The organism is Pseudomonas sp. SDT291_1_S447 (assembly GCF_054070155.1).
Genome location: NZ_JBSVXS010000001.1, coordinates 114,943 through 171,882, shown reverse-complemented (window position 1 = coordinate 171,882; position 56,940 = coordinate 114,943). Strand labels below are relative to the sequence as shown.

The window sequence follows — 56,940 nt, the reverse complement described above, 5'->3', positions numbered from 1 at the left end:
TTGCAGCTCGACCCGATCGCCTGTCTGCCATCCGGCGTTGACTTCACAGCGGCAGATCAATGGCTCGTCCTGCCCGGTATCGAGGTGCACATAGGTTTCACTGCCGAGGTATTCGACCCCGGTCACGACGACGCCAGCGGTTCCCGCCGCCGCTTTGAGCGACAAGTGTTCCGGGCGAACGCCCAGGCTCAGCGAGGCGTCCGCCGCCAGGTTCGAGCTGTCGAAGGGCAGGGCGGTCATCGCCAAAACCGGAGTATCGACCAGGCTAGTTTCGCCCGGTGCATGCAGGCGTGCCGGCAGGAAATTCATTTTCGGCGAACCGAGAAAACCGGCGACAAAGCGGCTGGCCGGGCGCTCATAGAGTTCGCGCGGTGAGCCGACCTGCTCAATATGACCGCCATTGAGCACGACAATTTTGTCGGCCAGGGTCATCGCTTCCACCTGGTCGTGGGTGACGTAGATCATGGTTGAGCGCAATCGGGCATGCAGTCGGGCGATTTCGTTGCGCATCTGCACCCGCAAGGAGGCATCCAGGTTGGACAGCGGCTCATCGAACAACAGAATGTCCGGCTCCCGCGCCATGGCCCTGCCCATGGCCACACGCTGACGCTGCCCCCCCGACAGTTCTTTCGGTTTGCGTTGCAGCAGTTTGTCCAATTGCAGGATTTGCGCAGTTTTCAGTACCCGCTCGCGCAGGCTGCTCTTTTCAGTTTTGGCCAGTTTGAGACCGAAACTGATGTTGTCGTAGACGCTCATGTGCGGGTACAGCGCATAAGACTGAAACACCATGCCGACGCCACGTTCGCGCGGTTCGAGGTCGTTGACCCGGCGCCCGTCGATCAGCAGGTCGCCGGCACAGATCGAGTCGAGCCCGGCGATCAGTCGCAGCAGTGTCGACTTTCCGCAGCCCGAAGGGCCGACGAACACGACGAATTCACCCGCCGCAATCTCCAGGTTGATGTCGCGAAGAATCCGCGCGCCGCCCAATTGTTTGTTCACGTTGTCCAGTTTCAATTTGATCACGATGCTGTTCCTTGTCTTTGTTGGGCATCAACCCTTTAACGCGCCGGCAGTGAGACCGGAAACGATTCGGCGCTGGAAGATCAGCACCAGAATCACCAGTGGGACGGTGACCAGCACCGAGGCAGCCATCAACAAGCCCCAAGGCAACTCATGGGGGCTGCCGCCGGAAATCAACGCGATGGCGACCGGCACCGTGCGTTGGCTGTCGGTGAGGGTAAAAGTCAGGGCAAACAGAAACTCGTTCCACGCGGCGATGAAGGCCAACAAGCCTGTGGTGACCAGTGCGGGCCAGAGTAGCGGCAACAACACGCGGGTCAGCGTCACCCAGGGCGACGCACCATCCATGATTGCCGCTTCCTCCAGTTCATGGGGGAGTTGCCCCATGAACGTGGTCAGCACCCAGACGGTGAAGGGCAGGGTGAAAATCGTGTAGCTGAGGATCAACGCCCACGACGTGTTGTACAGACCCAAGGCGCGGATCACCTCGAACAGCCCCGACAGCACCGCGACCTGGGGAAACATCGACACGCCAAGCACCATCATCAACACCGTGCCACGCCCACGGAATTTCACCCGGCCCAAGGCATAGGCTGCGGTCAGGCTGAGGAACAGCGCCAGGGTGACCACGCACAGCGCAACCACCAGCGAATTACCGATCGCTCGCAGGAATGAGGCCTGGTGGAGGACCGCCGCGTAATTGGAGAAGTCGGGATGTTCGATCCAGTAACTCACCTCGAACAAGGCGCTGGAGGGCTTCAGCGACGTCACGATGGCGTAGTAGAACGGGAAAACCGCATACAGCAGCAAAACCCCGATCAGGCACCAGAAGCCGAGGCGCAACAGCGCTTTTTTCAGCAGGCGCGGGCTCATGCGCGGACCTCCAGTTGACGGCGTCCGAGGTAGAGATAAAGCATGGCGATCACCGCGACCACGAGAAACAACAGCGTCGACGCCGCGCTGCCGTAACCGACATCCTGGAACTCCACCAAGTGCTGGCGGGCATACACCGACATGCTCATGGTGCTCGACGAGTTCGAGGTCAGCACATAGATGACGTCGAATACCCGCAGGGAATCGAGGATGCGGAAGATCGCCGCCACCAGCAGTGCAGGCATCAACAGTGGCAGCGTGACACGCCAGAACACGTTCAGCGGATGAATGCCATCGACCCGGGCCGCTTCGTAGCAATCGCTCGGCAACATCTGCAAGGCCGCCAGCATCAGCAGGGTGACGAAGGGTACGGTTTTCCAGACGTCAACGATGATCACCGCCCACATCGACAGGTCGGCATCCGCCGTCCAGGCCAGGGGGGCGTCAATCAGGCCGAGGCTGAGCATCAGGTGATTGATGATGCCGAACTGGTCGTTAAGCATCCATGACCAGATCTTCGCCGAGACAATCGTCGGAATCGCCCACGGAATCAGAATCAACGCTCGCACCAGAGAACGGCCGGTGAACTTGATGTTCAGCAGCAACGCCACCAACAGTCCCAGCACGACCTCCAGTCCCACCGAGACCACCGTGAAATACAACGTGTTGCGCACCGCATTCCACCATTGTGGATCGACGAGGATGCCCGACCAGCCGGCATCGCTGAACAACAGATAATTGCTCAGGCCAATGAAGGTTGCGCCACCGGTGTCCGCCAGGCTGGCGTCGGTCAGGCTGAACCAGAATGTGCGCAGCAGCGGCCAGGCTGCCACCAGGGCCAGGCAGACCAGCATTGGCGTCAGAAACAGCCAGGCAGCGCGCACCCGGCGACGTTGTACAGGCGTTTCCCTCGTGAGCAGAAGCTCGTCAAAGGGGGCATGGGTCGTAGAGACAGACATGGTGATTTCCTTCCTTGTGGCTTACCAGTTCCGGCGTTTGATGCGCGTGAGTTCGCTTTCCAGTTCGGCGAGTGCCTGATCGACGGGCAACTCGCCCGCCAGCACGCCATGCACCCGATCGAAGAACGCATTGGAGACCCGTGGATAGCGATCGGCAGTGATAGCGGCGGGGCGCATGACCCCAGCGTTGAGAATGCTGTGCAGCTGAGCGTAATAAGGCATGGCCGCGAGCAACTCGGGATCTTGATACAGCGACTCGATCACCGGGTTATAGCCGCCTTTCAGCGCTCGACGTTTTTGCTCTTGGGCATTGCTCAGGTAGCTCACCAGTTCGGCGGCAAGTTGGGGATGAGCGCTGTAACGCGAGACCGCCAGGCCCCAGCCACCGAGGGTGGAAGCATGCTCGCCGGTCTCGCCGCCGCGGGGCAGGGGAGCGACGCCGACCTGGTCTTTTACGGCGCTGTCCTGGCTTTGCACCAGGGCCCAGACATAAGGCCAGTTACGCATGAACAGCGCATTGCCCGACTGGAATACGCCACGTCCTTCTTCCTCGGTGTAATTGAGCACGCCACGCGGGGAGATGTCGCCGACCCAGCTTTTCGCCAGGGTCAACGCCGCTCTTGAGGCCTGGCTGTTGACTACGATGTCGCCGCGTTGATTGATCAGTCCGCCTTGCGGCTGGCTGCTGATCCACTCCAGCGCATTACACGTCAGCCCCTCGTAGGCACGTCCCTGAAAGATATAACCCCAGAGATTGGCGTTGCCGGCGTCGCGCTCGGCCTGTTGCACAGCCCTGGCGGTAGCGGTCATTTCCTCCCACGTTTGAGGAACCTGCTTGGTGTATTTCTCAAGCAAGTCTTTGCGGTAATACAGCAGCCCCGAGTCGGTGAACCACGGCATCGTCACCAGCCGCCCGTTGACCGTGGCGTTATCGACCTGGGCCTGGAAGTAGCCTTGGGTCGCGTTGGCGGGAAGCACCTCACGCAGATCCATCAAGTGTTTGGCCAGCATCCCCGGCCAGACCATATCGATTTGAATGATGTCGATGTCGGCGGACTGCGCACTGAGGATCTGCTGGTAGAACGACAACCTCTCGGTTGCCGAGTTAGGCGTGGAGACCACTTCGACGTTGTTGCCAGTCTGTTTCGACCATGTCTCGACGGCCTCTTTGCACAGCTGCAATTCCGCACCCACCGCACCGCAGGAGATCGTCAGATCGGTTGCGTTCGACACGGATGGCAGTGCGGCAGACAGGGTGATCAGTGCAACGGGCAGGAGCGATTTCAGGTGTTTCATCGAGCGTTCTTTATTTTTGTTTTTAGAAAAGTTAACGTTAACATCGCCAAATGTAGCAGCGTATTTGCGAGGAGGCATCCTTTTTTTGTCGTTTGTGACAACTCGCGACTCACGCAAAAAAGGCAACTGCGGCAACCAAAAATAAAAACAAAACAGGGAATCAACATGCAGAAAGGATCAAGCTGGCTACTGGTCGGCGTGCTCGGCACATCGGCGGCGGCTTCTCAGGCCGCGACGCTGGAAGAGCGCATGGCCGCGCTTGAAGCCCGTGCCAGCGCAGCGGAAAAGCGTGCGGCCACGGCGGAACAGCAGACCCAGGCGCTTGCCCGGGAATTGCAGCAGATCAAATTCGCGACACCGCCCTCACAGTCAGTCGCGTCTAACGCAACAGCCATTTCGGCGCCTGCTCTGGACACCCGACTGGCAAAACTCGAAGCTCGTCAGCAAAGCCTGGAGAAGGAGGGCAATTCCGGACACCTCACCGATGGGTTCAGCTTCAACGGCTATGCGCGCTCCGGATTGCTGGTAGACGAAGGGATGGGTGGTGGCCGTGGCGGCCCTTACACAACGCCGGCCGGCTCGGTGGGTGGTGCAGTCGGGCGACTCGGCAACGAGGACGACACCTACATGCGTATCGACCTTTCGAAAGAGCTCTATGCGCAAAACGGCACTCGTTCCAAATTCACGGTTTCCATCGCCGACGGCCTGGAAAGCTCCAATGACTGGACGGCCGACGAAAGCAACCTCAACGTGCGCCAGGTATTCGCCACGCTCGACCATGTCGCTGCATTCAAAGGCAATTCAGTCTTCGAAAACGCGACGTTGTGGGCGGGCAAGCGCTTCGATAGAGATAATTTCGATATCCACTGGCTGGACGCCGACGTCGTTTACCTCGCCGGCACCGGCGGTGGAATTTACGATGTGCAGATGAACAAGCATTGGCGCTCCAATTACTCGTTGATTGGGCGTAGCTACGGGGATTTCAGTCAAGGCGGGATTAATGCCGATGTGGAAAGCTACATCCTGACCTCCAACCAGTTCTTTGAGGATGGCCAGTGGCAGTGGATGTACAACGCCATCGGCGCCAAGAAAAACGATTTCGGCACCCGCACCAATAAAGCCGGTTTGACGCCTGCGGATAGCGGTTTGCACAGCATGCTGGCCAATCACCAGAAGACCTTTTTCGGCAGGGAAGGCTTCTTCAAAACGGCGCTGCTCTATGGGCAAGGTCTGGGGGCCGAGGTCAAGAACGTTGGCTCGGACGGTGAGTTGATCGACGACGCCCGCGCGCTGCGTCTGGCGCTCTACGGTGAGACCCCGCTGACCTCTGACTGGCGCATCGGGCCCAGCGTGCTGGCCGAACAGAGCAAGGATCGATACGTCAAAGGTGACGACTACCGCTGGCTGACCCTGAACGTGCGCTTGGCCAACACAATCAACAGCAACTTCGAAATGGCCTACGAAATGAGCTGGCAAACCATGAACCTCGACCCCAAGGGCTATCTACAACGTAATGCGGTCGATGGTAACTTCTGGAAATTCACGGTCGCCCCGACATTCAAACTCGACGTCGGCGATCTACTCTCGCGTCCGGAGTTGCGAGTGTTCGCCAGCTACATGAACTGGTCTTCGGATCTGGACAGGTTCAGTACTAACGACTCCTTTGGCATGTCCGACTTCCAGGCGGGAGGGGTGTGGCAATACGGCATCCAGATGGAAACCTGGTTTTAATCGTTGAACGCACTTGCCATAGTGCAGTGCTGGAGCGGCGAGGGATGCTCCAGGCTAATGATGTCGTTTCTTCCCAGGATGGATAATTACCAATGCTCAAGTTCAATGCTCATCTCGGTTTCCAGTTCAATGAATTGCCTTTTCTGCAGCGCATCGAAGCCGCCGCAGCCGCCGGTTTCCGGGCAGTGGAGTTCCCGTCGCCGTATGAATTCGACGCCAGTCTGCTTGCCGACCACCTAGCCCAATACAGTTTGCCGTTGATTCAGTTCGCCGCCCCGGCTGGCGTGACCAAAGGCATCGCCGCGTTACAGGGCAGGGGCGAGGAGTTTCGTGACGGGTTGCTCCAGGCCGCCCGCTACGCAAAGGCGCTGGCGTGTGTGGATGTCCACATCATGTCGGGCGTTACCACGCAGAATGACGCTGAGCGAACCTACGCGGGCAACCTGGAATATGCGGTCAAGTACATGGAAGACCAGGGGCTGCGGCCGCTTATCGAAGTGATCAGCGCGGAGGCGATGCCGGGCTATTACATGTCCGACTTCAGCAAGGCGCAACAGGTACTGGAAACCTTTCCGAGTGTCGGTCTGATTCTTGATCTTTACCATGCCCAGCTTTTGACCGGAGACGCAGCCGATGTGCTGGCGCGGTTTTATGACAGAACCGTCCATGTGCAAATTGCCGATTGCCCGGGTCGTCACGAGCCGGGAACGGGGAGTCTCGACTTTGCAGCGTTGTTCGCGGCGCTGGAGCAGCGCGGCTACGCAGGATGGATCGGGTGTGAATACCGTCCTTCTGGATCTACTGTTGCGAGTCTTGAGTGGATCAAACAGCTAAGTGTTTAGGTTCTAGACGAAAATCTTTGAGTCGCTGATGTAGGGATAATTGCCGCCATCAAAGGCAGAAGCCCTTGATGGCCGAGCGAGAAGAACTCGTCGATATCGGACTGACGCTGGCGAGTAGGGGATTTATGCCTGATGCGGTTTTTGTAAGTCGAACTATTTTGTTCGGAGATTGTGATCCGGCAGGGGTGGTTTACACCCCGCGATTCTCATATTTTGCTGTAGAGGCCATTGGTGTAGCACTCGACAGATGGGTAGGGGGGCCGGGGCTTAGAGCGGTGATGAGTTTTAATATATTGCCGCCGGTTCGTGCGATGTCGATCGAGTTGCTGTCTCCGGTGACGTGGGATGACGAATTGACTATTAAAGTCAGCGTGGCCAGGTTGGGCGAGCACTCTTTTACTTTTTTGGTTGGGGGGGTTATAGACGAAGGCGTGCTGGCATTTACCGCGAATGTCACACACGTTTGTGTCTCACCGGAAAGTAAAGAAGTTGTACCCATTCCAGCTCCGTTGCGAGCGCTTCTTTCGTAGATGATCAGACGGACTCAACAAACGTTTGGGGGCTGTCGAGTGTCCGGTTGTGGCCAAAATCTACCGTTCCTCACCGGGAGCTATGGGGCGATTGCAGCGTTGGTGACCGGCAGCAATCGGCCAGAAGCTGCCATTCAGGATGGCTATAAAAGTGAGGTCGATTGAACAGCGTTTAAAACCCCGTTGAATTCAAATCCCGTTCGCTTGTGTTGAAAAATAATGGTGTGATTGCGGTTGGGCCAAAAGTGTTGGCCTAAGCAAACAAGCTAAGGATGGCAATGAGCAAAAGTACGGTCCGTTTTGCACCATGGGTCGGTCCACACTACGAGCGTGGCATTCACGGTCTACGCATTCTCATGGTCTGCGAATCTCACTATGGGGCCAAGGAACATGAACGCCCGACAGTCACACCCGAGGTATTGAAGGCCCTGGCTTTAGGCCAGAAACACCCTCAAGCCACAGCTAAGCTTCGGAAACATGCGCATTTCACCAAAATAATGGCTTCGATCCTGAATGCTAGGAAGCACTTTTCCAAAGTAGATAGGAGTGAGTTTTGGCATTGCATTGCCTACTACAACTTCATCCAAGAGTTTATACCCAGTATCCGCAAAGCACCGTCGAGCGCAGCTTGGGAGAAAGGTAAGCAGCCTTTTACTGAAGTCTTGGAGGTATTGGCACCAGAGCTGATTGTCTGCTTCAGCAAGCGCAACGGTGATCGAGTTACCGCGTTAGCGGGTGGTGTGCCTGTGGCGGTGGCTAATCACCCGTCATCGCAGTTTGCTTATTCCAAAGTCAATCCCATTATCGCTGAACAGATCGAGCGGGCATTAACGCGCAAGGCGCAAGTAGCAGATTTTGATAGTACCAGCGCTCTATATTTACGCTGGTGCGAGGCCACAGCTTCTGCCTTGCCCACACCAGGACAATATCTTTCGGATTCGGATAGGCTTGAGCTTATTGCGAAGCGGATGGAATGGATGTCTGCGCTCGACAGAGCTGCATTGGCGTAGGTCACGCGTTCGCTTCAACAGAAAAGGAAAGAAAAGGGGACCAACCAGAAAAGGGGACTAGTAGCTGAAGTGTGACCTGCGCGCCGCCCGTCTTAGCGACGCACGTGTGCGTTCAATCATGCATGCCTGAATAGCCGATTGCACAGTTGTATTGCTGCTCGGCGGGCAAGATGCCATCATCAACTGAACCCTGGAGCTTCATGCAATGCTCAGGATCTATACCGGCTGCATAAGGAAATATATGAGCGTCGTGACTGTTAGAACAAAGGACGAACTGGCTAAAGCTAGAAAGTCGGGCGTGGAGCAGATTGTTGTTCAGGGAGAGCTCGCCGACAAGGTCAAGCGTGGAAAGAAGATTGCTTTGGCTGGTTCTATCACCGTCGCAGCTTTGGCGGCAGCGCTTGCTGCCACGCCAATGACCGGAGGCCTCTCATTTCTCGCAGCAGCCCCGGTTGCCGCGCTGACCGGGCTTGAAATCGCCGCCATTATTGCAGCTGCGTCGATTGGACTAGCACTCATAATTGCCTTGTTTAAGGACTATGAAGAGATTTCATACGAAAACGGTAAGCTTGTGCTTAAAAAGAAATCATCATGACTGTATTCATACTAGGCTCCATACTTTTTTAGAAAACAAAGGGGACTGATTTATTTTCTGAGAAATAAATCAGTCCCCTTTTCTTTTGTGTCGGAGTCGATTTCGTCTTTGACGCTGCATGAGCTGGGCGCTTGACCTTCGCCTCAAGATTTTTCATACAGACCCTAATAAGAGCTACGGCATGGTGTAGGAGTTCTGTGACTGCCTTTTGACATTATATTTAATCGCGAAGATAAAGTTTCTGTCATCGCTGCCGATAGATGAAATGCCGATGCTATAGATGTTGATAAATATGAAGTGGAGAAATTTCATGACGAATAAGTGGGCGTTCCGTTCACTCGTGTCAGTAGGGTGTATTACTATTTACGGCGCTTCGATAGTTTTTTTTGTGCTGCCTGCACTATTGTTCATGCCAAAACTGAAGGACCAGATCCTGGAACCAGCCAAGGAACTATACCGATATGTGCATGCGAATGATGACGTCGATCTGGCATATGGGCGAGCCTGCACGCAAGATCTTAGCGTTTGTATTGATTCTTTCAACTTTCAAGGGGACGTAAAAGAAGGTAGTTACAAGCCTTTCCTGCGTCAAATAATAACTTTGATGAAACTTCACCCAGAGGTTAATACCCTCTGCCTTAACTCAGGAGGCGGCAATCATGAAACGGCTGCGCAAATTGCTGGCTTTATCAAAACCAACCAGTTGAATACGTGCGTGGCTGATACATTGCTCACTGATGAAAAACCACAGGTAGGAGGTGCGCGTTTCACTGCTTCGTGCCAGTCCGCATGTGTATTTATCGTCTATGCGGGCATAAAGCGCTTGGCCGTTGGTGATCGGTTCGTTGTGGGGCTGCACTCATCGAAAAGAAAATTCGAAAGCAGCGACGATGCTGACCGCAGGGTGCTGAATCAGGCTGCCGGCTCTGCTGAGCGCGTAACCTTCATGAGTGATGAGAGTGAACGAAACGTCTTGCGCGAATATAAGGGAAAGTTATCGATTGCTGATGAGGCATTCAAAAAATTTCTGACAGCTACTGCGCTGACTCCAGCCAGCCGCATGTACTATGCGAGCGAAGCGGAACAAATGGAACATCAAATATTTACCCAGCGTTTACACTGATTAAGTTGGCTTGTAACAACAGGTCAAGTGCTGAGACAATTCTGAGCGGTTGGCCAAACGTGCATGACGTGGCTTGAGCTTGTATGGCCGCTTATCGGTACCATGGCGGAGTTGGCAAGGATGCGTAAACCAAAGCAAGAAGTGATGATTCACTCAGACCAAGGTAGTAGTTCAGCAACTCAGACTGGCAAAGTTTCCTGAAGGCTAACAATGTGTATGAGTCGGCGAGGAAACTGCCATGCCAACGCCGTTGCCGTAACGAGCAATAGAGCCAGCGACAAAGAATTTTAATACTCACATATGAAGAGTGAATAGATAGTTCAATTTGCTTTATAACCAATAGCCTCAAGGGCTTGCCGGACAATCGCGCTGACCGACTTCGATTCGACTCCTTTACGCATGTTTTTATAAGCAATTTTAGAGAATTCGTGTATTAGATCACAAGATAGGCTTATCGAAACACTTTTACATTCGACACTTTTAATGTCAGGGGTGGATAGCCGAGCAGTCAGCGCAGGGGAGGTCGTTGCTATGTCCAGACGTCTCCCCAGCCGATGCGACGGACCACTGAGATTGAGCAACTGCTTCCGCATTAGTGGAAACCAGCCTTACTTAGGCAAGGTGAGTTGGCCGGACGCTTATCCCACAGGTACAGCGCAAGCCTGAATGCTGTTCATATTCCAGTGGGAGTTGGCTTGCCGGCAATGCGGCGGGTACTGACTACAGCACCTTGGATCGGTGTCTGCTATGGGTCGTTTGCAGCCCATCTCGACAGGCAGCAAACGGCCAAAAGCAGCCGCTCGGGAGTGGCGTGTTTTGACCGGACGCTGCCGCACCCGAACGGTTGCATGGGCTGATAGAGAACATCTGCTTTACGCCTCCACTCTCAGCAAACGGCCGACACCCTGATGAACTCATTCACTGAGCATGTCGCCAGTTTGACGTCTTTTTCTCACACAACTGATCGTCAAAAGCACAGCGGCTGCAATGCCTTGTGTACCGCACATAAGCCAGATTAGGCCTATGTGAAAAAGGACCCAGGCACTCAAACCTAAAATCAGTGTTAACAATACCCCAAGTACAAGTAGTGGCAGGTGTTGCACAGAGGGGCTGTCCTCCAGCGAGTCGGAAAAAATGCTCCAGCATGCCCATTGCGAGAACAGCGACAGCAGAAGCCACAACATGATCACCCCCCAACCTGAAAAGGATTGTGAGGTGAACAGGTTGATCGTCGAGGTGATGGTGAACCAAAGAGTGAAGACGAATGTAGTGCTTGAAGGTACGGTATAGGCTGGAAGGGCAATGGCTATCTGAATCAACTTGAGTGTTTGCAAACGAGTCATTCATACGCTCCCTGCGAGTTGAATTTTACCGCGCCCTATGGACTCTTCAGTGACTATAGATCAGGAGTTCTTTGAGGGGAGTATGCTGACGGTCAGCTTTTGGCCGATTACCGTCATCCACGAGCATCGATTTTCGAGCAACCTATGAGTTGCTCTCGATCAAAAGTGGTCGCAGGGCTTTTGCTTACCTGCTATAGCGCGCATTGGCGCTTGGTATCTTCGTTAGCGATACCTCCCAACGACGCACGCGATTGGCGCATGGGTACACAGCTCGCTAAGGTCATGATTCGTTTTTGATCCTGCCCATAAACCGGGGGCGAAGACGTCACCATCACCTTCAGCGGAACCGACATGCGATATCGACGCCTCGACCTTAATCTCTTGGTTGCGCTGGACGCTTTACTGAGCGAATGCAGCGTCAGCAGGGCGGCCGAGCGTCTGTGCCTGGGGCAGTCAGCTGCCAGTTCGGCACTGGGCCGCTTGCGTGAACATTTCAACGACCCGTTACTGGTACAAGTCGGGCGCCGCCTGGAACCCACCGCGTTGGGTCTGGAGTTGCTGCCAAAAGTACGTGCTGCATTGGCACTGACACGGGAAGTCGTCGACGCGCCACTAAGTTTTGACCCGGCGAACTGCGACCGACACATCACTCTGGTGGCCTCCGATTACGTCGCCGATGTGCTGCTCCCAGCGGTAAGCCGTGTATTAGCGCGTATCGCTCCGGGTATTCGCTTGAGCCTTCGCGATATGCCTGTGCCGCGCGACGGCGATGTCGTCAGCGAAGCGCTGGATTATCGGCGCAGTGATTGCGTGATCGTGCCGCAGCGACGGTTGAATCCGGCCTATCCCCATGTGCCGCTCATGACGGACCAGCTCTGTTGTATCGTCTGCGCCCAACAGCTCCAGTTTGCCGAGCAATTGAGCCTGGCCGACTATCGCGCCGCGGCGCATGTGGTGCGCGAGTTTGCCGACGGACACAATCTGGCGATGGACGCCATGCACCTGCATGAACTCGGAATAGAGCGGCAAGTGGCCGTGACCGTTGAAAGCTTTGTGCTTATGCCGCAATTCATTGTCGGTACCGCACGCATTGCCACGGTGTTTCAACGACAGGCGCAACGCTTCGCCCAGCGTTATCCGTTGCGCGTCCACCCGGCGCCGGTGGCTTTTCCCGAGGCCGTTCAAGTTTTGCAATGGCATCCCTATCAAGAACATGACCCGGTCATGCAGTGGTTTCGCGGCCTGCTTCTGGAACAGGCCGCGTTGCTCGATCAACCCTCTGTCTGATCGCCGCTGTCGGCGACCAATCCGGCCTTGGCGATGGCCAGCAATGCGCAGCGTTCGTCGTTGTCCGAGGTATCGCCACTGATGCCGATAGCCCCGATCACCACGCCCTCGGCATTACGGATCAGCACACCACCCGCCACGGGAATCACCTCGCCGCCGGTCAAACTGTTGATCGCATCGAAAAACGCTGGCATTGCCTGCGCGCGCCGCGCCAGTTCACGCCCACCAAAACCCATGCCCAGGCAACCGCGTGCCTTGCCGATGGCGATTTGCGGGCGCAGGAAGGTGGCGTGTTCGTCGCGCAAAACCGCCAAGGGATGGCCGGCGGCATCCAGTACGGCAACGCCCAGCGGTTTGATCCCGGTTTCCCGAGCGATGCGGATGGCATCGCTGGCTATGGTCGTCGCAGTCAGTAAATCAAGTCGTTGCATGGCCTCTGTCCTCATACGGCCCACTTGCCCAGTTGGGCCACGCGGTCGCGGGTGTAAAGATCCGTCCATTTCAGTGAGTTGAAGTCGGACACCTGCTTGGGGTTGTAGGGGCTGCGATCCATGCGTACCGGTTGGCCGGCCTTGTAAACGGCCTTCAGGCGCGAACGATCCTGAAGGAGGCGGATGTCGTCCAGTGGTGAACCGTCGAGTACGAGGAAGTCTGCCTGCTTGCCCACTTGCAGGGTGCCGAGGGTTTCACCGCGCGGCATGCAGCGCGCGCCGACAGCGGTCGCGGCATATAAGGCTTCGGCCGGGGTGAATCCAAGCCGAGTGACAAATAACTCCAGTTCACGAGCGTGCCACTCGCCGTAAGGCGTCACCGCGAACCCGCTATCACTGCCGCAGGCGAACGGTACGCCGGCCGCTTTGGCGCGTTTGAGTACCGCCGAACCGACCTCCAATGTGCGAGCACAATAACCGGCATAACCGGTGCTGATAGCCGGATCATGGGGCTGGCAGAAGTCCACGGTGTTCTGCGGGAACGTCATGGTCGGGGCTAGGATGCTGCCGGCCTCGAGCAAAGCTTCGATGCACGCGTCGTCCATGTAAAAGGCATGGAAAACCAGATCAACGCCTGCACGCGCCGCGTACATCACGGCTTCGCGACCGTAGGCATGCGTGGCGACTTTGCAGCCCAGACGATGCGCTTCCTCGACCATTTCGAAGGTTTCGTCGGCAGTGAAGGCCGCAATGATTTCGCCGTTGGGGCGGCGGTGCGTGCCGTCCATGGCAATCTTGATCAGATCAACGCCATCCTTGGCCTGCTTGCGGATCTCCGCGAGGGCGTCGCTACGGCTGGTGACCAACTGCGCGGTGAAGTATTCCGGGGCGCCCACCCGACTCGGGAACCAGTCATTCAGACTCTGGCGATTGGTGATGACGCGGCTGCTGGCCGCGATCCTCGGACCTTCAAATAAACCAGCGGTCACCGCATTGCGCACGGCGATACTGAGCTGGCCGCTGTCGCCGGGGCAGACCATGCTGGTGACGCCGGCGGCCAGTACGTGTTGCGCGAAGAACATCCCGCGCAACGCGCGAAATTCGTCGCTGGTCCACAGATCAATGTCCTCTTCGCTCTGCGCGTTGCCGAAGGCCAGATGCGTGTGCACGTCCACCAGCCCCGGCATGACGAAATTATCCCCCGCATCCACCAGTGTATCGCCTGGCTGGGGAGCGGGTGCCAACGCAGTAGCGCCGACGTAACTGAGCAGGCCGCTTTCGACGATCAATGTCTGTTGTTGGCGGGTTTGCAGTCCGGTGCCGTCGAACAGGGTCTGGCATTTCAGGTGCAGGGCAGTCATGGCGTCTTCGCTATGTGATTGTTATGCAAAGAGAGGCTAGAGAGCAGGCGAGGGGACGACCAGCAGATTGCATCGATGGCTGCGCATTGATCGCGTCAATAGCTGCGCCGGGCAGAAGCCACCAACGAAAACGCCGGACAATCGTGGGATTGTCCGGCGTTTTTTTGTGCGTATCTTTCAGTAGATCAAGCGGTGCGACCGCCGAGGGTTTCAGCAACCCAGTCGGCAATGTATTGCCCGGCATTGATGCTGTTGTCGAAGCTCGAATGCTGCACGCCGCCTTCACGTTCGGTGAAGATTTTCAGTTCGCATTTTGGACTGTTGACCAGTTGTTCGTAGGTGCGATGCGCCCATTTCAACGGAATCTGCGAATCCTGCTCACCATGGGTCACCAGGAACGGCACCTTGATCCGATCGAGCACGCCATCGAGGTGGACGTTTTCGGCGATGGTCATGAACTCTTCGACGTCCTTGGCGCCCCACACCCAGCAGACATGCGCCCAGTAGTGCGGCACCGGGAAGCTGCCTTCTTTTTCCAGTCGACGCTTTTGCACATCACGCCAGTCATGGTTGGCGCCCCAGACTACGCCGCAGGCGAAGCGTGGTTCGAACGCAACCGCGCGCGGGCAGTAATAACCGCCCAACGAGACGCCTTCGAGTCCAATGCGTGCAGCGTCAACATCGCTTCGGGTTTCCAGCCAGTCCACCACGCGACTGGCCCAGTGTTCACTGTCGAATCGTGCGGTCAGGCCATGCAGGCGCAGCGCTTCGCCGGTGCCGGGCTGGTCGATGATCAGCGAAGAGATGCCGCGTTTCGCCAGCCACGCAGGCAGACCCACGCGGTATTTCATTTCTTTGGTCGAGTCCAGACCGTTGACCTGCACCAGTATCGGCGCCGGACCCTCGACGCCTTCGGCGCGCACGAGCAAGCCGGAAAGATGTTTGCCCTCGTAAGGGATTTCCACCCGTTCACAGTTTTCACGCGACAGTTCGATGCCTGATCGTCGATATCATCGGCGGTGGCCATGACGCAGGTATACGCTACGGCGGCACTGTGCCGGAGGACATGATCGCGCAACGTTTGTCTCCGGACATACGCTGGGTCGTCGCCGGCGCTCCGCAATACCTGAAGCGCTTTGGTGTTCCAGAGCATCCGCAGGATTTGCTCAAGCATCGTTGTTTACGCATTCGCTTGGGCAACGGCTGTATGTACAACTGGGAGTTCGAGAAGGGCGAGGAAGCCGTTTCGATTGCGGTTCCCGGGTTGATCACCATCGACGAAACCCGTGTCGGTCTGTCTTTGGCCAGGCAGGGGGCCGGCTTGATGTATGCCCCAGAGCCGGCCATGGCGCCGCTTGTCGCGAGCGGGTATGTCACGACAGTTCTTGATGATTGGGCCAGCATTGCACCTGGTTTCCACATGTACTACTCAAGTCACCGGCAGTTACCGATGGGCCTGCGTCTGTTGATCGACCTCATCCGCGAACTGCAGCCCCTTGATGAGCCATGAGAGGCCTCATCGCGATGCCTCATATTGCGCTTCGCTGACCTGCTCCATCCATACGACATTCTTGCCATCCACGGCCTCTTGGATCGCGATATGGGTCATACCCGTGGTCGCGGTCGCCCCGTGCCAGTGTTTAACGCCGGGTGGGGTCCAGATCACATCGCCTGGCTTTATCACGGTTTTTTCACCGCCCACTTGCTGAATCCAACCCACGCCGGCGGTGACGACAAGCGCCTGGCCTTTGGGATGTGTGTGCCAAGCAGACCGAGCCCCCGGCTGGAAGGTCACCGCACCTGCAGAAACAGTAGAGGGTTCACGCGCAGCGAAAAGAGGGTCGATCCTTGCGTTGCCGACGAAATTACCTGGAGCCCCCATCAGTGAGGCTTGGTCGCCATTCCTGACAATGCTCATGGCTTGATCCTTAGGAAGATCCGCTGCGTGCGCAGAGGCGTCGGACAGGATCGTGGCAGTCAGCATCGAGGCGGTGACGAGTGTTCTCATGAGGCAAGCTCCTGCAGGATATGCAATAGAGCTGACAAACTATTCCAAGACCCACCTGAGGACTACACGGCAAAACCGACATGAAGCGATGAATATCTCTCATTAGTCCGGCTGTGTGCCTGCTCCTACTGACTCGAGTCCTCTAGCGCAGTCGCTACCTGGATTGCTGAGTATCACTCATCAGAACATCCCGGATTTGCCCCATATTCATCTTCTTCCTCCTTGATTAGCGTGGGTGGCCCCTGCGCACACACCCCGTCAAGCATGGTGTGATTGGGTTGACCAAAAGTGCGGCATTGGAATATGCAGCTGGGAATCAATGCTTGAACCACTGGCAGCGCGGCCTTTGCGATCCATGCCTGACGCCCACCCGTCCATCAAAGGAAGAGCTACATGTCAGAATCGAATCCATCCAAAGCAAGAGCGATGACGGTGATTGCGCTGGGCATCATCATTCTGCTCGCTGGGCTATGCATGTTCGCGGGTGGCAGCTACCTCATTACCTTGGGCGGCTCTTGGTACTTCGCGCTTGCGGGCCTTGGCATGACGCTCGCAGGTGTGCAATTGGTTCGCCGTCGAGCTTGGGGTGCAGTCGTTTTTGTTCTGGTTTTCCTTGCTTCGGTAGTCTGGTCTTTATGGGATGTCGGATTGGCGTTCTGGCCGCTTTTTTCCCGCCTGGTAGCGCTGGCAGTGTTAGCGCTGTTTGTATTGCTGGCAATGCCGTGGCTGCGTAATGGCGGCAAATCCTTTATCAGCAAGATCGCTTACGCAGGCGCCGCAGTGGTGGCTGTGGCCTTGAGTGCTACGTTTTATGCAGCCCTGCAACCGCAACCGATTCAGACAGCAGAAGGATCCTCACCACCTGTTGCTGGTAAGGCGGTGGGCACTGTCGAACCTGCTGCGGATTGGCGTTATTTCGGGCGCACCCCGTCAGGTACGCGTCACGCTGCGCTGGACCAGATCAACCCGCGCAACGTATCCGATTTGAAAGTGGCTTGGACGTACCGCACCGGAGAGATTCCGCAGGGCAGGGAAGGGCATGTTGTCACACCGCTTCACGTTAACGGTGTGCTTTATGGCTGTACGCAGTCGAGCCAGTTATTCGCCCTGGACGCTGATACGGGAAAAGAGATCTGGCACCACAACCCGAATGTACAGGCTAACAACGTGTATCCGCGCTGCCGTGGAGTGGGTTATCACGATGCAACGACCGAGGTTTCAACCGCTGACGTTCAGATACCCGTAACAGCCTGCTCGCGCCGGATCATTTCAACGACCGTCGACGCTCGAATTGTTGCCGTCGACGCGCAAACGGGAAAGTCCTGCGACGATTTCGGTGATCACGGCAGCGTTAGTTTGCGCGGCGGTATGGGCAGCGCTGATCAGGACCTCTATTTTCCGACAGCAGCTCCAACCGTCGTGCGCAACCTGATCGTGGTTGGCGGCCTGGTGTGGGATAACCAGAAAACGGGTGAGCCCTCGGGTGTCGTTCGTGCCTTTGACGTCCATACGGGCAAGCTCATTTGGGCGTGGGATTTGGGTAATCCAGCCATCCTGCGTGAACCACCAGAAGGCCAGAGCTACACAGCGGGAACGCCCAATGTCTGGTCGACTCCGGCTTTCGACGATGAACTGGGTTTGATCTACCTTCCAACCGGTAACGCCACGCCCGACTTTTGGGGCGGCCACAGGACTGCGGCGGATGATCGTTACTCTTCATCAATCGTAGCGCTGGATATCGCCACTGGCCGTGAGCGTTGGCACTTCCAGACAGTGCATCATGACCTTTGGGATTACGATGTGCCGTCGCAGCCAGCGCTGTATGACGTGCCGGACGGTCAGGGGGGAACGCTACCGGCGTTGATTCAAACTACCAAGCGCGGCCAGATCTTCATGCTGGATCGACGTAGCGGCACGCCGATCGCTCAAGTCGAAGAGCGCCAGGTTCCGCAAGGAGGCGTCGCAGATGATCGGCTGTCGCCAACACAACCGTATTCGGTGGGAATGCCGGCCATGGGTACAGAACCCCTCAGCGAAAAACGCATGTGGGGGCTGACACCTCTAGATCAACTGATCTGCAGGATCGACTTCCGCAAGGCACGCTATGAGGGTGAATTCACTCCACCCAGTGAGCGTCTGACCCTCCAGTATCCGAGCTGGTTGGGCGGTATGAATTGGGGTTCTGTTTCCGTTGCCGAGAATCTGGGTTACATGATCGTCAATGACACCAGGGTTGCCACGTGGAGCCGGATGATTCCCCGAAAAGCCTATGATGAAGCCGGCACAACAGGTGACGGCCATGAGGGCAACGCTCCTCAAGCGGGTACACCGTGGGGTATCGAGATGGGGCGTTTTCTGTCGCCCTTGGGCATTCCGTGCCAAGAACCTCCATACGGCACGATCAGTGCAATTGATCTGGCGACGCGCAAGGTCGCCTGGTCTATACCGTTGGGAACGACCGAGCAAACTGGCCCACTCGGAATCGCCACTCACCTGCCTATGCCAATCGGCATGCCCACTCGCGGCGGGCCCATTACCACGTCCAGTGGTTTGGTGTTCATCGCCGCAGCACAGGACTTTTACATCCGCGCTTTTGATGTTCGTAGCGGCAAAGAACTGTGGAAAGGGCGGTTGCCTGTCGGGGCCGAGGCAACACCGATGACGTACGTTTCGCCAAAAAGTGGCCGACAATATTTAGTCGTCAGCGCTGGCGGTAATTCAGCCACGACGCAGAAGGGTGACTACGTGGTGGCGTATGCGCCGCCGCAGTGAAGAGGGGGAAACCTGATGGGTAAACGTTTACTAGGAGTGGTGGCATTGGCTGGATTACTGGCAGGACAAGCCCTGGCCGCCGGGGAAAATGGCTTGGTGGTGCGCATCGCGCAACTCGAAATCGATCCTGCACAGGTTGCGGCCTATCAAGCCGCAGTCAAGGAAGAGATCACAGAGTCGACTCGAACAGAGTCGGGTGTCATATCAATCTATGCCGTCGCCGAAGTCGACCGCCCGAACTGGTTTCATTTCTTCGAAATCTACGCCAGCGATTCGGCATACCGAAGCCATATCGAATCCCCGCACTTCAAAAAGTACGCTGCCACAACCCAGTCGATGATTGTGTCGAAGCGCTTGATTGAAACCACGCCAATCGAGCTTAGCCCTCGGCCTGGCCCGTAACCGGCTAGTTCGAAAGAGATTTGTGCGCTGGGCAAGCTGGTTTTTCAATGGAGCAAAGTGATGAAAAATTTAAAGGTGATGGCAATTGCAATGGCGGGACTGGCGTTTTTTGCGGCGGGCAGTTGTCGCGTGATGGCTTCGGACGACCACGCGGCAGCACCACCGGCCTACTATGTTGCCGAGTTTGAGGTGACCGATCCGGAGGGGATGAAGCCTTACAGTGCTCAGGTTGAATCAACCTTCAAACCCTATGGCGGACATTTCATCGTGCGTGGCGGGAAGACCATTTCGCTTGAGGGTGAAGCGCCGAAGCGACGCCGTGTTGTCATCGAGTTTGCGAGCGTAGAGAAAGCCCAGGCTTGGTACAACTCTGCGCAGTACACCGAACTGAGGAAAGTCCGCCAGCGTTCAGCCAAGACGGATGTCTACTTGATCGAGGGAGTACCGGCGCAATAGTCACTGAGTTGCCTTGGTCCGGCAGTAATTGAAAAAAGGTGTCCACGAAGAAGCCGATCGGGGGGAGGTTTTGCGTTGAGGGTAGGGCGACTCCGTCATGATTGCCTGGCGATACCACCGGCGTAGATAATTTCAAAAGCAGTGGCGCGAGCGTGGCCCTATATTTACTAGAAAGCTTGCGGCTCACGTTTAACTACACTAAATGGTCGTTTAGTCGAGTTAACGTAAAATGGCATCATATTTGACGGAGAAGAGACCGTGATCATGCGTGAAACCAAAGCTGGAGACATTATTAAATCGTTGGATCTACAGCCTCACCTCGAAGGTGGCTATTTCCGTAGAACCTATCAGGCCGATCATCGCGACCCACTCAAAACCTCCAGCGGCCCACGGTATCTGATGACCTCGATTTACTATCTGCTGGATCAGCAATCACCGGTGGGCCAGTTTCATTTCAATCGATCCGACATCCTGCATTATTTCCACCTGGGCGACGCCATTGAGTACAGCCTGATTCATGCTGACGGCTCATTGCAGACATTGGTGATGGGCACTGACATTCTGGCAGGACAACTTTTGCAATTACACGTACCGGGTGGACTATGGAAAGCTTCGCGGTTGCTCGAAGGCGAAAACGGATTTGGGCTGATCAGCGAAGCCGTTTCTCCAGGATTTGATTTTGCCGATATGGAACTGGGTAATAGGCAGAAACTCACGCAGCAATTCCCACAGCATCGAACGCTGATTGAAAAGCTGACGCGTGATGAGGGTTGAGCGCCGTCGAATTCAAGGAAAAGCTGTGGATCGGATTCAGGGCGACTCTGTAGGTTGAAATCTACGGTGCAACCGGGCTGGTCTCGTAATATCTTGTTGCGTGTAATGTATATTATGTTAAATCAATGTCAATTGATTCATACAACGACAGTTGTCACCAGTAAAATGCGCTTACCGCATACGCATCCCCCTCTCAATGCCTTTAAAAATGACCAAGACTCTTGGCCTGAAAAGAAAAAGCCGATCATTGGCTGAGCCAGCCGACAGTTGAAACCGGTGATTGCTCGCGGTTGCAACTGGCTCACAGTGCGCAAACATTCGAACCGGATACTGGCGATACTCGTGAAGATCGGCGACTGCGCGAGGCACTGTTCGATCTGAGAGACGCCCTTTTATCGCATCTACAGAAGCAGACACACGAGGCAAACCATTCCTGATCCAAACAGAACCACTCAAGCGATAATTGGCGTCTAAATGAATCGGTCAGCCGACTCCATGTAGGTCGCCAGGTCGATTATTTGTCGAAGGGAAACTATGGTGCTACCGCTGCGCTTGCGGACGCCATTTCGTATCACGAGCTATGTTCGATCCCAATCGCAGTCTCAAGTATTCTGGCCCGGGCCAATACAAGGTCATCAGAATCAACTGTGGATCTTGCTGGGGACGAGTCACTTGAGCAATGGCAATCGTATTTGAGGTAACTGTTATCGAGCGCTATCGATGATTTGACCTCCGTCCGGGGTAAGGCTGTAACCGGTCAGGAATTGTGCATCCCTGCTGGCGAGGAACAGTACGACCGGCGCAATATCCTCCTCAGGTGATCCATAACGGTTAAGTGCGTTGGTTGGCGCGGGCGTACTGGCATCAACCCCCCAAGTGTCAGCGACCGGCATGACGTTGTTAACAGTAATGTTGTCAGCGCCCCACTCCCTTGCTGCCGAGCGAGTAAGAGCACGGACTGCCTCCTTCGCCATGTTGTACGGTGCATAACCTTGCAAGCCAATCACACCTGCCAGCGATGCAAAGTTAATGACACGCCCTTCCCCACTGGCTTTGAGATGTGGGTAGCAGGCTTGCATCGTCCGTAGATAGGCAATCGGCCCCATCTCCAAATTGCGTTGCAGCTGCTCGGTCGACAAGTCGAGAACGGAGGATGAGACCACTGAAGGGTCAAAGGCATTATTCACAAGAATATCGATGCGCCCATATTCAACCACGACCTTTTCCACGGCGACACTGATCTGACTCGGGTCGGACACATCGCAGACTACCCCGAGGGCGGTACCGCCCGCAGCCTGGATCTCAGCGACAACACCGGCCACATTCTCAGCCGTCCTTGAAACAACGGCGACCTTTGCACCTTCTTTTGCAAAGAGCTCTGCGGTAGCGCGACCAATACCACGACCGGCTCCGATGACAATGGCTACTTTTCCGTTTAGTCGGGACATTACGATCTCCAGTTATTTAGAGGTTAATGAATGAGCCGCAGCTACTTGTACGTAAGGTGACGGCACGTCACGAGCGGCATTTTGGGTGACAAAAGAAGTGATCAGCAGCGCGAGACAGATAGCCGCCGGTAAGGCTCCGCTAGGCTTGCGGACATTTAAATGCGCGAACGCTGAGAGCAGTAGGTGATAAAGCATGCCGGCGTAGGCGAGATCACTAAGCGAGACGTTAATGCGTAGAAGGATGGCAACCACGGCCAGGATCTTCACCGCAATGAGCAGCGGCATCAGGGTGGCGGGATATCCAAGGTCGGCGAGTGCTTGACGAACCCATTCCCTTTTGACCAGGTACATCGTCGCCGAAGCCAAATACAACAACGACAGAAGTGTTGTGCTGATCCAGTAAATGTAGATTTCAATCATGAGACTTTTCCTAAGCAGGCATTGATGCGTCGACTTAGGTCTACGATGTCGCCTAATATGAAAAGCTACAAGTAGGATGAAAAAGTGGTGCTTAGTATGGAAAACCAGACTATTGATGACGATCAGATCAACATGCATGAGGAAATGCGCCGTGCATTCGCGCTCCTCTCAGGCAAGTGGAAGCTGGAAATCATGTGGTTGTTGAACCAGCGAATCTATCGCTTCGGAGAACTGCGTAAAGCGATCAGCGGTATCACTCAGCACATGCTGACAGCACAGCTTCGTGAACTTGAAAACGATGGCCTGGTATCGCGAACAGTCTTCGCAGAAGTCCCCCCACGCGTCGAATATGAGATGACGGCAAAAGCCCGTGCGCTAGGGCCAACGATGGAGGCACTCGCGTTATGGTGGAGTGAGTATGGTAAAAGCGTACCGATGAAACCAAGCTCGCGGGGTCGTAAACCTAAAAGCGGTTGAGCCTGAGTGTCTCGCCCGATTGATCTTCGAATCGCTCTGAAGCAGGTATGCGCAAATCGCGACCAATACTGCGTTACCTGCCCTGGTCAATCTACCTCGTCCCTCTACACGGCAAGCACTTCCAATATTTACGTAAGGGGCCATGTGCGCCTTGCACCGGGTCTAGATCTGGAAACGGCAGTTCGTCAATCTTCACCAGTTGCGACTTGCTTGGTGCCGCGCGACAGATGTCCGCGTGCTGTGCCGCCGGGCAAGCGGAGACCACCAGAAAGTCGTCGCTGGAGCTCAAGTTGCACAGACCTGTGCCTGCGGGTAGCAACAATGCATCACCGGCCCTGGCTTGGATTACAAAGCCATCAGGGCCGCCCAGCATCAATCGAGCGTGGCCATTGGCGATGCCAAGCACCTCGTGCCCTTCAGCATGATAATGATGATAACCGTATACCCCGTTACGCCATTGCAGAGGCCAGCCATTAGTGCTGAAAGCTGCCTCAAACTGTGAAGCCAAATCGATGTGCTGACTTGCGATTGCGTTGAGGTATACGAGTACAGGTAGGTTCGGATTGTTGGGAATCCAGCCATTGTGCTCAAGCATCAGAATTTGCATAGCAACAGCTCCTGCTTGTGAGCCGAACATTGCTAGATCTCCGGAGCATGACAACGCTCGCTAGCAGTTAAAGTCATCTGCCGTACCCATTATCGAGCAGGCAGAAACACTCAGGGCTTCGAGCGCTTATTTGAAAAGAAAAAAGCTCCCGGATCGCTCCGGAAGCAAACTGCTGAATACGCAACTGAGGGTGACCAAACCGCATGAGTGCGAGTGCTCTTCTCGGCACGCAAATCATGCCTGCGGATTCAAGCAGGAGGAAACTTGTCGGCAGAGCAACAGGAGCTGATCAGGAGATTTTCATCACTCCTGAACATCCATGAAGTCCCTGGCCCAATTCAAATATGTTTCCGGCAATGTGTAGGTATAGGCCAGCTCGGTTGCGCTTAAGTTTGATGTGCTGCGAGTGAGCTGGCGTTGTTCACGAAGGCAGTCGTAGGTAGCCTTGATGGACGCGAAATATGCGCTATGACCTGCAACGATGATCCGCACTCCTAGCTTCGCTAGCCGTTCGTTATCGTTGAGTTTTGGGTTTCCGTAGGTGACCAACATTAATGGAATAGAGATGTACTCTGCGACCTGCTCAAGATGGGCAACATCTTGTATGCCAACGATACAAATTCCGTCCGCGCCAGCTTGTTCATAAGCACGCATACGGTGAGCGACCTCCTGCACCGATAAAGCTGATGCGTTAGTTCGAGCAATAATCGAAAGCTCCGGATCGACGCGTGCTTCTAGTGCTGCCCGAATTTTCCCTACCCCCTCATTAGTGCTAATGAGGTCTGTTGATCTACAGCCAAATTGAGCCGGAAGAAGAGTGTCCTCAATCGTGAGCGCGGCCACCCCTGCACGCTCCAACTCCTGAACAGTTCGCATGACGTTGAGTGCATTCCCATAACCGTGATCAGCATCAGCGATGACAGGCAACTGCGCCACACGGCCTATCCTGGCCGCCTGCTCGACAAATTCAGTCAAGGTAATCAGTGCGAAGTCTGGCGCGGCTAAAACCTGCAGTGATGCAACTGACCCACCCAGAATGCCCACTTCAAATCCGAGGTCGGCGGCAATGCGTGCTGACATCGGATCAAAGACAGAAGCCGTCTGAAAACAGTTACCGGACGCCAGCAGCACGCGAAATGAACGGCGTAATGCTTGATGGGAAACTCTGGGCACGATCGCTCCTCACTATGGCCTTCATCGTGGGAACGATCAGTGCCAATTCAAAAGTGCGACGAGACTATCACGCAGAAAATTGAGGGTGATGACGTTTCAGAATGGTTCGATGCGCAGATGTCATTACCATTGCTTGAGGGTACGATTTCACGTGATTCGAACCTTGGAGCTTCGATCAACTGGCTGCTTTTCCATGAAGATCGCGGGAGGCGCCTTCGAGTGTTTTCCATAAGCTGCGCATCGTAGGATTCTCATTAGTTATGGAGCAGTAGGAACGTATCTCCAGTCGTGTACTCCATTCATCACCACCCGCTTTCACCAACTGACCTCGCTGAAGCTCGTCAATTACAGCGCTCTGTGGCAACCATGCAACGCCGTATCCCTCTATCGCCATTCGCATCAAAAGCATCGCCATGTCTGCTTCATAGCAGCGCTCCAACACGCTCACAGATGGCCCATTTTTGATGACGATGTCTGCAACGCGTCCTAAGAAAGTGGTGGCCGTGTAGGCCAGGTGTGGAACAGGTTTGGTTGACGTGCCAGGCAAGCGATACAGCGGATGCCCTTTCTTGTCTGGTGCGCACAATGGAATGAAGGCGTCATGTCCCAACGTCAGGCTGCCGAACTTTGCTGGATCTAGAAGTATGGGCGCCAAAGGGTGGTGATAGACGATCATCAGATCGCACCCCCCTTCCTCCAACGCGATGACCGCGTCATGAATGTTCGCGGCGACGACTCGCGCATTAAACTGTTCATTGTGCTGCTGAAACTGAGTTAGCCACTTCGGTAAAAATGTCATCGACAAGCTGTGCCCGGCGGTCACCTGAATGGAGCGCCCTGGCATCCGCTCTACCTCCCGCAGACTCGAACGCAACCTCATTAGTCCCGCCAATGCTTCGCGGCTTTCCTCACAAAATGTGCGACCAGCTGGAGTCAGTTGGACAGGATAGGTACCACGATCCACCAACTCTGCGCCCACCCACTCTTCAAGCGACTTTATGCGCCTCGACAACGCCGACTGGGTCACACAGCGAACCTCGGCAGCCCGAGAGAAATTCTTCCACTCCGCGACCGCTAAAAGATCATCCAGCCATTTGATTTGCATAACCACACCTCATGTCCCGAGTGAGCAGTTTACGGCCCCGGAGTCAGCGCAAAGCAGCGATTTCGAAAACTATTCCAAAAACGCATGAGCCTATCGGGATTACTCATCATGCCCCTGCAAACCCGACCATAGAATCGAAATCGTAGAAGCGAGGCCGAAGAGCTTCGACCGAATGAGACTTGTCTCCTGCCAAGTAAAAAAAGCAAAAAAACCACTTGAGGATAGCTCCGTGAAGAAAAATAAACTTCCGCGTCGGATCGCAATTGGCATCGCCTTAGGCGTGCTTGTCGGTTGGGCGTGCCATCACTTCGCAGGGAGCGAACAAAACGCCAAAGAGATAGCGTCTTACTTCTCGATGGTCACTGACATCTTTTTACGCATGATCAAGATGATCATCGCTCCTCTGGTATTCGCCACCTTGGTCGGCGGAATTGCCAGCATGGGAAACTCTCGCTCCGTTGGCCGCATTGGCCTAAGAGCCATGGTCTGGTTCGTCACCGCTTCGGTGATCTCGCTGGCAATCGGCATGGGCCTGGTGAACCTGTTTCAGCCTGGCGCAGGACTGAACATGGGGGTCGTCCAGCACGCGGCGAGTCCCGTTGTAAACACCGGGGATTTCAGCCTCAAGGTTTTCATCAGCCACGTGTTTCCACGCAGCATCGCTGAAGCAATGGCCAACAACGAAATCCTGCAAATCGTGGTCTTCTCGTTGTTCTTCGGTTTTGCCTTGGCGGGTGTGAAGCGAGCAGGTTACACAACGATAGTCGATGGCATCGAAGAACTGGCCAAGGTGATGTTCAAGGTCACGGACTTTGTCATGGCCTTCGCGCCCATCGGTGTATTTGCAGCCATCGCATCAGCTATCACCACTCAAGGCCTCGGATTGATTGTTGATTACGGCAAGCTAATTGCCGAGTTCTACCTGGGCATTGTGATTCTGTGGTGTGTGTTGTTCGGTGCTGGCTACCTGTTCTTGGGCCGCTCGGTATTTACATTGGGTAAGCTGATTCGCGAACCTGTTCTGTTAGCGTTTTCTACTGCCAGTAGCGAGTCTGCATATCCCAAAACCATGGAGGCACTAGAGAAATTTGGTGCGCCAAAACGCGTTTCCAGCTTCGTTCTACCGCTGGGCTACTCATTCAACCTTGATGGTTCAATGATGTATCAAGCATTCGCCATCATGTTCATTGCCCAAGCCTACAACGTCGACCTGAGCTTCACACAGCAACTGCTAATCCTTCTGACGCTGATGATCACCAGCAAGGGGATGGCAGGTGTAGCGCGAGCATCGGTGGTTGTGGTGGCGGCGACGTTACCCATGTTCAACCTTCCCGAAGCAGGCATTTTGCTGATCCTCGGCATTGATCAATTCCTCGACATGGCCAGAACTGCCACCAACGTGGTTGGCAATAGCATTGCAACTGCAGTGGTTGCCAAATCAGAGGCACATGAAGAGGCTGAAGACGAGCCCGAAAACGCATCTGCAATCCCTACCCAAACTGTAGCCAGCGCTTGAGAGCATAGAGATGAAAGGTAAATCGAAGCCGTCCAGCAAGTCATCGTTTGCTCGCAAATTAGGTATCGTCGGCGGACTTGGATCACTGGCCGGCGGCGATCTTTTCTACAAGTTGGTGAAGTCCAGAGCGGTTTTGGAAGATCAAGGCCGCTACCACTTCCTGTTTGAGCAACACCCCTTCAAGGACGTCCTTATGCCCCTTGATCAGGGCGCCAACATGAGCTCCAGAAAGTTCTACGTGTTCCAGGTTTGCCAGACATTCGAGGCCAGCGAAGTAAACGCAGTATTACTGCCTTGTTTCGCCAGTCACACGTTTCGTGAGGAGATCCAGGAAGAGATAGGAATACCTGTCTTGGACATGATGACGGCATTGCGCAAGCACATCGATCATGTCGCGGAGCCTGGTACCACGTTGGGCATCGTCGCTTCGGACTATGTCAGGCACTCCGGGTTGTTCGAGCGCTATTTTGGCACCGACTTCAAGCTGGTCTATCCCCGTGACACCGAGCAGTCTGGGTTAATGGACGCCATGTATGGTGTCAACGGCATCAAAGATGGACACCTTGATGGTGTGCCAGTGGAGTGCGTGTATCAGGCATGCCTCTCACTTCAGGATCAGGGTGCCACGATAATTCTGCCCGGCATGACTGAGCTCTCATTGGTCTGCGGTGATCTTCAAAGACGTGGCCTGACTGTCCTGGATATCAACGAGATTTATGCGACTTTTGCCACCTTGGAAAAAGGCCAGTCAACCCGCCCGCCATTTAAACTTGGGATAGTAGGCGGAGTTGGGCCGGCGGCAACGGTCGACTTCATGGGTAAGGTCGTGGCACACACACCCGCAGGCCGCGACCAGGAGCACATCAAAATGGTGGTAGAACAAAACCCCCAGATCCCTGATCGCACGGCCAACCTGCTGAATGACGAAACTGATCCAACGATGGCGATGTACGCAACATGCAAGCGGCTGGAAAGCGCTGGCGCCAATGCCATAGCCATTCCTTGTAATACCGCTCATGCATTTGTTGAGCGCATCCAGGCACATCTTCGTGTGCCTATCGTGAATATGTTGACTGAGACAGTAGAGGCAATCGTGCACAGATATGGCGCAGGCAAAACCGTTGGCCTGCTTGCTACTTCCGGCACGATAAAAAGTCAGGTGTATCACGAAGCAGCGCGACGGGCTGGACTTCAAATCATCATCCCTGGCGCGAACTACCAAACGCTGGTGATGGATTCGATCTACGGAGATCACGGAATCAAGGCGGGGTTTACGGAGGGCATTTGTAGGGATCAGTTACTCACCGCCGCAGAGCATCTATGTGAACTGGGTGCAGATGTACTCATCCTGGGGTGCACAGAGCTTCCATTGGTGCTCCAGCATAGCGAATCCTACATGATCAGAAATCATGAGGTTGCATTGGTCGACCCGACAACCATTTTGGCATTGAAGTGCATCGAGCTAGCCCAAGAAAATACAGCAAAGCCAAGTCAGCCAAATGGCCTTTAGAGCTGGAAAACCTGCTCTCAATTCCAATTCCTCATCTAGCAAAAAGGCCCTTTTCGGGCCTTACCGAAAGGTGACCTTGTACCGCCGAGAGCACCGAAGTGGCAGGCCGTGTCCACTGAACTTCAAGGTCTACGCGATACCCTGAGCGCCAAGACTGGCATCCACTTCGACGTTCAACCCAAGCACCTCATAGTCCCGAGAAACCACCAGCATCGTCGCCTCCTCAACCGTTCCTTCATTACGGCACAACATCCAACCGTGATCCTTGACCGCTTGCTCGAACATTTCCGTACACGCCACATGCTCTGCGTGCTTCTGGATCACAGTGCCGCCCAGTCCTCGTGGTCGGTTGGCAACTCTGGCCCATGAAATATCCGGATCGGTGACGACGCCGACATGCAGATCTGGCACCTGCACGTCTCGCTCCATATTCAATTGAAGAATCTCGGCAAACGGGATGGTTTGGCGAAACGCGGCATCCGAGGGATACCAGCGATCGATCAAGATGATGCTGTCCAGCGGCTGCTTCGTCAGAACGTTCTGGGAGATCCAGCGACGGCTATCCGCAAGGCGCTGACACACAGCTCACTCCAGATCCCGGCAAGGATTTCTCGCCAGAGTGTTGACCAAGGCCATGGTTTCACCCCTGAACGGATCGCTTTTTCTCTCGCAAAGCCGGATGACTTTCTGGTTGCCCGCCCTCAGTACTTGCGTAACGGCTTCCAACAGAGTGGTTTTGCCGGTGCCTTTGGGCCCATCCAGAGAAACGAACAGCGGACGATTCATTGTTCACGCAACAATCAAGACATTGATGCCCACTCTAACCTCATTTCCGGTATTCCATCAGCGCATCCCTGCCCCTTGCTGATACTCCCGCGGCGTACAACCCAACTCCCGGCGAAACACCGTGTGCAGATACTGCGCAGATTTAAACCCGCAACTGCGCGCAACGTCGGCAATCACCGAGTCAGTATTTTTCAATCCGCTGGTGGCCGCTGCCAGTTTGAAACGCAGGATCTCGTCATGCACGCTGCAGCCTCGCTCGGCGCGGAAATGCGCTTCGAGTGATGAACGCGACACACCGACATACGCCGCCACCTGCGCCGTTTTGATGCCCTGGCAAGCGTATTGACGGATGAACAGCAGCGCTTGCATGACGTAGGGATTGCCCAAAGGCTGGTGCAAGCTCGACACCTGCACGTTGACCGCATCGGGAGGAATCAGGATTTGTGTACCGGTGGACGGCATGCCATGGAGCATCTGATGGAGCAATTGCGCGGCGGTACGGCCCATGGTTTCCGTGCCCTGTATCACCGAACTCAGAGGCACTCGAGTCAAACTGCGCGTCAGCGGGTCGTTGTCGATGCCAATCAATGCCACCTGCTCCGGCACGGCAATCCCGGCGGTCAGGCAGGCTTGCAGCAACTGGCGCGCACGGGCGTCGCTGACGGCGATGATGCCGATGGGTTTGGGCAGGCTCTGCAGCCAGGCGATCAGTTGTTCGACGGCGCTGTCCCACAGCGGTGCGCTGGTGCCCATGCCGCGATAGATTTCGCCGTGCAAGCCGTCGCGTTTCATCAGTTTGCGAAAGGCTTTTTCCCGCTCCTGCGCCCAACGATTGGCTTGCGCTTCCGGCAGGCTGAAACAGGCAAAGCGCTGCAGTCCCGCCTCGATCAAGTGCGTGTACGCCAGCGTCATCAGCGCGTTGTTATCGGTGGCGACGTAGGGAATCGCTTTCGGATAGGCGCGTTTATCCTCGTACGAGCCCCCTACCGCCACCACCGGCATCTGGATATCGGCCAGTGCCTCGCCAATCAGCGGATCGTCGAAATCGGCAATGATCCCGTCGCCCTGCCAGCGCTCGATGCCTTTCAAACGACAGAGAAAATCCTCCTCGAGAAACAGGTCCCAGGAGGCGCGGGTGCTGCTCAGGTAGTTGCCGATGCCGCTGATGATGCCACGGTCGTAGATCTTGCTGCCGTTGAACAACAGGGCGATGCGGTGAACAGGCGGTACGGTTTTCATTGTTTTTATGCTTGTTCTGGGCCCCCTTGTCACAGAGGCGATTGGCACAGACTAGGCGCCTGGCCGAAGAAGCTCAATACGCAAAATCGCACCCCGTGTTGATGTTTTTCATAATCAGCGGGTACAGGGCCGTTGCTAGTATCGAGACACCGCCAAGAACAACAAGGACAAGGTCCATGCAGTATTTCCCCGATGTCGATGCGATTCGCTACGAAGGCCCAGACAGCGATTCTCCCCTCTCCTTTCGTCACTACGACGCCGACAAACTCATCCTCGGCAAACCCATGCGCGAACACCTGCGCATGGCCGCCTGTTACTGGCACACGTTCGTCTGGCCGGGTTCCGATGTGTTCGGCGCGGGGACGTTCAAGCGCCCATGGCAACATGCCGGCGACCCGATGGAACTGGCGATCGGCAAAGCAGCCGCCGCCTTCGAGTTTTTCTCCAAACTGGGTATCGACTATTACTGCTTCCATGACACCGATGTCGCTCCGGAAGGCAGCTCTCTGAAGGAGTACCGCAACCACTTCGCGCAGATGGTTGACCACCTCGAGCAACACCAGGAAGCCAGCGGTATCAAGCTGCTGTGGGGCACCGCCAATTGCTTCAGCAACCCGCGTTTCGCTGCCGGCGCCGCGAGCAACCCCGATCCCGAAGTGTTCGCCTGCGCCGCTGCCCAGGTGTTCAGCGCCATGAACGCGACCCATCGCCTGAAAGGCGCCAACTACGTGTTGTGGGGTGGTCGAGAAGGCTATGAAACCCTGCTCAACACGGACTTGAAGCGTGAACGCGAACAACTCGGGCGCTTTATGCGCATGGTGGTCGAGCACAAACATAAGATCGGCTTCACCGGTGATCTGCTGATCGAACCCAAGCCGCAGGAGCCGACCAAGCATCAATACGATTACGACAGCGCCACCGTGTTCGGCTTTCTCCAGCAGTTCGGGCTGGAGCACGAAATCAAGGTCAACATCGAGGCCAACCACGCGACACTGGCCGGTCATAGCTTTCATCACGAGATTGCGACGGCGGTCTCGCTGGGGATTTTCGGCAGCATCGACGCCAACCGTGGCGATCCGCAAAACGGCTGGGACACCGATCAATTCCCTAACAGCGTCGAAGAAATGACCTTGGCCACCTATGAAATCCTCAAGGCTGGCGGCTTCAAGAATGGCGGTTTCAACTTCGACTCCAAGGTTCGCCGGCAAAGCCTTGATCAGATTGATCTGTTCCATGGCCACGTCGGTGCTATGGACGTTCTCGCCCTGTCCCTGGAGCGCGCAGCGGCCATGGTGCAGAACGACGAACTGCAACGGCTCAAGGATCAACGCTACGCCGGTTGGCAGCAGCCGTTCGGGCAGGCGGTGATAGCCGGTGACTTCAACCTTGAGTCGTTGGCCGAGCACGCGTTCACCAACGAGTTGAACCCGCAAGCCGTCAGCGGCCGTCAGGAAAGGCTCGAGAACATCGTCAATCGGTTTATCTATAGCTGATCACACAGAGAGTCTGCGGGCGCATCGACGCGGTGACATTTCTACGACAAATCTGTGCCTGCGGCGCCGGCGGATTCTCTACAGTTTTACCAGCCCGATACTCATCGTCAGGCCGTGTCTTTCCAACAAAAATAAAAGGACGCCCCACTATGAAGAACGTAAAACGCACGCTATTGGCCTCTGCCCTGGCGCTGCTGTCACTGCCGGTGATGGCTGACGCAGCCCACCCGAAAATCGGTTTCTCCATTGATGACCTGCGCCTGGAACGCTGGTCGCGTGACCGTGATTACTTCGTCGCGGCAGCGGAAAAAATGGATGCCAAGGTCTTCGTGCAGTCGGCCGATGCCAACGAACAGAAGCAGATTTCCCAGATCGAAAACCTCATCTCCCGGGGCGTCGATGTCATCGTCATCGTCCCGTTCAACGCCACGGTGCTGACCAACGCGGTGGCCGAAGCGAAGAAAGCCGGGATCAAAGTCGTCTCCTACGATCGGCTGATCCTCAACGCCGATGTCGACGCCTACATTTCCTTCGATAACGAAAAAGTCGGCGAAATGCAGGCCAGCGGTGTGCTGAAAGCGGCGCCCAAGGGTAATTACTTTTTGCTCGGTGGTGCGCCCACCGACAACAACGCCAAAATCCTCCGCGAAGGCCAGATGAAAGTGCTGCAACCGGCCATCGACAAGGGCGATATCAAGATCGTCGGCCAACAGTGGGTGAAGGAATGGAACCCGACCGAAGCGCTGAGCATTGTTGAAAACGCCCTGACCCGTAACGACAACAAAATCGACGGCATCGTCGCCTCCAACGACGCCACGGCAGGCGGAGCGATTCAGGCACTGGCGGCACAGCAACTGGCCGGAAAAGTGCCGATTTCCGGGCAGGACGCTGACCTTGCCGCGGTCAAACGAGTGATCGCCGGCACGCAAACCATGACCGTGTACAAACCGCTGAAACTCATCGCCACCGAAGCGGCCAAGCTCTCGGTGCAACTGGCGCGCAACGAAAAACCCGCCTTCAGTTCGCAGTACGACAACGGCAGAAAAAAGGTCGACACCATCCTGCTCACGCCAACGCCGTTGACCAAGGACAACATCGACCTGCTCGAACAGGACGGCTTCTACACCAAGGCGCAAATTGCCGGGAAGTGACCCCATCACAAATCTCCGGTGATACGAAAACCCTTGTGGGAGCGAGCCTGCTCGCGAAGACGGCAGCACATTCGGTATCGATGCCAGCTGAACCACCGCTTTCGCGAGCAAGTTCGCTCCCACAGGTTTCGTGGTGTGTGAGTCTTTGATATACGAGCCCTGTCCATGTCCGACTATCTGCTGCAAATGAACGGCATCGTCAAAACCTTCGGCGGTGTCAAAGCGCTCAACGGCATCGACATCAAGGTCAGGCCCGGCGAGTGCGTTGGCCTGTGCGGCGAGAATGGCGCCGGCAAATCCACGCTGATGAAGATCCTCTCGGCGGTCTACCCGCACGGCACCTGGGACGGCGAAATCTTCTGGGACGGTCAGCCGCTCAGGGCGCAATCGATCAGTGAAACGGAGGCTGCCGGCATCGTCATCATTCACCAGGAACTGACGCTGGTGCCTGACCTGTCGGTGGCCGAAAACATTTTCATGGGCCATGAATTGACGCTGCCCGGCGGACGGATGAATTACCCGGCGATGATCCACCGCGCCGAAGCCCTGATGCGCGAACTCAAAGTCCCCGATATGAACGTATCGCTGCCGGTTTCGCAGTACGGCGGCGGCTATCAGCAACTGGTGGAAATCGCCAAAGCCCTGAACAAGAAAGCCCGGCTGCTGATCCTCGACGAGCCCTCCTCGGCCTTGAGCCGTTCGGAAATCGAGGTATTGCTGGACATCATCCGGGACCTCAAAGCCAAAGGCGTGGCCTGCGTCTACATCTCGCACAAGCTCGATGAAGTGGCCGCCGTGTGCGACACCATTTCGGTGATCCGCGACGGCAAACACATCGCTACCACCGCCATGGTCGACATGGACATTGCGCAGATCATCACCCAGATGGTCGGGCGGGAAATGAGCAACCTCTACCCCTCCGAGCCGCACGACATTGGCGAGGTGATTTTCGAGGCCCGGCACATCACCTGCTACGACGTCGACAACCCCCAGCGCAAACGGGTCGACGATATTTCCTTCGTGCTCAAACGCGGCGAAATCCTCGGCATCGCCGGGCTGGTCGGTGCCGGCCGCACCGAATTGGTAACCGCGCTGTTCGGCGCCTACCCCGGTCGCCACGTGGGCGAAGTCTGGCTGGACGGGCACGCAATCGACACACGCACGCCGCTCAAGTCCATCCGTGCCGGCCTGTGCCTGGTGCCCGAGGACCGCAAACGCCAAGGCATCATTCCTGACCTGGGCGTCGGCCAGAACATCACCCTCGCCGTGCTGGACAACTATTCGAAACTGACCCGCATCGACGCCGAAGCCGAACTGGGCAGCATCGATAAGGAAATCTCGCGCCTGCACCTCAAAACCGCCAGCCCGTTCCTGCCGATCACCAGCCTTTCGGGCGGCAATCAACAAAAAGCCGTGCTGGCGAAGATGCTGCTGGCCAAACCCCGGGTGCTGATTCTCGATGAGCCGACCCGAGGCGTCGATGTCGGCGCCAAATACGAAATCTACAAGTTGATGGGCGCGCTGGCCGCCGCCGGCGTGTCGATCATCATGGTCTCGTCGGAACTGGCCGAAGTGCTCGGCGTTTCCGACCGCGTGCTGGTGATCGGCGAAGGCCAGTTGCGTGGTGACTTCATCAACCATGATCTGACACAAGAGCAGGTGCTCGCCGCCGCACTCAGCCAGCCTGGCAGCCATAACAATAATGATCGGAAAACCGCGTAAATGAATCAGGTCAAACAACTGTTCACCCGCTACAAAATGCTCGCGCTGGTGTTTGCCGTGGTGCTGATCTGGCTGTTCTTCAGCTGGCAGACCGAAGGCGGATTCCTCACTCCGCGCAACCTTTCCAATCTGCTGCGGCAGATGTCGATTACCGGCATTCTTGCCTGCGGCATGGTGCTGGTGATCATCAGCGGCGAGATCGATTTATCGGTCGGCTCATTGCTCGGCCTGCTCGGTGGCCTCGCGGCGATTCTCGATGTGGTCTACCACATTCCGCTGCTGGCGAACCTGAGTCTGGTCGCCTTGTGCGGCCTGATCATCGGCCTCGCCAACGGCTACATGACGGCTTACCTGCGCATCCCCTCGTTCATCGTCGGCCTGGGCGGCATGCTGGCTTTTCGCGGGATTTTGCTGGGGATTACCGGCGGCACGACCATCGCACCGGTGTCGCCGGAGCTGGTTTACATTGGCCAGGGTTACCTGCCCCACGCGATCGGCACTGGTCTCGGCGTTCTGCTGTTTGCGCTGACCGTGTTCCTCACCTGGAAACAACGGCGCAATCGTGCTCTTCATGGCCTCGCGGCGCATTCGTTGGTGCGTGATGTCATCCGCGTGTTGGTGATCGGCGCCGTGCTCGCCGCTTTCGTGCAGACGCTGAACAGCTACGACGGCATTCCCGTGCCGGTGTTGTTGCTGCTGATTCTGCTGGGCGTGTTCAGCTACGTGACCAGTCAGACCGTGTTCGGCCGGCGCGTGTATGCCGTGGGCAGCAATATGGAAGCGACACGCCTGTCCGGGATCAATGTGCAGGCGGTGAAACTGTGGATTTTCGGGATCATGGGCGTGATGTGCGCCCTCGCCGGCGTGGTCAATACCGCGCGCCTGGCCGCCGGTTCGCCTTCGGCCGGCAGCATGGGCGAACTCGACGCCATCGCCGCCTGCTTTATCGGCGGCACCTCCATGCGCGGTGGCTCCGGCACGGTGTACGGCGCCCTCCTCGGCGCGCTGGTCATCACCAGTCTGGACAACGGCATGTCGATGCTCGATGTCGACAGCTACTGGCAGATGATCGTCAAGGGCAGCATTCTGGTGTTGGCGGTTTGGGTGGATGTGAGTACGCGGACCGGGCGCCGTTGAGCCGTAGGGGTCACGCTGCGGGTGCCGGCGACGGGCTGAGAATTTCCATGAGGAAATCGATAAACACATTGATCCGGCTGGAGCCACGGTGATTGGGTAAATACAACGCGTTGATGCAGGTGCTGGCACTGCCGGGATTGACCTCGTAATGCTCAAGTAAGCGGGTCAACCGGCCGGCTGCCACGTCGTCGCGCACCAGCCAGTCAGCCAGCAGCGTCACCCCGCCGCCACCGATGGCGGCTTCGCGCAGAATGTCGGCGTTGTTGCTTTGCAGGCGCCCGTGGACGTTGAGCTGAATGGGCGCGTCTTCATTCTGAAAGGTCCAGTGCTGGTGGGTGCCGCCGTAATCGAAACGCAGGCACTGATGCTCCAGCAAATCCCGTGGATGACCAAGCGCCGCGCTACGCGCCAGATACGCCGGACTGGCCACCACCCAGCGTTCAAACTGCCCCACGCGTTTGCTGACGATATCGTCACTGACCACCGACGATCCCAGCCGCACGGAAACATCGACCTGCTCGCTGAGCAGGTCGCTGACCTGATCGCTCAGCGACAGACTGATCTCCAGCCCCGGATGCCGTTCAAGCAAACGGCTCAGGTGCGGCGCGATCAGGCGTCGGCCGAACTCCACCGGCACGCTGATGCGCAGACGGCCTTGCGCTTCGGCGCCACGATCGGCGACGACAGCATCGGCTTCGTCGATCGCGTCGAGAATCGCCACGGCTTTTTCGAAATAAGTCTGGCCGGCAACGGTCACGCTGGTGTTGCGCGTGGTGCGATTGAGCAGGCTCGCGCCCAACTCGTGTTCCAGCCCGGCCACTTGCCGTGTCACTGACGACGTGGATATCCCGAGTTTGCGCGCTGCCGAGGAATAGCCTCCGCAGCGCACGGTTTCCACAAACATCTTCAGTGCCAGCAACTTGTCCATAAGCGGGGTCCGGTCGAAAGGGAACGCGGATGATTGTGCATCACTGTTCGCCCTTCGTCTTGTGCCGCCGTGCTCGCCCGCACCTGCTGGATGTTCAGACATCGGCCTTGCGACTCAGGAACAGGCCGAGCGCCAGCGCTGGCAGCAGCGCCACCGCGACGGCGGACAGGTTCCAGCCGAAATGCTCGTACAGCGGACTGGCGACCAGCGACCCCAGCGCGCCGCCGACGAAAATACTGGTCATGTACACGGCGTTCAGGCGCGCACGGCTGTGGGGATCGAGGGCGTACACCTCACGCTGGCCGAGCACCATGTTCAATTGCACGGCGAAATCCAGCAGCACCGCGCACACCACCAGCCAGACATAGCCGCTGCCCGGAAGCGCGGCGATCAACAGCGAAACCGGCGCCAGCAACAAGGCGACCAGTGTGCCGCGACGACCATGCCCGGCATCGGCCAGACGCCCGGCAATAGGCGCCGCAATCGCACCCACCGCACCGACCAGCGCGAAGATCGCCACATGGGCCTGAGTGAAGCCGTGGTGACGCATCAGTTCAATCGGCGCGAGGGTCCAGAACAGACTGAAACTGGCAAACAGCAAACCCTGATACAGCGAGCGCTGACGCAACAGCGGATAGCGTCGGGCCAAGGCAAACACCGAACCAATCAGCGCAGCATAAGAGGCCTTATGCGTAGGCAGTCGACGCGGCAGTGCCACAGCGGTAATCAGAGCGATGACGGCCATCAGGGCTGATGCGCTGTAAAACACCCCACGCCAGCCAAACACTTCAACCAACAGGCTCGACAGGGGCCGCGACAACAGAATGCCCAGCAGCAGACCGCTCATGATATTGCCGACAACGCGGCCACGGCTGGCCTCGGGCGCCAGGTGCGCCGCCAGCGGCACCAGGATCTGCACGGCCACCGAGGTCAGGCCGATGAGCAAAGACAACACCAGGAACATCGACGGCGAATGGGTCAGCCCGGCGCACAACAGCGTGACGCTCGCCGCCAGGGTGAAGCCGACCACCAGCCGGCGGTTTTCCATCAGATCGGCCAGCGGTACCAGCAGCAACAGGCCCAGCGCGTAGCCAAACTGCGTCAGCGAAACGATCAGGCTGGCATTGGCGCTGGACAGACCGATCTGCGGTGCAATCAGCTCGACGATCGGTTGCGCGTAATAAAGATTGGCCACGACCGCGCCACAGCAGAATGCCAGGAACGCGACCATTAGGCCGGAAAGTGAAGTTGGCTGTTCGGCATTCGCCGCAACGGCCGGATTGCCCGTAAGCATGATGACACCTCATTGAGTTCAGGAAAGTGCTGCCAAGGCTACGGCCCTGGGGCGATCCACAGAATCCACGCGGCGGGCAATGCACTGATGCGTCCTGCGCAACGGCGCAGGCGTTGCTTCTCGCGCAACGCGCTGTTGCGTGCGCCGCTGATTCTCCCGCGCAGACGGTTTCTCTACGCTTTGGCCCCTGGCGCCGTCGTCCCCATCGGCGCCCTTCCCCGGCTGTTACAAGGAGCGTTGTCATGACCCGTATCCGATCCGTTCTGCCATTGCCTGCCGCGTTTTTCTCAGTCCCATGAACAGCTCATTTCTGAAGTCCAGAACGCTATGGATCAGCGTGGCCGTCGTCGCCGTGCTCGGCCTGACCGGCGCCATATGGCTGATGTGGCGCCCGGCAATTACACCGATCGAGCGCCCGACAATGTTCGATACTGCGCAGTTGCAACGCGGTGCGCGGGTGGTCGAGGCCGGCGATTGTGCGGTGTGCCATACCCGCCCCGGCGGTGAATATCTGGCCGGCGGACTGCCGCTGGTAACGCCGTTCGGCACGCTGTACAGCACCAACATCACCCCGGATGTAGAGACCGGTATCGGCCAATGGTCACTGCCGGCCTTCGAGCGGGCGATGCGTCAGGGCATTGCTCGCGATGGTCACTTGCTCTATCCGGCGTTCCCCTACGTGCACTACCGGCGCATGAGCGCAGCAGACATCGCCGACGCTTATGCCTACTTGATGAGCGGCCCCGCCGTGCACGCGCCGGCCGAGCAGAACCAGATGAATTTTCCGATGAACATTCGCCCGCTGGTGTCGTTCTGGAACCTGCTGTTCCTGCACGGTGAGCCACTGACGCCGCTGGCGGGACGTACCGAGGCATGGAATCGCGGGCGTTATCTGGTCGACGGCCCGGGGCACTGCGCCGGCTGCCATTCGCCGCTGAACCTGATCGGCGCGGAAAAATCCTCGGAGTATTTGCAGGGCGGCATCGTCGATGGCTGGCAAGCGCCCGCGCTGGTCGGCATGGGCCAGCGCGGCAACCCGTGGCGTCGTGAGCAACTGGTGGGCTATCTGCGCGCCGAGATCGTCGATGGCCACGGCACACCAGCCGGGCCGATGCGTCCGGTCAGCTTGAGTCTGGCCCGCTTGCCCGCCAGTGAAGCCGAGGCGATTGCCGAATACCTGCTCAGTCTGGAAAACCCGCGTTCGCTGACAGGGACGACGCCGAAGACGCCTGCCAGTGAAGCGGCAGACCACTCGACCGGCGCCCTGCTCTTCAGCAGCGCCTGCGCCGGTTGCCATGGCCCGGCGGCACCGATGCGCACCCTCGATGGTCGCCCGGGCCTGCAAAATACCTCGGCACTGCAAGCGGCCAGTTCGCGCAACTTCCTCAAAACCGTACTTGAAGGCTTGCCCGCCACACCCGGATCGCCCGGCCCGCTGATGCCTGCGTTCGCCGCCAGCCTCGACAACGCGAAACTCGGCGCACTGGCCGCGTATCTGCGTCAGCAAGCCAGCCCCGATCAGCCGTGGACCGACCTCTCTTCCACTATTGAAGCGTTACGTCAGGAGACGAAATGAGCCAGATCACCCTCAACGTCAACGTCAACGGAGCCGCGCAACCGCTTGAGCTGGAGCCGGACATGCCGCTGCTGTATGCGCTGCGCAATCACTTGAACCTCAACGGTGCCAAATACGGCTGCGGTCTCGGGCAATGCGGTGCCTGCACGGTGATCGTCGATGATCAACCGGTGTTCGCCTGCCTGACACCCTGCGCCGGCCTCGAAGGCAAAAAAATCCGCACCGTGGAAAGCCTCGGCAGCGCGGAAAAACCTGGCCCTCTGCAAGCGGCGTTCATCGAGAAACAGGCCGCGCAATGCGGCTACTGCATTGCCGGCATGCTGATGCGCGCGCAGGCGTTGCTTGAGCACAATCGACACCCGGATGAGGCAACCATTCGCGAGCACATGGCCGGCAATCTGTGCCGCTGCGGTACGCACTTGCGGATCATCGAGGCGATCAAACAGGTGGCCGGGGACAATGGGAGCCTGACATGAGTGAGTCGAATGAATTGAACCCGAGCCGACGCGCGTTCTTGCGCGGTGGCGCGTTGCTGGTGGCATTCACCCTACTGCCGGTGGCGCGACGTGTGTTGGCGGATACCGAAGTCGATACGCTCGGCACCGTGGTTCTCGCGCCCGACCTCCCCGGAAGCCTGCGCACCAACCCGTTTCTCGACGCCTGGATCCGCATCGGCGCCGATGGCATTACCGTTTACACCGGCAAGGTCGAACTGGGTACCGGGGTGAAAACCGCGTTGCTGCAAATCGCCGCCGAGCGTTTGCAGGTGCCGGCCACCTCCATCAACTTGCTCACCGCCGACACCGCGCTAACACCCAACGAAGGCTACACCGCCGGCAGCCACAGCATTTTCGACAGCGGTACCGCGTTGTATAACGCCGCCGCGCAGGTGCGCGAAATGCTCGTCAATGCCGCCGCGCGTAGTTGGCAGGTTGATGAGGCGCTGCTGAGCACCCGCGACGGTGTGATCGAAGGCCCGGCTGGTCAGCGGATGAGTTACGCCGACGCGGTCAAACATGTCGATGTGCATCAATATGCCAAGGCTCAATCACCGGCGATGGCCGCCGCTGATTTCAAACTGATCGGCCATTCGTTGCCGCGCCTCGACATCCCGGCGAAGGTCAGCGGTGGCGCGGCATTCGTCCAGGACATGCGCCTGCCGGGTATGTTGCATGCGCGGGTGATCCGCCCGCCTCGTCCGGGCTGCACGTTGCAAGCATTCGATGCGGCGTCCATCGAAACGCTAGCTGGCGTGGTCAAGGTGATCCGCGACGGCAACTACCTGGCGGTGGTCGCCGGTGATGAGTGGCAAGCGATCAAAGCCATGCGCCGTGCCAGCGAAGTCGCGCAGTGGAGCAGCGGCGAGGCGATTCCTGATTCGGCGCAGATTCATGACCTGCTCAAACGCCTGCCCTCACGGCGCTATCCGATCAGCAACAGCGGCACGCCGAGCGGCGCGGCTGACACGCGTTTTCAGGCGCGGGTCACCAAGCAGTATTTGATGCATGGCTCGATCGGCCCGTCTTGCGCGGTGGCCTGGTTCAAGGACGGCACGCTCATGGTCTGGACCCACACCCAAGGTGTTTTCCCGCTGCGCGCCGGCATTGCCGAAATGCTCGGTCTACCAACTGAGCGGGTGCGCTGTATTCATACCGAAGGCTCAGGATGTTACGGACACAACGGCGCCGATGATGCCGCCGCCGATGCGGCATTGATCGCGCTGCGCGTGCCCGGTACGCCGGTGCGCGTGCAATGGATGCGCGAACAGGAAAATCTTTGGGAGCCATACAGCTCGGCGATGGTCACGGAAGTTGACGCTGGTCTCAGCCACGGCCGTTTGCAGGATTGGGCCTACGAACTCTGGACCACGCCGCACAACGAACGCATCGTCAACGCCGGGCGTCTGTTGCCGGCACGCTTGCTCGCGCGGCCCTTCGCCTCGGCGCCCTCCGTGCCGATCGCCCAGCCCGAAGGCGATGGTGATCGCAACGCGGTGCCGCTGTACGAGTTGAACTCAACGCGCATCAACATGACCTTCGTCACCGAAATGCCCTTTCGTACCTCGGCCATGCGTTCGCTGGGTGCGCACATCAACATCTTCGCCATCGAGGCGAGTATCGACGAGCTGGCGATCCGGGCCGGCATCGACGCGGTCGCCTTGCGTCTGGACCATCTCAGCGACCCGCGTGCTCGCGCGGTCGTAGAGCGTGTGCGTGATGAGATCGGTTGGCCGCAAAAAAGCAACGAGCCCGGCGCCGGTATCGGTTTCGCCTTTGCCCGCTACAAAAACATCATGGGTTACTGCGCCATCGCGGTGAAACTTCGCGTGCATCCGCAGACCGGCGAGATCCGCATCGATCACGTGGTGACGGCGGTGGATGTCGGCCAGATCGTCAGCCCCGACGGCCTGCGCAATCAGGTCGAGGGCGGCATCGTGCAATCCGCGAGCTGGACCCTGTACGAAAAAGTCGCCTACGACGCCGGGGGCATTCGCAGTTACGACTGGAGCGGTTATCCGATTCTGCGTTTCACACAACTGCCGAAAAAAGTCGATGTGCATTTGCTCGACCAACCGGGAGAACCCTTCCTCGGTGCCGCTGAAATCGTCCAGGGGCCGATGGCCGCAGCGCTTGGCAACGCCGTCGCCAACGCCACCGGCCGGCGCTGGCTGAACCTGCCACTCACACGCTCAAACCAGCCCGCCTGAGCCACGCCCGTGTTCATCGCTGATGAGCACGGGCGCCGTTGCGTTGCGCGCAAAACAGCGTAGCGCCGGTCACCGATTATCAGCCCCGCTGAGCGCGGTTAAGTTAGCGGCACTGGTTCGCGGCCCCGCTGCCGCGCTTGAATTCCTTTTATTGAAATCTGGAGCTACCCATGACCCGTCGTCTGTTCCAACCCCTTGCACTCGGCCCTTACACCCTCGCCCATCGCGTGGCGATGGCGCCGTTGACGCGTTCACGCGCCGGCCAACCGGGCGACGTGCCGACACCGATGAACGCCGAGTACTACCGCCAGCGGGCCAGTGCCGCGCTGATCATCACCGAAGCCACGCAAATCTCCCGGCAGGCTCAGGGTTACGCCTGGACGCCGGGCATCTACAGTCCTGAGCAAGTTGAGGCGTGGCGTGACGTCAGCGCCGCGGTGCATGAAGCCGGCGGCCTGATCTTCATGCAGCTGTGGCACGTCGGTCGGGTGTCCCACCCCAGCTTTCAACCTGATGCCGGCCTGCCCGTTGCGCCCAGCGCGCTGCCGGTGCCGGGCAAGACGTTTATCGTCGACGAAAACGGTAACGGTGTCTGGGGTGATGTGCCGGTGCCGCGCGCGCTGGAAACGGCGGAAATCGCCGGTATCGTCGAGGACTATCGCGTGGCCGCGCGCAACGCGCTGAAAGCGGGCATGGACGGTGTGGAAATCCATGCCGGCAACGGTTACCTGCTCGACCAGTTTCTTAACAGCAACAGCAATCAGCGTGACGATGCCTACGGCGGCAGCGTGGAGAATCGCGCGCGGTTTCTGCTGGAAGTGGTTGCGGCCGTGGCTGAAGAAGTCGGTGCCGAGCGGGTCGGCGTAAGACTGACGCCGATGGGGCGTTTCATGGGCATGGGTGACGACACTCCGGAGGCGACCTTCGGCCACCTCGTCGAAGCGCTCAACCAATGGAATCTGGCCTACCTGCACCTGGTCGAGCCGGCGATGGTCGGCACAGTCAAAGATGAAAATTTCGACCCGCGCTGGGACGCGATCATTGCCCAGTTGCGCAAAACGTGGAACGGCGTGCTGATTCTGGCGGGCGGCTACGATGCGCAATCTGCCGAACAGGCGCTGATTGCCGATCGTGCCGACATCATCGCGTTTGGCCGGCCGTTCCTGGCCAACCCTGACTTGCCGCGTCGGCTGCACGATGGCCTGGCGCTCAACGCGCCGGATCCGAGCAGCTTTTTCGGTGGGGATCAGCGTGGGTACATCGATTATCCATTTCATGCCTGAACAAATGCAGACCTATGGGAGGGGCGGACTCGCCCCTTTTTTATTAGGTCATACGATCTCTGTGCCTAATCAAAGGTGTGGGAAATCCACCGTAACGTCAAAAATATGCGTAGCTGTGCGCTTTCAGGTCTATTGCCCGACGTCGACGAATGCGATAAAACGGTTTAGTTGTACGACAACTAATAAAAACCAAGTCGTTCGAACGGCTAACAATCCTGAGATCTGCCATGCCTCGCCCTACCGCTACGCAAACCGTACCGTCGCCCTACCCCCGTTATCTGGCGGTGATCATTCTGTTGTGCATGGGCTGTGCGTTTGCCGGCAATCATGTGGCGGCGCGAGTCGCCTTTGATGATGGTGCGGGTGTGCTGCTGGCGATTTTGATGCGCTCCGGCGGGACCTTGCTGGTGCTCGCCATCCTGGTGCTGTGGCAAAGACAAAGCCCGCGCTTGCCGGCGGGGGCGTGGCGCTGGCAACTGTTGCTGGGGTTGCTGATCACTGCGCAGAGTCTGTGCCTTTACTCTGCTGTCGCACGGGTGCCGGTGGCGCTGGCCCTGCTGGTGGCGAACGTGTTCCCTATTCTGCTGGCATTGCTCACCTGGGCGCTGGGTGGCCCGCGACCGAGCGCACGCACCGCGATATTGATGGGTTTGATTCTACTGGGTCTGGTGTTTGTGCTGGATGTCCCCGGGCGTCTCTCGACCACGACAGACGTCAGTGCGCAATGGCTGACCGGCGTCGCGCTCGCATTCTGCGCCGCCAGCGTGTTCGCCTGCGCGCTGTGGATCACCGATCACAAGCTATCTCAGGTACGCGGCTCGGTACGCAGTCTGCTGACCATTTTCATCGTGTTCAGCAGCGTCAATCTGGCAGGACTGACGGGCGCCCTCCCAGGCGGACTGAACCTGCCCGCCACCTCGACCGGATGGCTGGCCCTCGCCACTTTGGTGGTGCTGTACGGCACAGGTTTTATCGTCCTGTTCATTTCGGTACCTCGCCTCGACATGCCGCGCAATGCGCCGGTCATGAACATCGAGCCATTGGCAACGCTGCTGATGGGCTGGATTGTGCTGGACCAGATGCTCAGTAAAGGACAGATTCTCGGCGGGGTGATTGTGGTCACGGGCATCGTTTTGCTGACTTATCGTAAATCAGTGGTCAAGGCTGAGGTTAAAGCCAGTGCGTGAGGGGTTCTCGCCATTGGTCAGGTTCACGATTAACCCAAAGCAGTATCGAGGAACATCATCACTCCGAAGCCGAGCATCAGTCCCAAGGTCGCCGGGGTCTCATGACCGTTGCGATGAGTCTCGGGAATGACCTCATGGGATACCACAAAAATCATCGCCCCGGCGGCCAGACCGAGTGCAATGGGATATCCCAATGCAAAGCTGCTGGAAATACCCAGTCCGACAATGGCGCCAATCGGTTCCATCAACCCCGAACCCACCGCAATCAGTGCTGCGCGCAGTGCGGAGATACCGGTTACGCGTAATGCCAGGGCGACTGCCAGACCTTCGGGAATGTCTTGAATGGCGATGGCAGTGGTCAGCGGCAGTCCGACCTTCATGTCGCCGTTGGCGAAGCTCACGCCAATGGCCATGCCTTCCGGCAGGTTATGCAGTGTGATTGCCAGCACGAACAACCAGACACGATTGATGCGCTGCGCGTCCGGCCCCCGGCGGCCGCTTTTCTCGTGTTCGTGAGGCACGAAACGATCAAGACCGACCATCAGCGCTACGCCCAATCCCAAACCTGCGACGACGACGCAGGCTGCGAGCAGTTGGTTATCGCAAAGCGCCTGAGCCGCTTCTATGCCCGGCAGAATCAGCGAAAACGAACTGGCGGCCAGCATCATCCCGGCGGCAAAGCCGAGCATGATGTCTTGGGTTCGGGCTGCGATGTCTCGCAACGCGATCGCTACGACAGCACCGATTGCTGTCGCAGCGAAGCCAGTCATGCCGCCGATAAAAGCGAAGTGCAGATTTTGTTTGTTGGCCCCGACAAAGGCGCCATACCCGCTTATCAGCAGGAAGATTGTCACGACGATCAGAATTGACCAGAAGACCCGCCCGCCCCATCCAGACGCTGAGAAACGAGCGAACCAGGAGCGAGTTGGTGCGCCTGATGAGGACAACGGCTCGGGCATGGAAACCTCCTGTTTTGTTGATTCGATCTTTTCAGCGGACCCGGATAACGACCGTACATGACCTCAATGGTAATCGTCTCCAGCGACTGCGCGCAGGTACGCGTCGTCTGCTTCTCTTCGCAGGTCGCGCCACTCGTCCCAACTGAGCATGCCCAAGCGGTCCATTTCATCCGACTGGCGCAGCAGTTCATCGTGATAGGCGTCTGGGCAGTCCCTTCGCAGTTCAAGGTTTTCCAGTCCACGTTGCCAGGCCGCCAACGCGAGTAATCTGGTTTCTTGTGCGAATGTCAGTTGATTCTTGAACGCGTTCATTTCGCCCACCCCGAACATTTCCCGGTTGAGCCACCGATGTCGAGTTAGGTTCAAAATGTCTGCAGAAAAGCGGATGACTGAAAGCTTTCTGCTGACGTGGCCACTAACCAGTCCAGCTCATGGATGGGGGTTACGGTATGTGGCAATCGCCCCGCCACTCAATTCAGTGGTCGGGGCGATGCGATTTGTTGCGTCAAGGCGCTATCAGGAAGCATCAATCCAGATGGTTTTGATTTCAGTGTATTGATCGTGCGCCCAGATCGACTTGTCGCGCCCGCCGAACCCCGACTCCTTGTAGCCGCCGAATGGCGTAGAGGCATCGCCTTCACCGAAGCAGTTCACCGTGACAATCCCCGCGCGAATCCCGCGTGAGAGTTTCAGGGCATGGCGCAGGTTGCCGGTGTAAGCCGATGCCGCCAGGCCGTAGGCCGTGTCGTTGGCCAGCACAATGGCTTCGTCAACGCTCTGGAACGTGGTGACGCTTAGCACCGGGCCGAAGATTTCTTCCTGGAACAGACGGCTATCGCGGCTCACGCCGTCAACGATAGTGGGTTCGACGAAGATATCCTCGCGGGTTCTGCCGCCCACCAGCACGCGCAAATTTTCGTCGCGGGCCACATCAAGGTAGGAGCGCACCTTGTCGAAATGCGCTTTGCTGATCATCGAACCCAGGCGGTTTTCCGGATCCAGTGGATCGCCCATTTTCCAGTCGCCCAGATGCACCTGCACACGCTGCAGCAGTTCATCTTTGACGTCGGCGTGGACGATCAGGCGCGAAGAGGCCGAGCAGTTTTCACCCATATTCCAGAACGCGCCGTTCACCACATGCTGGGCAACGAGGTCGATGTCTTCGACATCATTCATCACCACGGCCGGGTTCTTGCCGCCACATTCCAGCACGATGCGTTTGAGGTTCGATTCGCTGGAGTATTTGAGAAACAGCCGGCCGGTATCGGTTGAACCAGTGAAGCTGACCATGGCCACATCCGGATGACGACCCAACGGCTCACCGGCCTCCTTCCCTCCCCCGGGCACAACGTTGAAGACACCGGCGGGAATCCCCGCCTGATGCGCCAGTTCGGCGACGCGCAAGGTGCTTAAGGTGGTTTCCTTGGCCGGTTTGACCACGATCGAACAGCCCGCGGCCAGCGACGGGCCGATTTTCCAGGCGAGCATCAGCAGCGGGAAGTTCCAGGGCAACACCAGGCCGACGACGCCAATCGGTTCACGCACAACCATGGTCACCGCACCCGAGCCGACCGGCGCCGTAGCGTCGTAGATCTTGTCGATCAGCTCGGCATGCCAACGTAACGTATGAATCGTCTCTGGCACATCGATGTTCTGGCATTCACGGATCGGCTTGCCACTGTCCAGGCTTTCCAGCACCGCCAGTTCATGGGCGTTGTCTTCCAGCAATTGGGCGAAGCGCAGCAATACCGATTTGCGTGCGGACGGCGCCAGTGAATGCCAGCGTGCGTCGTCGAAGGCTTCCTTCCCAGCGGCGACGGCAGCATCGACGTCGTCGGCATTGCACGCGGCGATCTCGGTCAATACCTGTTCGGTGGCCGGGTTGGTCGTGGTGAATGTCTTGCCCGATCTGGAGGCGCAGAACTGGCCGTTGATGAACGCTTGGTTGCGAAATTCGAGTTTTGCAGCCAGTTCGAAGTATTGCTCTTTACTCAGCAGGTCTGCCATTTCAAGCCTCCTCGACGATACGCGCGACGTTTTTCTGCAGGGTTTTGATCACGCTTTCCAACGCTTGCTTCTCGGCAGGCTCCAGCGGTTGCAGTGGCGCCCGGACCCCGCCAGCGCGCAGGCCGCTGAGTTCGCTGCCGTGTTTGATTGACTGCACGAACTTGCCGCTCTCGAGGAAATCCATCAACGGCAGCATCGCCGACATGATCCGCCGACCTTTATCGAAGTTCTTTTCGAGCACGCAGGCTTCGTAAAGCGCGATGTGTTCACGCGGGATGAAGTTCGAGCCGGCGCAGACCCAGCTGCGCGCCCCCCAGGCGAAGAACTCCAGCGCCTGATCATCCCAGCCACAGGACAGCTGGATCGACGGATGGGAGTGAGCCAGACGGTGCAGGCGACTCATCTCGCCCGAACTTTCCTTGATCGCGGCGATGTTCTTGCAGCCAGCGATGGCTTCGAAAAATTCGTCGCCCATCGCCACGCCCATTCGCGACGGATAGTTGTACAGCATGATCGGCAGCCCGGCCGCCTTGTCCACGGCGAGTACATGGGCGGCAATTTCCTTTTGCGTCGGCAAGGCATACGGTGGCGAACCGACCAGGATGGCATCCGCGTCCAGTGACTTGGCTTTTTCGGCGAAGTACACCGAGTCTTCGGTACGAATGCCGCCGGTGCCGATGACCAGCGGCAAGCGCCCACGAATTACATCCTTGGCACGCTCGGCCACGGCCACCCGCTCCTCGGCGGTGTGTGCGTAATACTCGCCGGTGGAGCCGCCAATAACGATGCCGTGAACCTTGGACTCGATCAGGTATTCGAGCACCTCGGAGAACGCTGAATAGTCGATCTGGCCATCAGCGGACAACGGGGTAATGGCAGGGGTAAAAATTCCGTCAAAGTTCATAGCGTTTTCTCCAGTGGTTCAATGTTCGATCCGTGCGCCCGACGGCATGCCGGGCACATCGTGGCTATTTGCGGCGCAAGCCTTCAGGACGGCAGCAGAGCGACGCGGCTTCAGCGACCGGTCAACGCAGACTCAGCTTTCTCTCCCGGCGCGGTACTGCCCCCACTTGAGGTTCATGTTCACCCCAAGTGAAAGGAACGGTTCGGGCGGGTTGCTGTTGGGCCCTGGCGCCTGCAACAGGAAATCAATCAGTGGGTCACGCTGTCCTGCCAGCCAGTCCGCGAGCAACTTGCCGGTGACGGTTCCGCGCGTGACACCCAGACCGTTGCAGCCCAGCGCGCCGTAAACGTTGGGCGCCAGTTCGCCGAAAAAGCCGTTGTGGTTGCGCGACATGGCCAAGGCGCCGCCCCAGGTGTAGTCGAACGTCACGTCCGGCAACATCGGGAAACGCTGATCGAATGAAGCCTTGTGCCGACGCACGAAACGCTCGTTGTATTTGCTGTTGCTGCGGCCATCCGGGTTGAAGGTGAAACTGTTGCGGATCAGCAGGCGGTTATCCGGGGTGCGGCGCACCGTGGTGCCGAACGGATCGGCTGGAATGGCACCCCAGAACGGTTTGCCACCGAGGCGCGCCTGTTCCTCTTCGGTCAGCGGTCGCGTGATGCTGGCGTAGGTGTAGATCGGCAACATCCGCCCTTGCAGGAAACCGAAACGCATGCCGAACGAGTTGTTCGCCAGAATCAGCTTGTCGGCGGTGATGCTGCCGTGGGCATGTTTGAGGAGTGTCTTGGTACCGTATTCCACTTCCAGAATCGGGGTGCGCTCATACAGCGTGACGTTCGATGGCAGATGCTCGGCGAGGCCTTTCACCAGTCCGGACGGTTGCAATAACACTGCACCCGGCGTGAACAACGCCTTGCGGTAAAACCGCGTGCCCAAATGTTCGGGCAGCTCATCGGCATCAATCATTTGAAAAGGCTGATCGAGCTTTTCCAGGCCCCGGCGATAGGCATCGAGTACGGCGATACCGCGGTTCTCTACCGCTGCCTGATATTTGCCGCAGGCTTTCATCTGGCATTCGATGCGGTATTGATTGACCAGCTCGCGAAGTATCGATTGGCCGGCCAGATTGAGTTTCAAACTGGTGCGTGCCAGTGCGATGTCACCGATGTAATCCTCAGCGCCAATATCATGGGGAAGATCAATGGCAAAACCGGCATTACGCCCCGACGGGCCCAGTCCGACTTCCTGCGCTTCGATAAGCACCACTTCATCGTCGGGAAAATTCAACGCCAGTTGCCGCGCGCACGCCAGTCCCGTGAAGCCGGCACCGATGATCACCCAGCGGGCTGAACGGTGCCCGCGGTGAGCCGGCTCGGGACTGCGTGGCTTGCTCAAATGAAACCAGCCACAACTATCATCATCGGCGGGTAATGAACTGACTTTCATAGTGTTAAACCGTTAATCGTTGAAGTTGCAAAACGCACGCGGCACAAAGCAAACGCACGCAGTGGCGTTGATCCGGAAACTTGCAAAACTGGCACTTGCGCAAACAGTGACGATTGACTGTTTGTTTTAAAAACCGGCCGCCACGGCATAACGGCCGCTACTGGCATAGTCGTTGGCGTAGTAGTAATCCCTGAAGGTCATGGGCGGTAAGCCGAACAGGTCCTTGAAGCGTTTATAGAAGTGCGGATAGCTGACAAACCCGGTTGCCAGTGCCACATCCGTCAACGAGCGATCACTTTGCACAATCAATTGTCGGGCCCGAGTCAAACGCAGTTCCAGGTAGTAACGATTCGGTGCCGCATTCAGATAGCGGGCAAACCTTCTTTCCAGTTGCCGGCGTGACACGCCGACCTGGCTGGCGATTGCGTCAATTTCCAACGGTTCCTCAATGTTTTTTTCCATCAAGTCGAGCGCGATGTTCAAAGGCTTGGGAATCGCTGAACAGCGCAGACTGTCGGCAGTCTTCGGTTGAAGATGTCCAGACTGGTGAACCCTTTTTATTTCATCAACCAATGGCGCATCGTTGTGCGCACCCAGTTCCTGCATGATCGCCAAGGTCATATCCAGCGCTGAATGAGCGTTGGCGCAAGTGGCCCGGCGCTGTGTGCAAATAAACTCGCGAGTCGATACCTTCAACTGCGGGAAATATTCATGGAGCAGACCGCAGCTGTCGCTGTGACAAGCAAAGTCTCCAGTCTCGAGCAAACCGGCATCGGCCAGATAAAACGCGGCATTCCAGCAACCGGCAACGATCCCTTTTCCCGCTGACTTCTTCAGTACTCGGCGCAGCACTGGCTGCGTGGCAAGCCTCACACGCTGGCCTCCGACGACAATCACTGCATCATGGCTGAAGCCTTCCGCCACCAGCCTTTGCGAGGCCAGCGACACGCCGATATCACTTTCAACCAGCCCGCCCTGCAGTGAGTAGGTCGACACCTTGTAAATCGTTTCGCCATTGATCAGGTTTCCAGTGGCCAGGGCATCCATCGCCGTTGAAAGGGTCGTCAACGAAAAATGATCGAGCAGGATAAACGCCACCCGCACCACACGTTCATGGCCCGACATCACGGTGGATGGGCGAAAGCCGATGTTCTGTTGTTTCAACGGACTCTGGAACGTTTCCATCTTGCGTCACCCGCTCACCTTCACTTGAAACGACAACCTTGTGGCTTGGCGACTGGCACCGCCCGCCGCCAAACCGTGGTCGAACCGATTACTTCGCTGCCGCCCGGGCGTCACTCAACCAGCCGTCATAGGCTTGCTGGTTGGCCTTGATCCATTCCGCGGCATGACGCTTGATGTCGGCCAACGACTTCTCACCGTTTTGCATGCGCAGGTTTTGCGCACTTTCAGCGGCCGTCGGGATGCTGACTTCAGAGAGGAATTTGCGCGCCACCGGGTTCTTCTCGGCGAACTCTTTGCTCATGACGGCATTGATCGTGTCCACCGGGAAACCGAGGTTCTTGCCATCATGGAAGGTGTCCTTGCTTTCCTTGCCATCCGGCAGCGAGGTGAAAGGCACCGGCAACCAGACCACGTCACGCCCTTCTACCAGAACACTGGCGATCCACTGCGGAACCCAGGTGAAGAACAGCACGGGTTTGCCTTGCTGGAAACGTGCAATGGTGTCTGCCATCAACGCGAAGTACGAACCGCGGTTGTCGACCACGGTTGGGCCCAAGCCATAGGCTTTCATGTGGTGTTCGACCATGATCTCGCAGCCCCAACCCGGGTTGCAGCCTGTCAGGTCAGCCTTGCCGTCACCGTTGCTGTCAAAGAGTTTGGCTATTTCGGGTTTCTTCAAGTCCGACAGATCCTTGATCTGATAAGCCTCGGCCGTCTTCTTGTCGATCATGTAGCCCTGCAGCACGCCCTTCATGATTTGCCCGACCTTGACCATCACGTCATCGCCGCCGGCCTTCTCATAAAACGCTTGGTGCAGGTGTTCCCATTCATGCACGGTGAAGTCCGCATCGCCGTAAGACAGTGCGAGAAACATCGCCGGGTAGTCGACTTCTTTTGGCTGTTTGACGTCGTAGCCCAGTTCCTTGAGGCCGGCGATCACCACTTCACCACGGAAGCGCTCTTCGGCGATGGTCGGGAAGATCGGCGTAATCGAAACACCGGCACCGGGTTTGTTGGCGTCGGCCGCGTAGACCGCCGAGCACAACATGGTGCCAAACACTGAAGCCACGAGGCTCGCAACCACGCTTTTCTTGAGATTTGTCAGTTTCATGTTTCACCACGCTTGGAATTTTTAATGGAGTGAGCAGGCCAACTCAATTCGTCACTGGACGTGCAACGTTCTTCTTTTTCTTCAGTTTCATGACCAGCCCCACAGGGCCGCTTTCATACCAGCGCTGACCGGAGGCCAGATCGCTGCTGCGCTCACCCATTGCCTGGGTCAGTCGGTCAAGGAATACCGCGAGCAGCACCAGCCCCGCGCCGCCGACGCTGGCCAGGCCCATGTCGAGGCGGCCGATGCCGCTCAGCACCATCAAACCCAGACCGCCCACCGAAATCATCGAGGCGACGACCACCATCGACAGCGACAGCATCAGTGTCTGGTTGAGGCCGGCCATCATCGTTGGCGCCGCCAACGGCAACTGCACCTTCATCAGCATTTGCGTGGCCGTGCAGCCGAACGCTCGGGCGGCTTCGACCTTGTCCGCAGGGACTTGGCGAATACCAAGGTTGGTCAGCCGCACCAGCGGCGCGACGGAAAAGATGATGGTGACGATCACACCGGGTACGTTGCCGATGCCAAAGAGCATCACCACCGGCACCAGATAGACGAACGCCGGCAGTGTCTGCATGGCATCCAGCACCGGACGGATGATCATTTCCGTGCGATCACTGCGTGCACACAGGATGCCCAGCGGTATGCCGATCACTGCGCAGAACAACAGCGATGTCAGTACCAGGGCCAGCGTGACCATCGCATCGCTCCACACACCGATCAGTCCAAGCCCGGTGAGCGTTGCAACACTGAAGATGGCAATGCGTTTGCCGCCAATCTGCCAACTGATCAGTCCGGCGATGATGATGAACACCGTGGGCGGAACCGACAGCAGTCCCCACTGCACACCGTCGAGTACTTGATCGACCGGCCAACGGATCGAGCGAAACACTTCCCTGAAGTTATGCACCAGGTATTTAAGGGCGGTTTCCACCCAGGATCCCAAAGGAATATTGAGACTTTGAAAGGGATCTAAAAAGTTGAAGTCTGACATAATGCTACCTCGCACTCAGAAACGGCATATCAATTCTGATTATTCTCGGTTTAGCTGTTACACAGGCAGCTCAGAAGATGGCCTTGCGAAATCGAACCTTTATAAAGGCCAACTTCATCCACCACCGGCATGGGTGTTGCCGAGGCAGCAACCAAGTGAAAGATGTCGCGAAGAGACGCTTCCGCTTTAATCGGTGTTTGGCCGCCCGGTATATAAGCGATAGTTGAATCCTGTTGCGCGATATCGCCCGCTTTCAGAATGCGACTGGTGTCGAAGCCATTAAAGAAATCGCGAACATATTTATTCACCGGGTTGCACAGAAGTTCACGCGGCGTGCCGATTTGCACCACCCGCCCGCCTTCCATGATCGCAATGCGATGCCCGATGCGAACCGCTTCTTCTATATCGTGGGAGATGAAAATGATGGTGCGATCCTGCTCGGCCTGGAGCTTGATCAACTCGCCCTGCATTTCGCTGCGAATCATCGGATCGAGTGCCGAGAACGCTTCGTCCATCAACAGAATGGCGGGATCGTTGGCCAGCGCGCGGGCCAGGCCGACACGTTGCTGCATGCCGCCGGAGAGTTGGTGAGGAAAGCTGAGTTCCTGCCCTGAAAGCCCGACCTGCTCCAGTGCGCCCATCGCGCGGCAATAGCGCTCTTTCTCGCTGACCCCGCTGATTTCCAGACCGAAGCTGACGTTGTCGATGACGCTCATGTGCGGCATCAATGCAAACGACTGGAAGACCATGCCCATGTCTTTGCGGCGAACCTGCAACAAGTCCTTGTCGCCCAGGCCGGTGATTTCCTTGCCATTGAGAAAGATCTGCCCGGAGGTCGGTTCGATCAGCCGGTTGAACAATCTGACCATGGTCGATTTGCCGGAGCCAGACAAACCCATGATCACGAAAATCTCACCACGGCGAACCGAGAAGTTGGCATCAAAAACACCAATCGCCTGACCGGTCTTTTTGAATACTTCTGCTTTTGATGCGCCTTCTTTAACCATTTTCATGGCAAGTGCTGGCTGCGTACCGAAGACTTTAAAAACATTCTTTACGCAGATGATCTCGTCGGAACTTGTCATACCTTGCCTCCTTCGCATCGTGCATCTTTCGCATTAAGCGACAGGCAAACGAGCAAAAATAATTGTAAGCGGCAGCGGTAATGAATAGATGTCTTCACGACGGGCTTCCTTTTATTATTTTTGAGGTCCCAGGAAAAAGGGATGTTTCAAATCTATTAGCATCACCCCGCTTAATCCAACTACATTTACAGGGGCAATTCGATAACGTCGGGTTATCGGTTGCGACGGCTGCCACTGCCGAGTGCCGCGTCAGCACCATGAGCGACCGGGTATATCCCCACAGCGACGCTCGCGTAGCCCTCCCCGCACGGTTCCGTTACCCTCCTCGCGCTTCGTTGGGGAGCTGTATCGTTAGGAGAGTGTACGAATGAGCAAGCATGTCGACCCTGACACCATCCTGCTGAAAATGCCGTCCTTGAGGGCTGTGAAGGCATTTGTCGCCGCGGCCAAATACGAAAGCTTTACCCGTGCGGCCGAGGCGCTGTGCGTTTCGCAGGCCGCGATCAGCCGGCAGATCCGTGAGCTGGAAAGCTATCTGGGCGCGCAACTGTTTACCCGGGTCGGCCGGGCGGTGGAACTGACGGCCGCCGGCGCGGTGTTCTTCGATGCCGCGCAACTTTCGTTCGTCAACATCGCCCAGGCTGCCGAACGCATCCGCAGCAGTCAGTCGACCAAGAAGGTCCTCACCGTCTGTTGCTCGCCGGCCTTTTCCGCGCTGTGGCTGTCGAATCATCTGCAGGAGTTCTTCGCCCAGTGCCCGGATATCGAACTCAACCTGATCACTACGCAGAACTTTCTGACCATGGAACCCGGTGTTCAGCCGGACATCTTCATCACCAAGATTTCGCGCATCCGTGACGGTTATAGAAGCTACCCGTTGTGCCACGACGTGATTTACCCGGTGTGCACCCCGCAGTATCTGGAGAAACACCCGGAAATTTCGACGATCGAAGGCGTGCGCGATTCGGCCCTGCTCAATCTGAGTCCCTATGGCCGCTCGCAAGTCGCCGAACATGTCGACTGGGGCGTGTGGCTGGCGTTTCAGGCCATCGATATCGATGACCGTCCGCCGAACAGCCCGCAAATCTTCAATGCCAACGACTACAACCTGCTCATCAGCATGGTCCTGACCCATCAGGGCATTGCGTTGGGCTGGAATCACTTGGTGACGGGATTGGTGCAGCAAGGCTTGCTGGTGCGACCGATCGAGCAACAGGTGCAATTGCGCAACAGCTGGCACTACCTGAGCTGTCGCGAAAGCTCCGAAAACGAAGACGAGTTGCGGCGTTTTCGTGAATGGATTCTGGCGAAGTTTCCCCGCCGTTAATCCGCACCGCACCGTCGTCGGATGATTTGGTTATCAATAGCCCGACGAAAATGTTGCTAGAGCGGCACCCTCCCCGTGGCTCATTGTTGAGTTGCGCCGGCCATGATCGGCCCGGCGCAACTCACAGGAAGGGATTGTTGAATGTCACTCTTCGAATTCTGTCGCGATTTTGATTTCCTCGATGCCCCGCTCAAGACTCGTGCAATCGTGCAGGACAGTCTGCTGGATATCGTCGGCGTCATGGCCGGCGCGGCCAGCAATGACACCAGCAGCGCCATGCGGCGTTTTGCCGAACAGCATTACCCGGCGGGCGCCTATAGCAGTCGCCTGATCTTTGGCGGGCA

50 protein-coding genes and 3 pseudogenes (2 of these 53 cut by a window edge) are annotated in these 56,940 nt (G+C 57.4%); 26 read left to right on the top strand and 27 right to left on the bottom strand.

Going from position 1 to position 56,940, the window contains the following annotated elements; all coding sequences use genetic code 11:
* The 4 genes in view from ACW9IR_RS00770 to ACW9IR_RS00755 are tightly spaced (at most 27 nt apart) and all read right to left on the bottom strand, a layout consistent with a single transcriptional unit that may run on beyond the window.
* Positions 1-1,023: the 5' portion of an ABC transporter ATP-binding protein gene (locus ACW9IR_RS00770; RefSeq protein WP_457461170.1), read on the bottom strand. It extends 123 nt beyond the left edge of the window; only the first 1,023 of its 1,146 coding nucleotides appear in the window; its start codon is at positions 1,021-1,023; the stop codon falls past the left edge of the window.
* 27 nt (positions 1,024-1,050) lie between these two features.
* The gene (locus ACW9IR_RS00765) at positions 1,051-1,893 is read right to left on the bottom strand and encodes a carbohydrate ABC transporter permease (protein ID WP_016986707.1); all 843 of its coding nucleotides are present in this window, start codon (positions 1,891-1,893) and stop codon (positions 1,051-1,053) included.
* Complete coding sequence (locus ACW9IR_RS00760) at positions 1,890-2,852, bottom strand: carbohydrate ABC transporter permease (RefSeq protein WP_077572821.1); 963 nt, start codon at positions 2,850-2,852, stop codon at positions 1,890-1,892. The genes ACW9IR_RS00765 and ACW9IR_RS00760 overlap by 4 nt, the downstream gene beginning before the upstream one ends.
* Positions 2,853-2,873: 21 nt before the next feature.
* Positions 2,874-4,148: an ABC transporter substrate-binding protein gene (locus ACW9IR_RS00755; protein ID WP_457461167.1), complete on the bottom strand. Its 1,275-nt coding sequence runs from the start codon at positions 4,146-4,148 to the stop codon at positions 2,874-2,876.
* A 165-nt stretch (positions 4,149-4,313) separates the two neighbouring features.
* Between ACW9IR_RS00755 and ACW9IR_RS00750 the strand changes: the two genes are divergently transcribed.
* The 6 genes from ACW9IR_RS00750 (at position 4,314) to ACW9IR_RS00725 (ending at position 9,979) form a co-directional block, all read left to right on the top strand.
* Positions 4,314-5,879 (top strand): carbohydrate porin, encoded by a 1,566-nt coding sequence (locus tag ACW9IR_RS00750; RefSeq protein WP_457461165.1) that lies wholly within the window; start codon positions 4,314-4,316, stop codon positions 5,877-5,879.
* Between the two features lie 92 nt (positions 5,880-5,971).
* The gene (locus tag ACW9IR_RS00745; protein WP_457461163.1) at positions 5,972-6,721 is read left to right on the top strand and encodes a hydroxypyruvate isomerase family protein; all 750 of its coding nucleotides are present in this window, start codon (positions 5,972-5,974) and stop codon (positions 6,719-6,721) included.
* 125 nt (positions 6,722-6,846) lie between these two features.
* The gene (locus tag ACW9IR_RS00740) at positions 6,847-7,251 is read left to right on the top strand and encodes an acyl-CoA thioesterase (protein WP_457461250.1); all 405 of its coding nucleotides are present in this window, start codon (positions 6,847-6,849) and stop codon (positions 7,249-7,251) included.
* Between the two features lie 278 nt (positions 7,252-7,529).
* Entirely contained in the window at positions 7,530-8,261 is a 732-nt protein-coding gene (locus ACW9IR_RS00735; RefSeq protein ID WP_457461161.1) for a hypothetical protein, read from the top strand.
* A gap of 205 nt (positions 8,262-8,466) precedes the next feature.
* Positions 8,467-8,856 (top strand): hypothetical protein, encoded by a 390-nt coding sequence (locus tag ACW9IR_RS00730; RefSeq protein ID WP_457461159.1) that lies wholly within the window; start codon positions 8,467-8,469, stop codon positions 8,854-8,856.
* A gap of 310 nt (positions 8,857-9,166) precedes the next feature.
* Positions 9,167-9,979 (top strand): hypothetical protein, encoded by an 813-nt coding sequence (locus tag ACW9IR_RS00725; protein ID WP_457461157.1) that lies wholly within the window; start codon positions 9,167-9,169, stop codon positions 9,977-9,979.
* 914 nt (positions 9,980-10,893) lie between these two features.
* Here ACW9IR_RS00725 and ACW9IR_RS00720 read toward each other — a convergent pair.
* Positions 10,894-11,322 carry a hypothetical protein gene (locus ACW9IR_RS00720; protein ID WP_457461156.1) on the bottom strand — a complete coding sequence of 143 codons (429 nt, stop codon included), beginning with the start codon at positions 11,320-11,322 and terminating at the stop codon, positions 10,894-10,896.
* 351 nt (positions 11,323-11,673) lie between these two features.
* Between ACW9IR_RS00720 and ACW9IR_RS00715 the strand changes: the two genes are divergently transcribed.
* The gene (locus ACW9IR_RS00715) at positions 11,674-12,609 is read left to right on the top strand and encodes a LysR family transcriptional regulator (protein WP_457461154.1); all 936 of its coding nucleotides are present in this window, start codon (positions 11,674-11,676) and stop codon (positions 12,607-12,609) included.
* On the opposite strand, the gene ACW9IR_RS00710 is transcribed toward ACW9IR_RS00715, so the two are convergent.
* The 3 genes and pseudogenes from ACW9IR_RS00710 to ACW9IR_RS00700 form a co-directional block, all read right to left on the bottom strand.
* Complete coding sequence (locus tag ACW9IR_RS00710; protein WP_457461152.1) at positions 12,594-13,040, bottom strand: GlcG/HbpS family heme-binding protein; 447 nt, start codon at positions 13,038-13,040, stop codon at positions 12,594-12,596. The two genes, ACW9IR_RS00715 and ACW9IR_RS00710, sit on opposite strands and share 16 nt — an antisense overlap.
* Positions 13,041-13,051: 11 nt before the next feature.
* A complete protein-coding gene (locus tag ACW9IR_RS00705; protein WP_457461150.1) occupies positions 13,052-14,401 on the bottom strand; it encodes an amidohydrolase family protein in 1,350 nt (449 codons plus the stop codon).
* Between the two features lie 185 nt (positions 14,402-14,586).
* Positions 14,587-15,399 (bottom strand): annotated as a pseudogene (locus ACW9IR_RS00700) (alpha/beta hydrolase family protein); the annotation flags it as partial.
* A gap of 5 nt (positions 15,400-15,404) precedes the next feature.
* On the opposite strand from ACW9IR_RS00700, the pseudogene ACW9IR_RS00695 reads away from it, so the two are divergent.
* A pseudogene (locus ACW9IR_RS00695) lies at positions 15,405-15,911 on the top strand (LysR substrate-binding domain-containing protein); the annotation flags it as partial.
* A 6-nt stretch (positions 15,912-15,917) separates the two neighbouring features.
* Here the strand turns inward: ACW9IR_RS00695 and ACW9IR_RS00690 are convergent.
* Positions 15,918-16,409 (bottom strand): (R)-mandelonitrile lyase, encoded by a 492-nt coding sequence (locus ACW9IR_RS00690; RefSeq protein WP_457461148.1) that lies wholly within the window; start codon positions 16,407-16,409, stop codon positions 15,918-15,920.
* Positions 16,410-16,802: 393 nt separating this feature from the next.
* On the opposite strand from ACW9IR_RS00690, the gene ACW9IR_RS00685 reads away from it, so the two are divergent.
* The 4 genes from ACW9IR_RS00685 (at position 16,803) to ACW9IR_RS00670 (ending at position 20,813) form a co-directional block, all read left to right on the top strand.
* The gene (locus ACW9IR_RS00685) at positions 16,803-19,181 is read left to right on the top strand and encodes a membrane-bound PQQ-dependent dehydrogenase, glucose/quinate/shikimate family (protein ID WP_457461146.1); all 2,379 of its coding nucleotides are present in this window, start codon (positions 16,803-16,805) and stop codon (positions 19,179-19,181) included.
* A 15-nt stretch (positions 19,182-19,196) separates the two neighbouring features.
* Complete coding sequence (locus ACW9IR_RS00680) at positions 19,197-19,583, top strand: putative quinol monooxygenase (protein ID WP_457461144.1); 387 nt, start codon at positions 19,197-19,199, stop codon at positions 19,581-19,583.
* Positions 19,584-19,643: 60 nt separating this feature from the next.
* Positions 19,644-20,039 carry a DUF1330 domain-containing protein gene (locus ACW9IR_RS00675; protein WP_150729188.1) on the top strand — a complete coding sequence of 132 codons (396 nt, stop codon included), beginning with the start codon at positions 19,644-19,646 and terminating at the stop codon, positions 20,037-20,039.
* A gap of 264 nt (positions 20,040-20,303) precedes the next feature.
* A complete protein-coding gene (locus tag ACW9IR_RS00670) occupies positions 20,304-20,813 on the top strand; it encodes a cupin domain-containing protein (protein ID WP_457461141.1) in 510 nt (169 codons plus the stop codon).
* A 704-nt stretch (positions 20,814-21,517) separates the two neighbouring features.
* Here ACW9IR_RS00670 and ACW9IR_RS00665 read toward each other — a convergent pair.
* Together ACW9IR_RS00665 and ACW9IR_RS00660 are read right to left on the bottom strand one after the other, a co-directional pair.
* Positions 21,518-22,261: an SDR family NAD(P)-dependent oxidoreductase gene (locus ACW9IR_RS00665; RefSeq protein ID WP_102899789.1), complete on the bottom strand. Its 744-nt coding sequence runs from the start codon at positions 22,259-22,261 to the stop codon at positions 21,518-21,520.
* A 12-nt stretch (positions 22,262-22,273) separates the two neighbouring features.
* On the bottom strand, positions 22,274-22,681 hold the full coding sequence (locus ACW9IR_RS00660) for a DoxX family protein (protein ID WP_102899788.1): 408 nt from the start codon (positions 22,679-22,681) through the stop codon (positions 22,274-22,276).
* A 96-nt stretch (positions 22,682-22,777) separates the two neighbouring features.
* On the opposite strand from ACW9IR_RS00660, the gene ACW9IR_RS00655 reads away from it, so the two are divergent.
* On the top strand, positions 22,778-23,158 hold the full coding sequence (locus ACW9IR_RS00655) for a winged helix-turn-helix transcriptional regulator (protein WP_090455787.1): 381 nt from the start codon (positions 22,778-22,780) through the stop codon (positions 23,156-23,158).
* Between the two features lie 91 nt (positions 23,159-23,249).
* Here the strand turns inward: ACW9IR_RS00655 and ACW9IR_RS00650 are convergent, their stop codons facing one another.
* The 3 genes from ACW9IR_RS00650 to ACW9IR_RS00640 all read right to left on the bottom strand — a co-directional run bounded on the left by ACW9IR_RS00650 (position 23,250) and on the right by ACW9IR_RS00640 (position 26,043).
* Positions 23,250-23,765 carry a cupin domain-containing protein gene (locus ACW9IR_RS00650; protein ID WP_258014136.1) on the bottom strand — a complete coding sequence of 172 codons (516 nt, stop codon included), beginning with the start codon at positions 23,763-23,765 and terminating at the stop codon, positions 23,250-23,252.
* Positions 23,766-24,068: 303 nt separating this feature from the next.
* A complete protein-coding gene (locus tag ACW9IR_RS00645; RefSeq protein ID WP_102899786.1) occupies positions 24,069-24,938 on the bottom strand; it encodes an isocitrate lyase/PEP mutase family protein in 870 nt (289 codons plus the stop codon).
* Between the two features lie 175 nt (positions 24,939-25,113).
* The gene (locus ACW9IR_RS00640) at positions 25,114-26,043 is read right to left on the bottom strand and encodes a LysR substrate-binding domain-containing protein (protein WP_102899785.1); all 930 of its coding nucleotides are present in this window, start codon (positions 26,041-26,043) and stop codon (positions 25,114-25,116) included.
* Between the two features lie 229 nt (positions 26,044-26,272).
* Between ACW9IR_RS00640 and ACW9IR_RS00635 the strand changes: the two genes are divergently transcribed.
* The gene (locus tag ACW9IR_RS00635; protein ID WP_110718693.1) at positions 26,273-27,559 is read left to right on the top strand and encodes a dicarboxylate/amino acid:cation symporter; all 1,287 of its coding nucleotides are present in this window, start codon (positions 26,273-26,275) and stop codon (positions 27,557-27,559) included.
* Between the two features lie 10 nt (positions 27,560-27,569).
* Positions 27,570-29,069, top strand: a complete 1,500-nt coding sequence (gene cuyB / locus ACW9IR_RS00630) for a cysteate racemase (protein WP_102899784.1) — start codon at positions 27,570-27,572, stop codon at positions 29,067-29,069.
* Between the two features lie 129 nt (positions 29,070-29,198).
* On the opposite strand, the pseudogene ACW9IR_RS00625 reads toward cuyB, so the two are convergent.
* Both ACW9IR_RS00625 and ACW9IR_RS00620 read right to left on the bottom strand, forming a co-directional pair.
* Positions 29,199-29,855, bottom strand: a pseudogene (locus tag ACW9IR_RS00625) (dTMP kinase).
* Between the two features lie 57 nt (positions 29,856-29,912).
* Positions 29,913-31,094 carry a XylR family transcriptional regulator gene (locus ACW9IR_RS00620; RefSeq protein WP_110718363.1) on the bottom strand — a complete coding sequence of 394 codons (1,182 nt, stop codon included), beginning with the start codon at positions 31,092-31,094 and terminating at the stop codon, positions 29,913-29,915.
* Between the two features lie 176 nt (positions 31,095-31,270).
* On the opposite strand from ACW9IR_RS00620, the gene xylA reads away from it, so the two are divergent.
* From xylA to ACW9IR_RS00600, 4 genes are all read left to right on the top strand, one after another.
* On the top strand, positions 31,271-32,587 hold the full coding sequence (gene xylA, locus ACW9IR_RS00615) for a xylose isomerase (RefSeq protein ID WP_457461137.1): 1,317 nt from the start codon (positions 31,271-31,273) through the stop codon (positions 32,585-32,587).
* Positions 32,588-32,736: 149 nt separating this feature from the next.
* On the top strand, positions 32,737-33,738 hold the full coding sequence (xylF, locus tag ACW9IR_RS00610) for a D-xylose ABC transporter substrate-binding protein (RefSeq protein ID WP_457461135.1): 1,002 nt from the start codon (positions 32,737-32,739) through the stop codon (positions 33,736-33,738).
* A gap of 165 nt (positions 33,739-33,903) precedes the next feature.
* Positions 33,904-35,460 (top strand): D-xylose ABC transporter ATP-binding protein, encoded by a 1,557-nt coding sequence (gene xylG, locus ACW9IR_RS00605; protein WP_457461133.1) that lies wholly within the window; start codon positions 33,904-33,906, stop codon positions 35,458-35,460.
* Positions 35,461-36,597, top strand: coding sequence for a sugar ABC transporter permease (locus tag ACW9IR_RS00600; RefSeq protein WP_457461131.1), 1,137 nt, complete (start codon positions 35,461-35,463; stop codon positions 36,595-36,597).
* A 10-nt stretch (positions 36,598-36,607) separates the two neighbouring features.
* Here ACW9IR_RS00600 and ACW9IR_RS00595 read toward each other — a convergent pair whose 3' ends face one another.
* Positions 36,608-37,525, bottom strand: coding sequence for a LysR family transcriptional regulator (locus ACW9IR_RS00595; RefSeq protein ID WP_457461129.1), 918 nt, complete (start codon positions 37,523-37,525; stop codon positions 36,608-36,610).
* Between the two features lie 94 nt (positions 37,526-37,619).
* Positions 37,620-38,819 carry an MFS transporter gene (locus tag ACW9IR_RS00590; protein ID WP_457461127.1) on the bottom strand — a complete coding sequence of 400 codons (1,200 nt, stop codon included), beginning with the start codon at positions 38,817-38,819 and terminating at the stop codon, positions 37,620-37,622.
* Positions 38,820-39,114: 295 nt separating this feature from the next.
* Between ACW9IR_RS00590 and ACW9IR_RS00585 the strand changes: the two genes are divergently transcribed.
* The 5 genes from ACW9IR_RS00585 (at position 39,115) to ACW9IR_RS00565 (ending at position 45,572) form a co-directional block, all read left to right on the top strand.
* Positions 39,115-40,395 carry a c-type cytochrome gene (locus tag ACW9IR_RS00585; protein ID WP_110718357.1) on the top strand — a complete coding sequence of 427 codons (1,281 nt, stop codon included), beginning with the start codon at positions 39,115-39,117 and terminating at the stop codon, positions 40,393-40,395.
* On the top strand, positions 40,392-40,871 hold the full coding sequence (locus tag ACW9IR_RS00580) for a (2Fe-2S)-binding protein (RefSeq protein WP_457461125.1): 480 nt from the start codon (positions 40,392-40,394) through the stop codon (positions 40,869-40,871). Before ACW9IR_RS00585 ends, ACW9IR_RS00580 begins: the two co-directional genes overlap by 4 nt.
* On the top strand, positions 40,868-43,102 hold the full coding sequence (locus ACW9IR_RS00575) for a molybdopterin cofactor-binding domain-containing protein (RefSeq protein WP_457461123.1): 2,235 nt from the start codon (positions 40,868-40,870) through the stop codon (positions 43,100-43,102). Before ACW9IR_RS00580 ends, ACW9IR_RS00575 begins: the two co-directional genes overlap by 4 nt.
* Before the next feature lie 170 nt (positions 43,103-43,272).
* Positions 43,273-44,385 carry an alkene reductase gene (locus ACW9IR_RS00570; protein WP_457461121.1) on the top strand — a complete coding sequence of 371 codons (1,113 nt, stop codon included), beginning with the start codon at positions 43,273-43,275 and terminating at the stop codon, positions 44,383-44,385.
* Positions 44,386-44,612: 227 nt separating this feature from the next.
* The gene (locus tag ACW9IR_RS00565; protein WP_457461118.1) at positions 44,613-45,572 is read left to right on the top strand and encodes an EamA family transporter; all 960 of its coding nucleotides are present in this window, start codon (positions 44,613-44,615) and stop codon (positions 45,570-45,572) included.
* Between the two features lie 29 nt (positions 45,573-45,601).
* On the opposite strand, the gene ACW9IR_RS00560 is transcribed toward ACW9IR_RS00565, so the two are convergent.
* The 9 genes from ACW9IR_RS00560 to ACW9IR_RS00520 all read right to left on the bottom strand — a co-directional run bounded on the left by ACW9IR_RS00560 (position 45,602) and on the right by ACW9IR_RS00520 (position 55,269).
* Complete coding sequence (locus ACW9IR_RS00560) at positions 45,602-46,531, bottom strand: ZIP family metal transporter (protein WP_102899772.1); 930 nt, start codon at positions 46,529-46,531, stop codon at positions 45,602-45,604.
* A 63-nt stretch (positions 46,532-46,594) separates the two neighbouring features.
* Positions 46,595-46,843 (bottom strand): hypothetical protein, encoded by a 249-nt coding sequence (locus ACW9IR_RS00555; RefSeq protein ID WP_457461116.1) that lies wholly within the window; start codon positions 46,841-46,843, stop codon positions 46,595-46,597.
* Between the two features lie 204 nt (positions 46,844-47,047).
* The gene (locus ACW9IR_RS00550; RefSeq protein ID WP_457461114.1) at positions 47,048-48,538 is read right to left on the bottom strand and encodes an aldehyde dehydrogenase; all 1,491 of its coding nucleotides are present in this window, start codon (positions 48,536-48,538) and stop codon (positions 47,048-47,050) included.
* Between the two features lies 1 nt (position 48,539).
* Entirely contained in the window at positions 48,540-49,442 is a 903-nt protein-coding gene (locus ACW9IR_RS00545; protein WP_457461112.1) for a dihydrodipicolinate synthase family protein, read from the bottom strand.
* A gap of 132 nt (positions 49,443-49,574) precedes the next feature.
* Entirely contained in the window at positions 49,575-50,891 is a 1,317-nt protein-coding gene (locus ACW9IR_RS00540) for an NAD(P)/FAD-dependent oxidoreductase (protein ID WP_457461110.1), read from the bottom strand.
* Between the two features lie 126 nt (positions 50,892-51,017).
* Complete coding sequence (locus tag ACW9IR_RS00535) at positions 51,018-52,076, bottom strand: GlxA family transcriptional regulator (RefSeq protein ID WP_123375258.1); 1,059 nt, start codon at positions 52,074-52,076, stop codon at positions 51,018-51,020.
* Positions 52,077-52,164: 88 nt separating this feature from the next.
* Positions 52,165-53,187 (bottom strand): glycine betaine/L-proline ABC transporter substrate-binding protein ProX, encoded by a 1,023-nt coding sequence (gene proX, locus ACW9IR_RS00530; protein WP_007913212.1) that lies wholly within the window; start codon positions 53,185-53,187, stop codon positions 52,165-52,167.
* 43 nt (positions 53,188-53,230) lie between these two features.
* Entirely contained in the window at positions 53,231-54,184 is a 954-nt protein-coding gene (gene proW, locus ACW9IR_RS00525; RefSeq protein WP_102899766.1) for a glycine betaine/L-proline ABC transporter permease ProW, read from the bottom strand.
* A gap of 50 nt (positions 54,185-54,234) precedes the next feature.
* Complete coding sequence (locus ACW9IR_RS00520; protein WP_123594599.1) at positions 54,235-55,269, bottom strand: quaternary amine ABC transporter ATP-binding protein; 1,035 nt, start codon at positions 55,267-55,269, stop codon at positions 54,235-54,237.
* Between the two features lie 367 nt (positions 55,270-55,636).
* Between ACW9IR_RS00520 and ACW9IR_RS00515 the strand changes: the two genes are divergently transcribed.
* Positions 55,637-56,596: a LysR family transcriptional regulator gene (locus ACW9IR_RS00515; RefSeq protein ID WP_007913217.1), complete on the top strand. Its 960-nt coding sequence runs from the start codon at positions 55,637-55,639 to the stop codon at positions 56,594-56,596.
* A gap of 141 nt (positions 56,597-56,737) precedes the next feature.
* A protein-coding gene (locus ACW9IR_RS00510; protein ID WP_457461105.1) for an MmgE/PrpD family protein crosses the window boundary here: on the top strand, positions 56,738-56,940 show its 5' end (the start). Its footprint extends 1,159 nt past the window's final position; 203 of the gene's 1,362 nt are visible here — the first part of the coding sequence; the start codon lies at positions 56,738-56,740; the stop codon falls past the right edge of the window.

What these genes read in the sequence shown, in the direction of transcription:
- ACW9IR_RS00675 (WP_150729188.1), top strand. Translation starts at nt 19,644, where the DNA reads ATGAAAAATTTAAAGGTGATGGCAATTGCAATGGCGGGACTGGCGTTT.
- ACW9IR_RS00660 (WP_102899788.1), bottom strand. Translation starts at nt 22,681, where the DNA reads ATGATTGAAATCTACATTTACTGGATCAGCACAACACTTCTGTCGTTG.
- ACW9IR_RS00620 (WP_110718363.1), bottom strand. Translation starts at nt 31,094, where the DNA reads ATGAAAACCGTACCGCCTGTTCACCGCATCGCCCTGTTGTTCAACGGC.
- ACW9IR_RS00735 (WP_457461161.1), top strand. Translation starts at nt 7,530, where the DNA reads ATGAGCAAAAGTACGGTCCGTTTTGCACCATGGGTCGGTCCACACTAC.
- ACW9IR_RS00725 (WP_457461157.1), top strand. Translation starts at nt 9,167, where the DNA reads ATGACGAATAAGTGGGCGTTCCGTTCACTCGTGTCAGTAGGGTGTATT.
- ACW9IR_RS00705 (WP_457461150.1), bottom strand. Translation starts at nt 14,401, where the DNA reads ATGACTGCCCTGCACCTGAAATGCCAGACCCTGTTCGACGGCACCGGA.
- ACW9IR_RS00540 (WP_457461110.1), bottom strand. Translation starts at nt 50,891, where the DNA reads ATGAAAGTCAGTTCATTACCCGCCGATGATGATAGTTGTGGCTGGTTT.
- ACW9IR_RS00665 (WP_102899789.1), bottom strand. Translation starts at nt 22,261, where the DNA reads ATGTCCCGACTAAACGGAAAAGTAGCCATTGTCATCGGAGCCGGTCGT.
- ACW9IR_RS00680 (WP_457461144.1), top strand. Translation starts at nt 19,197, where the DNA reads ATGGGTAAACGTTTACTAGGAGTGGTGGCATTGGCTGGATTACTGGCA.
- ACW9IR_RS00575 (WP_457461123.1), top strand. Translation starts at nt 40,868, where the DNA reads ATGAGTGAGTCGAATGAATTGAACCCGAGCCGACGCGCGTTCTTGCGC.
- ACW9IR_RS00595 (WP_457461129.1), bottom strand. Translation starts at nt 37,525, where the DNA reads ATGGACAAGTTGCTGGCACTGAAGATGTTTGTGGAAACCGTGCGCTGC.
- ACW9IR_RS00750 (WP_457461165.1), top strand. Translation starts at nt 4,314, where the DNA reads ATGCAGAAAGGATCAAGCTGGCTACTGGTCGGCGTGCTCGGCACATCG.
- ACW9IR_RS00520 (WP_123594599.1), bottom strand. Translation starts at nt 55,269, where the DNA reads ATGACAAGTTCCGACGAGATCATCTGCGTAAAGAATGTTTTTAAAGTC.
- proW (WP_102899766.1), bottom strand. Translation starts at nt 54,184, where the DNA reads ATGTCAGACTTCAACTTTTTAGATCCCTTTCAAAGTCTCAATATTCCT.
- ACW9IR_RS00655 (WP_090455787.1), top strand. Translation starts at nt 22,778, where the DNA reads ATGGAAAACCAGACTATTGATGACGATCAGATCAACATGCATGAGGAA.
- ACW9IR_RS00550 (WP_457461114.1), bottom strand. Translation starts at nt 48,538, where the DNA reads ATGGCAGACCTGCTGAGTAAAGAGCAATACTTCGAACTGGCTGCAAAA.
- ACW9IR_RS00690 (WP_457461148.1), bottom strand. Translation starts at nt 16,409, where the DNA reads ATGAGAACACTCGTCACCGCCTCGATGCTGACTGCCACGATCCTGTCC.
- ACW9IR_RS00740 (WP_457461250.1), top strand. Translation starts at nt 6,847, where the DNA reads ATGCCTGATGCGGTTTTTGTAAGTCGAACTATTTTGTTCGGAGATTGT.
- ACW9IR_RS00685 (WP_457461146.1), top strand. Translation starts at nt 16,803, where the DNA reads ATGTCAGAATCGAATCCATCCAAAGCAAGAGCGATGACGGTGATTGCG.
- ACW9IR_RS00590 (WP_457461127.1), bottom strand. Translation starts at nt 38,819, where the DNA reads ATGCTTACGGGCAATCCGGCCGTTGCGGCGAATGCCGAACAGCCAACT.
- xylF (WP_457461135.1), top strand. Translation starts at nt 32,737, where the DNA reads ATGAAGAACGTAAAACGCACGCTATTGGCCTCTGCCCTGGCGCTGCTG.
- ACW9IR_RS00640 (WP_102899785.1), bottom strand. Translation starts at nt 26,043, where the DNA reads ATGCAAATCAAATGGCTGGATGATCTTTTAGCGGTCGCGGAGTGGAAG.
- ACW9IR_RS00670 (WP_457461141.1), top strand. Translation starts at nt 20,304, where the DNA reads ATGCGTGAAACCAAAGCTGGAGACATTATTAAATCGTTGGATCTACAG.
- ACW9IR_RS00765 (WP_016986707.1), bottom strand. Translation starts at nt 1,893, where the DNA reads ATGAGCCCGCGCCTGCTGAAAAAAGCGCTGTTGCGCCTCGGCTTCTGG.
- ACW9IR_RS00720 (WP_457461156.1), bottom strand. Translation starts at nt 11,322, where the DNA reads ATGACTCGTTTGCAAACACTCAAGTTGATTCAGATAGCCATTGCCCTT.
- proX (WP_007913212.1), bottom strand. Translation starts at nt 53,187, where the DNA reads ATGAAACTGACAAATCTCAAGAAAAGCGTGGTTGCGAGCCTCGTGGCT.
- ACW9IR_RS00650 (WP_258014136.1), bottom strand. Translation starts at nt 23,765, where the DNA reads ATGCAAATTCTGATGCTTGAGCACAATGGCTGGATTCCCAACAATCCG.
- ACW9IR_RS00570 (WP_457461121.1), top strand. Translation starts at nt 43,273, where the DNA reads ATGACCCGTCGTCTGTTCCAACCCCTTGCACTCGGCCCTTACACCCTC.
- ACW9IR_RS00545 (WP_457461112.1), bottom strand. Translation starts at nt 49,442, where the DNA reads ATGAACTTTGACGGAATTTTTACCCCTGCCATTACCCCGTTGTCCGCT.
- ACW9IR_RS00730 (WP_457461159.1), top strand. Translation starts at nt 8,467, where the DNA reads ATGCTCAGGATCTATACCGGCTGCATAAGGAAATATATGAGCGTCGTG.
- ACW9IR_RS00585 (WP_110718357.1), top strand. Translation starts at nt 39,115, where the DNA reads ATGAACAGCTCATTTCTGAAGTCCAGAACGCTATGGATCAGCGTGGCC.
- cuyB (WP_102899784.1), top strand. Translation starts at nt 27,570, where the DNA reads ATGAAAGGTAAATCGAAGCCGTCCAGCAAGTCATCGTTTGCTCGCAAA.
- ACW9IR_RS00565 (WP_457461118.1), top strand. Translation starts at nt 44,613, where the DNA reads ATGCCTCGCCCTACCGCTACGCAAACCGTACCGTCGCCCTACCCCCGT.
- xylA (WP_457461137.1), top strand. Translation starts at nt 31,271, where the DNA reads ATGCAGTATTTCCCCGATGTCGATGCGATTCGCTACGAAGGCCCAGAC.
- ACW9IR_RS00745 (WP_457461163.1), top strand. Translation starts at nt 5,972, where the DNA reads ATGCTCAAGTTCAATGCTCATCTCGGTTTCCAGTTCAATGAATTGCCT.
- ACW9IR_RS00600 (WP_457461131.1), top strand. Translation starts at nt 35,461, where the DNA reads ATGAATCAGGTCAAACAACTGTTCACCCGCTACAAAATGCTCGCGCTG.
- xylG (WP_457461133.1), top strand. Translation starts at nt 33,904, where the DNA reads ATGTCCGACTATCTGCTGCAAATGAACGGCATCGTCAAAACCTTCGGC.
- ACW9IR_RS00580 (WP_457461125.1), top strand. Translation starts at nt 40,392, where the DNA reads ATGAGCCAGATCACCCTCAACGTCAACGTCAACGGAGCCGCGCAACCG.
- ACW9IR_RS00710 (WP_457461152.1), bottom strand. Translation starts at nt 13,040, where the DNA reads ATGCAACGACTTGATTTACTGACTGCGACGACCATAGCCAGCGATGCC.
- ACW9IR_RS00515 (WP_007913217.1), top strand. Translation starts at nt 55,637, where the DNA reads ATGAGCAAGCATGTCGACCCTGACACCATCCTGCTGAAAATGCCGTCC.
- ACW9IR_RS00555 (WP_457461116.1), bottom strand. Translation starts at nt 46,843, where the DNA reads ATGAACGCGTTCAAGAATCAACTGACATTCGCACAAGAAACCAGATTA.
- ACW9IR_RS00755 (WP_457461167.1), bottom strand. Translation starts at nt 4,148, where the DNA reads ATGAAACACCTGAAATCGCTCCTGCCCGTTGCACTGATCACCCTGTCT.
- ACW9IR_RS00760 (WP_077572821.1), bottom strand. Translation starts at nt 2,852, where the DNA reads ATGTCTGTCTCTACGACCCATGCCCCCTTTGACGAGCTTCTGCTCACG.
- ACW9IR_RS00715 (WP_457461154.1), top strand. Translation starts at nt 11,674, where the DNA reads ATGCGATATCGACGCCTCGACCTTAATCTCTTGGTTGCGCTGGACGCT.
- ACW9IR_RS00535 (WP_123375258.1), bottom strand. Translation starts at nt 52,076, where the DNA reads ATGGAAACGTTCCAGAGTCCGTTGAAACAACAGAACATCGGCTTTCGC.
- ACW9IR_RS00560 (WP_102899772.1), bottom strand. Translation starts at nt 46,531, where the DNA reads ATGCCCGAGCCGTTGTCCTCATCAGGCGCACCAACTCGCTCCTGGTTC.